Raw genomic sequence first — 57,671 nt, 5'->3', positions numbered from 1 at the left:
TGATTATATTACCATCAGTTTTTCCAAATGTCAACACTTTTTTTCACTTTTTTTACGACTTTTTTATTTTTCCCAAAAAGCCGCCTTTTCACGACCTGTCATACTGATAATCCCCCTACTTTTCCATCGGACTATATCTACTTTCTTGGGAAAAATACTTTTACAATCACCCGATTTTCTGACTCATCTTTTATGTAATCTATCGTTCCATCATATCTGGTCACAATCTCACGGATAATCCCGATACCATATCCGTGATTCTCCTGATCTCGTTTTTTTGTACGAAAATCAATCTCTCCCGGAGCCACACAGGAATTCTTTACCGTAAGATACCATCCCAGCTGTTTTTCATGAACAAACAGAGAAATCTCCCTCTTTGCCGAATCCGCCACCTGTTCACTGGCTTCAATGGCGTTATCGAGAAGATTCTGCAAAAGCCCGCTGATATCAATTTCTTTCATTGGCACAAAGTCTTTCATTTGTATATCAACAGACAGAGCAATCCCTTTTTCTGTACACTGTTTCTTTTTTAATGTGCATATGGTGTCTATAAAAATGTTATCACAGTATAAATTTTTCTGTGGAATTCCACAGGAAGTCCCCTGCCAGATGACATCAGATTTCATTTCCGTGTCATTGTATTTTGACAGGAGTCCTTCCAGAAGATGAATATGTTTTTTCATATCATGACGATACTTCTTTGTTATCTCGATTTCCCCCTGCATTTCCTCATACAACTTTTCCATTGCGCTGAGTTTATCCTGAAGCCTCCTGTTTTTTTCCTCCAGTTCCAATGCTTTTATTATCCATCTTCTTACCAATTCAAGCATAACAAGCACCAGAAGAATTTCCAGTAAAAATTTCATGCCATCCTCCTATTTCTTCCATCACTCATTAAGCCCGACAATAATCTGCAGAGAATTCTCTTTTTGCACAAGCTGAATCAATCCATCATATTTTTTTATCCATGGATTAAAATCCTTTTTCCGAATTTTAATGACAGGCAATTCTGTGTTTCCCATTATAGTAAATGTCACTGAAAATATAAGCTGATTTTTAACTACTGCTCCCTGCACTCTGGCTCTGCCGCCGTCCTCCGTATTCAAATCTTTCTGAATCTTCAAAACAAAATCAAGCATCCGGGAAAGAATAGCCGCCACGTCTTCCGGATCCGCTTTTTTTCTGTCATACTCATAAAATGATATATCCGTATGAATGTTTCTGCTGTGACATTCCAAAACAAATTCCCGCAAAACGCTGTCCACAGCAAAATCATTACAGAAAAAAATTTCATTCGCAGCTTTGTATTGTCTTTTTAATTTCTGCAGATATCTTTTCGTCTGTTCAGATACATCCCCTGACGTAAATCCTCTTTTTTCTGATATATCATTGTGCTCAATGAAAAAAACTCTGTCCGCGCTACCCCCCCCTAAAAAATCCCATCCTGTCTCCATATCCCGAATATGCTTTGCCGCCTGACGGTAATAACTTTCCATTTGCTCATTACGCCGAAGCAACATTTTATATTTTCTTTTTAAAACGAGATAATATATAATACATTCCATCAACACCGCAAACAAAACAATCACAATCTGAAGAAAACTGACCAACTGCATAGAATTTGCCAACATTTTCTCTTTTTCAAGGACATATAAAATATTGGAAAACCAGCTATTTATAAGAGCTATCAATAGAAATCCGCCTACAATCCAGGAATGTCCCATCTGAAGGGTCCGGCATTTTTTCAACAGCGGTCTGCTCACCACATAGAAAACCGCAAATACCACAGCGGCAAATATAAATAAAGACAGCGGATCAGAAAATAATTCCCGGTCTATATAAATGATAACGCCGCAGATGGCATCCGCCACCACACATTCCAACAGCATTTTAAAAAAACTGTTTTTGGTCAGCAAACTGAAGGCCGCCACGCTGCCGGTGGCAAGAAACAGACTGCAGGTTGGCATCAATAACTGAAACCACTGTTCTTTCCCAAAAAGTCTGTCCATAACAATCAGGATTCCCACATTATATATCAAAAAATGCGCTACACACAGTAAGACAATACCCACCCTCTTTTCTTTTTTACCGATCATGACATCCATCAGAAAATACATCATCATCTTTGAAATGATTCCAATGCTGAACATGATTTGCCCGTCTAAAATTATTTTCATATCATTTCTCCTACTTTATGACATATAATACATTATTATGACACATCTTCAAATTTTTTCCATCACATTTCATCCATAATTCCAGAAAATTCTGCTATTGTTTTTTTTCCATTCTCCAGTCCCACCACCATCTGCAGCCTTGTCTCCTCCCGCTGCACATGCACGATCCCGTTATATTTTCTCATCCACGGGTTAAAAGAATGTTTCCGAATCCGTATTTTCAACAGATTTTTGTCCGCATCTCTGTCTCCTTCCCGGGTCACTGTCATGGAGAAGATCAGCTGGTTTTTGACAGAAGCCCCTTGAAGACTGATGACCGTTTGGGCTTTCCCAAACGCAACCGCTTTGATCCCATAGTCCAGCATCCGGGAGAGGATAGCCGCCGCATCTTCCGCAGCGACTTTTCCCCTTTGGTATTCGTGAAACAGGATATCTGTTTTGATTCCTTCCTTTCGGCAGCGGACCACGTAATCGCGAAGGACACTGTCCACCGCGAAATCGTTGCAGAAAAAGACCTCGCCCAGCGCTTCATACTGGCTTTTTAGTTTTGCCAGGTAGGCCTGCAGCTGTCTGGGATTCATGGCTGCTCTGTCATCCGGGGCTGCCGCGACAGCTTCCTGCTCCTCTCGTTTCATTTGCCTTCCAGGTACTTCGGCTCCGGATTCTTTGGACACTCCGAATGGTTTAGGTGCTCCGGATGCGGCTTCAGCGCCCGACAGGAGTTTCGTGCCCTGTTCCAGCAGGATGCGGGTCTCGCCGATTTCCCGGATGTGTCTGGCCACCTGACGGTAGTAGCTTTCCATCTGGTCTTTGTTGCGCAGGAGCATTTTTTGTTTTTGTTTTGCGACTAATACATAAAGGATACTTTCGGCAAAAATAAAAAATAAAATAAGAAATACTTGAAATAATCCCATAGAATAGATTGATGCCGGAACGATTCCTTCTTCTTCCAACGCATATAAAATATTCGTAATCCATCCGTTTGCCAGTGTTATTAATGTCAGCCCGGAAATCAGCCATGTGTGTCTGATTTGCAAGGTCTGATATTTTTCAAAAAACCGAGAAAAGAAAATACATATGAATATCAATGCTGTTATACTAAATAATATCACCATTACTGGATTTCCTGTTAACTGTGCTGGAATATATACAAGCAATGACAATGAATCCGGTATCAAAAAACCCAACATCATTTTGGAAAAATTTATTTTCCAGACAATCGACATAATCACAGGAACTCCAATGCCCAACACCAGACTTACCGTTGGCATCAACAGACGAAACCACAATTCGCTCCCAAAAAAGAAATCGAAAATAACTAATAAACCCACGTTATATGTAAGATAATGTATTATACAACACAGCAGGAAAATTCTCCGTCCTTTCTTTTTCCCAATCATAATATTAACCAAAACATAAGTAATAACTTTTGACGAAACTCCCATGCTTAAAACAATTTGAGAATCTATAAATTTTTCCAGCATGTCTTTATAACCTCTTTTATCTTCCAGTCTATTTATTCCTATAGCTCCATTCTTTATTTATCAGGCCGTCCACCATTCTCCAGTCCCACCACCATCTGCAGCCTTGTCTCTTCCCGCTGCACATGCACGATCCCGTTATATTTTCTCATCCACGGGTTAAAGGAACGTTTTCGAATCCGTATTTTCAGCAGATTTTTATTCGCATCTCTGTCTCCTTCCCGGGTCACTGTCATGGAGAAGATTAGCTGATTTTTGACAGAAGCCCCATGAAGGCTGATGACCGTTTGGGCCATTTTATCCTGCAAAACTGTATGACGCTCCGCCGTCTGGATTTTCCAGTCTTCAGGCAGTTTCGCCGCTTTGATCCCGTAGTCCAGCATCCGGGAGAGGATAGCTGCCGCATCTTCCGCGGCGACTTTTCCCCTTTGGTATTCGTGAAACAGGATATCTGTTTTGATTCCTTCCTTTCGGCAGCGGACCACATAATCGCGAAGGACACTATCCACCGCGAAATCGTTGCAGAAGAAGACCTCTCCCAGCGCTTCGTACTGGCTCTTTAGTTTTGCCAGGTAGGCCTGCAGCTGTCTGGGATTCATGGCAGCTCTGCCATCCGGGGCCGCCGCGACAGCTTCCTGCTCCTCTCGTTCCATTTGCCTTCCGGGTACTCCGGCTCCGGATGCTTTGGACACTCCGAATGGTTTGGGTGCTCCGGATGCAGCGTCAGCGCCCGACAGGAGTTTTGTGCCCTGTTCCAGCAGGATGCGGGTCTCGTCAATTTCCCGGATGTGTCTGGCCACCTGACGGTAATAGCTTTCCATCTGGTCTTTGTTGCGCAGGAGCATGTGATATTTTCTCTGAAGAATCAGGGTGTAAATGATATATTCCACCAGCACAAAGGCGATGGCAAAAATAATATTGCAGATGCCTATGAAAAACATGGCGGCGGATATCACATTTGCGTCCTGCAGGATATACAGGACACGGGAAAATGCACCCTGAACGGTGGTGTATAGGATAAAACCTCCCACCAGCCACGGGTGATAGAGACGGATATTTCTGTATTTCTTCATCAGTCCGGAAAACAGCAGACAGAAAACCGCGAGAACAAGCATCCCAAATACGAAAATCAATTCCGGGGTTCCAAAAATGGTATACATCATATATCCGGTCATACCGCAGAGGGCGTCCGCCAGCATGAAGGCCAGGAGAAGTTTTACAAAGTTTTCTCTCCAGTTAATGGCCTGAATGACGACCACCACATAGGCCAGAAGGTTGCCCGCCAGCGGCAGAAAAATCATAAACCAGAATTCGTCACCGTATTTTTCTTTCAGAAAAAGATCCAGAACGACATTGGTCAGGATAAAATGCAGCGCATTGGTGAGGGCAAACACCCAGGGACGCTCCCTCTTTCCGTAAATCATGTTGATGATCACAAACATCATAGCCTGTGTCGTAACGCCGGAGCTGAGCAGACTTCGGTTTTCCCACAATAATTCCATAACTCTCCCCCATTTTATGTCGATATCCGGCAAAAGCCGTCTGCATTATTATATCTTTTCCCCATGGTTCTTTCAATTAAATCCATTTCTTTTTTAGAAATAAATATAAAAAGAGTTCCGACAGACGGAACTCTCTATAAGATCAAAAAACGCGCAGGACAATTCTGGTATATTTTTACCATGCCCTGCGCGCATAAGAATATTTTTTATCAGAGTATTCTGTTGTTTTGGTCACAAAATGCAATACAGGGATCCCCTGTTGTTTTGCTTATAAAATATAGTACAAGGATCCCAAAGGATCAGTATGCATTTAACGGTACATCATCCTCGAAAGGCCGGATGTCTTTAATCTCTACGTAGTAGCCGTACTGCGGGTTGACTTCGATGTAAACGCGGTCACCGATATGATGGCCCATGAGGGCTTTTCCCAATGGGGATTCGATGCTCACACGATTCTTCATGGAGTCTACCAGCACCGTCGTGACAAAGGAGAAAATATCTTCTTCGTCGTCTTCTTCAAAGTAAAGAGTGACCGTTGTGTTGACGCCCACCTGATCGGAAGCGGTGTGGTCATCCACCACCTCTGCGGTCCGGATCATACGCTCCAGATAGCGGATACGGCTTTCGTTACGGTTCTTTTCTTTTTTGGCTGCATGATATTCAAAATTCTCGCTCAGGTCGCCATGGGCCCTGGCTTCTTTCACATGTTCCAGAAGCTCTTTGCGCACGACAACCTTGCGGTGTTCGATTTCTTCTTTCATTTTGTCAATGTCATGCCGGGTTAATTTGTGTCCCATTTTTTCACCTGCTTTCGTTGGTCTGCCATTTTTTTAATAAGCCTTCAATTCTTTCCACAGACGGCTGTAATAACTGTCCATTTCCTCTCCCAGATACTGATAGACTTCGCATTTATTCATGATATCCTCATCCGGGAAAATGGTCGGATCTTCCCTGGTTTCCTCATCCAGTTCCTCGTAAACAGCTTTATTCGGAGTTCCATACCAGATATAATCAAAATTCAGCATGGCAATATCCGGGCGGTTCATAAAATCAATGAATTTTTCCGCCGCCTCCTTATGTTTTGCGGTCTTCGGGATCATCCAGCAGTCAAACCAGATATTCGTCCCTTCTTTCGGAACCACATATGTGAGATCTTCATTCTCCTCGATGGCCACCGTGGCATCACCGGAATAAATGACGCTGAGGGCTGCATCTCCGGAGATCATGGCGTCTTTGGTCTCGTCCACCAGATAAGCTGCCAGCAGATGTTTCTGCTCCATAAGCATAGACTGCGCCTCCAGAAGAGCATTTTTATCCGTGGTATTGATGGAATATCCTTTCAGCTTCAAAGGCGCAATGAAAGCATCCCGGACGCTGTTTTCCATGATGATCTGATCTTTATACTTCTCATTCCAGAGAACAGACCAGCTGTCCACATCCTCGTCGACCATTTTTTCATTGTAAAGGATTCCCACCGTGCCGAAGAAATACGGAATGGCATACTGATTTTCCGGATCAAACGCCTTGCAGAAATCCATGTATTTCTGATCCACATTTTCAAAATACTCCATACCGGAAGTATCAATGGGCTGCGCCTCTCCGTCCATGATCATTCTCTCGATCATATAATCGGAGGTACAGATCAGATCATAGTTTATGCCGCCGGACTGATACTTGGTGTACATGTCCTCCGGCGTGATATATTCTTCATACTTTACTTCAATGCCTGTCTCATCCTCAAACATCTGGATGGTGTCTCTGTCAATGTAATCGCCATAATTGAAAATGACCAGCGTATTCTCATCTTCCGCTGCATGGCCTCCGGCACAGCCGGCTGCAGCCAATGCCGTACCCAGCACTGCCAGCGACAAAATGCATCTCTTCCGGAACCTGCCTTTCTTTCCTGCAGCGGTTTTTCCCGGAGTCCTGCCGATTTCTCTTGTACCGGCATTATGGAAAATATTTTTCAAATGTTTCAATACTGCACCTCCTTCTTTTCCTTCGTGGCCGACAGACGGTTGATGATGGCAAGAAGGATCAAAATGATAAACAGCAGCAGTGTGGACAAGGCGTACATCTGCGGGTTGATCCCCCGTCGGAGCTGCTGATAGATCATGGTGGATATGGTGTTGATGCCGGCGCCTTTGGTAAAGTATGTCACCACGAAATCATCCATGGATATGGTGAAGGCGAAGAAAAATCCGGCGAGGATTCCCGACATGATCTCCGGGAGGATCACCTTCACAAAGGCGTACACGTGGGACGCTCCCAGATCCAGGGCCGCCTCGTAGAGATTCTTGTCCACCTGCTGCAGTTTCGGCATCACATTGAGTATGACATAGGGAAGTCCGATGGTCACATGGGCAATGAGCATGGAACTGAATCCCAGGGTCATGAAATGCACAAATAAAAGCATGATGGCGATACCGGTAACCATCTCTGAGTTCAGCAGAGGAATGTTCGCCACCGACTGCATCACGCCTTTCATTTTCTTACCCATCGCAGACATGGCGATGCATGCCAGCGTACCAATGACAGTGGCAATAAGAGCCGCTGAGGTAGTAAGAATCAAAGAAGTACGCACCGCCAGCAGGACCTCCTCATTCTGAAACAGATCTGTGTACCAGTGGAGGGTAAAACCGCCCCATACAGTCCTGATTTTCGAGTCATTAAAAGAACAGACAATGAGAATCAGCAGAGGCGAATACAGTAAGAATCCGATCAGGCCCACATAAATCCTGCCTGCATATTTTTTTGCTTTTACCATAACATTGTATCTCCTTCCTCCGCTTTGCTTCTGTTCATAACAGCCATGCTGATCAGAATAAATACCATCAGAACGATCGAGAGACCGGAACCGAGATTCCAGTTGTTGGACAGATTAAACTCCTGTTCAATGACGTTTCCGAGAAGAAGGATCTTGGATCCGCCGAGAATATCCGCCACAACGAACTCCGACATACTTGGAATAAAGACCATGGTCACTCCGCTGATAACGCCCGGCAGAGAAAGCGGGACGATAATTTTTCTGAAAGTCACAAAAACTGTCGCTCCCAGATCCTGGGCCGCCTCAATGACATCCTTGTCGATCTTACTCATCACATTATAAATCGGCAGAATCATAAACGGCAGATAATCGTACACCATACCGATGAGAATCGCCCCTTTTGTATACATGATCCGCTGCGCCGGCAGGCCAAAAAAGCCCAGAAGGGCGTTGATGATCCCGGTGTTGGAAAGAAGCATCTGCATGGCCAGTACTCTCAAAAGAAAGTTGATCCACATGGGCAGGATAAACAGCATGATGATGGTGTTGGATACCTTGCCCTCATGCTGACTCAAAATATAGGCCAGAGGATAGGCGATCACAAGACAGATCACCGTGCTGCCAAGCGCCATCACCAGAGAATTACCAAAAGCCTTATAATGTACCGGGTCAGCGATGGCCAATACATTTTCCAGTGTAAACGCGCCGCTGCCGTCGGTCAGACCGTAGTAAAGAATCATAAACAGCGGTAAAATAATAAATCCCAGTGCCCACACGATGTATGGGCTTGCCAATATCTTTCTATTCATTTACATTCACCGCTTTCTCGTCATCAGATTCCGGTTTATTCATGATCTGAATATTAAATGGAATGACTGAAATGCTCACCTTCGTGCCCACCGGATGACAGACTGTGCTGTGCACCAGCCATTCATAACCGCCGGCCATGACGTCCATCTCATAATGAACGCCCTTAAAAATGAGGGAGGTGACCACACCGTCCAGAATGCCTTTTCCTTCTTCCCCGAGAATCACATCCTCCGGACGAACCACCACGTCCACCGGACGGTTGGTGCCAAATCCCACATCCACGCATTCAAACTTATGTCCCAAAATCTCCACCAGCCTGTCTTCCAGCATAATACCGTCGATGATATTGCTGTCGCCGATAAAGTCTGCCACAAAAGCGTTCTCCGGCTCGTTATAGATATCTTCCGGCGTACCCATCTGCTGAATATACCCCTGGTTCATGACCACCACTTTATCAGACATGGTCAGCGCCTCTTCCTGGTCATGAGTAATATAAATAAATGTGATGCCAAGCTCCTCCTTCAGGCGCATCAGCTCGTACTGCATGTCCTGGCGGAGCTTTAAATCGAGGGCCCCCAGGGGCTCGTCAAGGAGCAGCACTTTCGGCTCATTGACAATGGCTCTGGCGATGGCAATCCGCTGCTGCTGGCCGCCGCTCAAAGAAGAAGGCTTACGTTTCTCATAGCCGTCCAGATTCACCAGTTTTAAGGCATATTTGATCTTATCCCGGATATAGCTGTCCGACTTTTTCTTGATCTTTAGACCAAATGCGATGTTCTCCTCAATGGTCATATGCTGAAAAAGCGCATATTTCTGGAATACCGTGTTCAGATTTCTCTTGTTGGCCGGAACATCGGTGATATCTTTTCCGTCAAAAATCACTCTGCCCCGGTCCGGTTTCTCAAAACCGCCGATAATCCGCAGCGTGGTCGTCTTTCCGCATCCGGATGGTCCCAGGAGGGTGATAAATTCATTTTCTTTGACCTCCAGACACAGGTCATCCAGTACCATGGTTTCTCCAAAGGACTTGGAAATGTGATTTAATTCCACTAAGTTATTTTTCATTTATGTTTTCCCTGTATTCTAACCTTTCTCTCTGAATTTACATTTTCTAAAAACTTGGAGGGGATGTCACCCATAAAATATCCGCACCTTTTTCGGAAGAAATGTAATGAGTCCGGTCGGCCGTATAGTAAAAAGAATCTCCCTTTCCGGCTGTGTGTATCTCCTTTCCCAGATGAATCACGATCTCTCCCCGCAGTACATATCCGAATTCTTCCCCCTCGTGGGGATTATCCGGATAGGTGGAACCTTTCGCATCCAGATGCAGATAAATCGGCTCCATGGTATTTTTCTGAGCATTGGGAATGATCCACTGGATTCGGTTACCGTACTCTTTATCTTCTTTTACAAAATAATCTTCTTCTGTAAAGACAATCTGTTCCTGTTCCTTCTCGCTGCGAAAAAATTCTCCGATGGAAGTTCCCAGGCATTGCAGGATATCCTCCAGAGTTGATATGGAAGGAGACGTCATATCCCGTTCCAGCTGGGAGATAAACCCCTTGCTCAGCTCGGCCCGGTCCGCCAGCTCTTCCTGTGTCAACCCCTGCTTTTTTCTCAAATCTCTGATTCTATGTCCAATATCCATACTTTCCGGCCCACAGCGCTGTCTTCCTTTGACATGAAAAACCGCGTCTGCCCTTCTGCTGTTTCTGGCAGAAAATGCCCGGCGGCACCTCCTTTTTCTCTCTTTTTTCTCTTTTCCCTCTGCGGACTTTTTCGTCACGCGGGAAGGTCAGTAATTACTAAACAGAAAGTTTAGTATAATTAAACAAGCTGTATTATGGCAGACACTGGTATATTTGTCAAGAAAAAAATCCTGCCCGATGCAGGCATTCGCCGCCATACATCTGACAGGATGATCTCATAGTGTTCGTACAGGTATTTTGTATTGTTTTATTCCGGAGTGATCTGCGTGTTTTCTTTTGATCTACGCGTCTTCTTTTACCCAGGCAATCTTATCTGCGAGGATCTCCGCAATCTTTGTCACCACTGGCTTCATGAGCACCAGAGCTTCCTCTCTGGTCTTTCCGGAGGCTGTCACCCGGATCAAAACGCCGTCCTCTTTGGCATAGGTGGCCACTGTCGGGTTCTCATTATCAAGGATATCGCCCAGCTGGTCCGCGATCGGCGCCTCCCCGATGACGCTCAGCGGCAGTTCATCCGGTCCCTTGACCTTGATATTGATGGATACAAAAACATGGTCGGAAAGGCGCCGGATGTACAGTCGGCTGCACTCCTCAAATAATGCCTTCATCTCCTTCGGCGGTCCCGGAAGCATGATCACCGCTTTATTGCCCTGGGCCATGATGATCCCCGGCGCCAGACCAGCCGGATTGGTGATGACCAGCGCGCCCTCCGGCATCATAGCCTGTTTTTTCTGACTTTCTGTCATCTGAGTGATGCCATAGGATTCCAGCCTCTTTTTCACATGCTGATACGTCTTTTTGTCAAAAATCAGCTGTTTGCCAAAATAAGAAGCCGCCACTTCCTTGGTCAGATCATCCTTCGTCGGCCCGAGGCCTCCGGTGGTGATAATCAGGTCCGAACGCTCCAGAGCCGTTCTTAATACATTGCTGAGTCTCTCCTCGTTGTCTCCGACTACGGACTGATAATACAGGTCAATGCCCAGTTTTGCCATCTCTTTGGCAATGTACTGGGCGTTAGTATTTACGATATTTCCCAATAACAGTTCCGTTCCAACACTGATAATTTCCGCTACCATAACTCTCGCCTTTCTTCTCTGTTTTTATTTCATTATAACAGAGGCTCTCATTTTTTTCCAGAGCGGCAGCCTGGTTTTTATCCTGACATTCTGAATAAATTCGGCGCTTTGCGTTCATCCTTTTATATGAACGCAGGAGAAATTTTCTGCAGACATCACAGGATTGATTTCCTGCCGCAGGCAGGGTTCAGAAAACAGAATGTAAAAAGCAGGATATAACAGCAGGAGGGTACAAATGTTTCTAAACAAGGTAGAAATATGCGGTGTAAACACCTCGGAGCTTCCCCTTCTCTCAGAAGAGGAAAAAAACAGCCTGTTTGAGAAAATCGAACAGGGAGATGCCGACGCCAGAGAGCAGTATATCAAAGGCAATCTCCGGCTGGTTTTAAGCGTCATTCAGCGTTTCTCCGGCAACCATGAAAATGCCGATGATCTGTTTCAGGTGGGATGCATCGGCCTGATGAAAGCCATCGACAATTTTGACCGGACCCTGGACGTCAAATTTTCCACCTATGCCGTCCCTATGATCCTCGGAGAAGTCCGCCGCTATCTCAGAGACAACAACAGTATCCGGGTCAGCCGTTCCCTCCGGGACACGGCCTACAAAGCCATCTACGCCAGGGAGCAGCTGCTCAAGACCATGGACCGGGATCCGACCATTGAGGAAATCTCTAAAGAAATCAATCTTCCGGAAGAGGACATCATCTATGCCCTGGACGCCATCGCCACTCCCGTCTCTCTCTTTGAACCGGTGTATCAGGACGGAAATGACGCTCTTTTTCTCATGGATCAGGTTTGTGATAAAAAAAGCAGGGAAGAGACCTGGGTGGAACATCTGGCTCTGCAGGACGCTATGAATCAGCTTACCAGCCGGGAATATAATATTATCCGGAAACGATTCTATGAAGGAAAGACTCAGACGGAGGTCGCCGATGAGATCAGCATCTCCCAGGCCCAGGTCAGCCGCCTGGAAAAAAACGCGCTGAAATCCATCCGAAGCTACTTAAATGAATAACACCACTAAAAAATCTGCCGCAACGCCGATGATCGCTCAAAAGGGGAAAACTTTTTCATCCCGGACAGATGATTCGTTTTCCTCTGAAGCGTGCCGCAGATTTTTTACAGGTTTCATTCCATTTTTATCATCTCTTTTTTCAGCCTATGTATGATCTTTTTCTCCAGACGGGAAATGTAAGACTGGGAGATGCCGAGCATATCCGCCACCTCTTTCTGGGTCTTCTCCTCCTCGTTTCCGTTGAGCCCGAAACGCAGGGAAATGATCAGCTTTTCTCTGTCCGTAAGGGTCTCCATGGCTTTTTTCAGCAGTTTTTTATCAATCTCATCCTCAATGTCTCTGGAAATGATATCGTCGTCGGTCCCCAGGATATCTGACAGGAGCAGTTCGTTTCCATCCCAGTCCACATTGAGGGGCTCGTCAATGGAAACCTCCATTCTTGTCTTGCTGGTCCTTCTCAGATACATGAGAATCTCGTTTTCTATGCAGCGGGACGCGTAGGTGGCCAGCTTGATTTTCCGTTCCAGGTTGAAGGTCTGAATGGCCTTGATGAGACCTATGGTCCCAATGGAAATCAAATCCTCCACTCCGATGCCCGTGTTCTCGAATTTTTTTGCTATGTATACCACCAGTCTTAAATTTCTCTCAATCAGGATCGCCTTGGCTTCCTCGCTTCTTCTCGTATCCAACTGGCTTAATACATAAGCCTCTTCTTCCGGCTCCAGCGGCGGCGGAAGCACGTCGGTTCCTCCTATGTAATGGACTTCTCCCCGCGGATGAAACAACTGCTTTACGTTGTTTACCATGGTGAATTTCACCCGCTCCATTCCCGATACATTTAACACAACTGGCATCTGTCCTATCCCCTCCTAAATCAGTACAGACTCTTGTAGCCGCCGATCGGTTCAGCTTTCTCTGCCCGTATCGACACCCGGCGTCTGTTTTGTAAAAATATCTGCCGGCAGCAATACCGCAAATCTTCCGTCCTGAAAGATTTCCTGTGCGGTGATTCCCATCAGTCCCTCTGTGTCTGCGAGCACCTCCCCATGTTTTTTTACAATGATGTGGTCCGCAGCAATTCCCGGCATCCAGCCGTCTTTCCTGCCGACGGACGAATACGTAATCCGGTGGATCCCCGACCACAGATTTTCTGTCATGATTTTCCAGGGAAAATCCTTTTGTGTCACAAGAAAAGAAAGGATTTTCTTTTCCTCTTCATCCAGAAGTCCCTCCGCTTTTTCCAGAGGCAGGACACAGATTCCTCTTCCTGTCCACTGACTGACCAGAAGATTCCCGGAATCGTACCATCCCTGCAGACTCACAGTACGTCCTTTTCTCCGGATCTCCACTTCATAGGTACATTCTTTGATCTTCTCTGTCTCCCGCTGCATCCTCTTCCCCGCGCTTCTTATAAAAGCGGCCGCAGCCATACAGCCGACAGGCACCCACCATTGTACCGGCGGCGCTTTTCCTCTCTCTGTCAAAATATGAAGCAGAACATGACAAAAGCCGCCCAGAAGGAAGGTATACCCAAAGACCGCCGCCGCAGTTTTCAAAAAAAGCGGCAGACTGCGGATGGAAAACGTCCACAGAAGAACCAGACTGATCAAAAAGAATCCTTCCAGCATTCTCACTGTGCCGGAAACAATTCCCGCCTGGCAAAGCCAGAACAGGTAGCTTCCCGCCGCCAGAAAGGCTCCTGCTGCAATTCTTCTTTCTTTCATGCCGGGAAAAAAATCTTTTTTCACCAGCGCCAAAATCAGGTAGTCAATCATCCAGTTCAACAAAAACAGAACGTCCAGATAAATCATGTTTCATAAAATCTCAGTGTTTTTCAGAAACCGATGGTTTTTTATTCTGCGAATTTATTGTACTATAAAAGAATACAAAAAAAAGTCGAAACCGATAGGAAAAATCCTAAATGTTTCGACTTTTTTATACACAGAAAAGGCCGGCTCCCGCCGGCCCTTGCATATAGTATTGATTCATCTGGTTATTTCATCATATAACAACAGATTCTCCAGACATTGTCTGTCTTTTACCGTCTCTTCTGAAGAAATTCCGGGATCTTAATCTCCATATCCCCTGCATCGTAAGAACGGGAGGAGTTATTTGGCTGCTCCGCTCTCTTGGAAGGAGCGGTCTTGATAGCCTGACCATTATATGTAGGTCCGTTCTCCGGCTTCTTGCTGCCAGCCGGGCGGGTACTCTTCTTGGAAGTGCCTGTGCCGGATACGTCGTGAAGACCGGTGGCGATGATCGTGATGCTCACCTCGTCTTCCGGAATGTCTTCGCTCTCCACATTACCGAAGATAATGTTGGCTTCGTCGCCGGCCACTTCTGTCAGATAAGAAACAGCCTCGTATACTTCCTGAATGCCCACATCTCCGGAGAAGTTGATGATAATGTCGGTGGCGCCGCTCACTGTTGTCTCCAGCAGCGGGCTCTCCATGGCCTTTTTGATGGCCTCCACAGCTTTATCTTCACCACTGCCCACGCCAATACCGATATGAGCAATGCCCTTGTCTCTCATGACAGTCTGGATATCCGCGAAATCCAGGTTAATGAGACCCGGTTTAAAAATCAGGTCGGTGATTCCCTGTACACCCTGCTGGAGTACTTCGTCTGCCTTGCAGAAGGCATCCTTGATGGATGTTCTCTTATCACAAATCTGCAGCAGCTTATCGTTTGGGATAATGATCAGTGTATCTACGTTCTCTTTGAGACGCTCAATACCCATGAGCGCATTGTTCATCCTTGGCTTGCCCTCAAAGATAAATGGTTTGGTGACAACACCCACTGTCAGTATTCCCAGATCTTTAGCGATCTCTGCCACAATCGGAGCTGCACCTGTACCGGTTCCGCCTCCCATACCGCAGGTTACAAAAACCATATCGGCATCTTTGACCAGCTCGGTAATCTCGTCCCGGTTCTCTTCCACCGCAGCCGCACCGATTTCCGGTTTTGCTCCGGCGCCCAGTCCCTTGGTCAGTCTCTCTCCAATCTGTACGCGTGTAGCCGCCTTACATAAATCCAGAGCCTGTTTATCTGTATTGATACCGATTAATTCCACTCCCTCAATTGATTCGTCAACCATACGGTTCACGGCATTGTTTCCGGCTCCGCCGACTCCGATTACCAGGATTTTAGCGTGAGCTAATTCTTCGTTTGACATAATTTCCAGCAAGGTCTACTCCTCCTTATTCTATATAAATGAATATAATCCACCTGATTTTAGTTTATGGTTATATAATACGTTTTTTCATAGAAATAATCAACAAAAATTTTTATTTTTGTCACGTTCCTATTTTCACTGTTTTTCCAAATTATATGTATATTCCTGTTTTTTCTGAAGTATGAATCATTTTTGCATTATTTTTTAACGAAAAACTCTTTTTCAAAACTATTTTTGTTTATTCACGAAAAGTAATGATGTTTTTTTCGTCTGTAAACAGATGCATATCGATGGTTCCTTTTTCATGCTCTTTGGACACCGCGCTGAGAATCTCCGAAATTCTGGACATCTTTCCGTCCAGATAGGCAGGAGTTCCCAGATAAATTTCAAATTTACCGGACAAAAGCGTGATATCATCCTCACTCTCAAAATGTATCTCGGAAATGTTCAGTCCATAGGTACTGATTTTTTCCGTGATAGAAAGAATGGTGTGGAAATAATCTCCGTCCACCGGAATCTTTTCGCCGAGAACCATTTTATTAAATTTCACGCCCGTCACCACCGGAACGCCGGCAAACAGATAATCCCGGCTTTCCTGCGCGATGCCCTCGGAATCAAAATATACATTTTCATTCATATACTCGAAAACGCCTGACCGAAGCTTCTCTTTCACATGAATCTTCAGCGTATGCGTATCGCCGAAACTCATGGAGATATCTTCGATGAAAGGCAGGTATTTCTGTCCGAAAATCCGGTTCTGTGCCATCATGACCAGGGTATTTCCCACATAATCTTTTTTCTTTACTTCACGGATGATCTCCCCGGACGTGTAAGTCTGATTGCCGCTCACCTCAATGTTTTTAACAGAGAATCCCACGATCACACAGGCGGCGCCCAGACCCAGAATACACAGAAAGCACAGCCAGAAAATTATTTTATGCAGTTTATTGTTCTTCGTATTTTTGATAAGCGTCAACTGTCTGCTCTTCATTTCTCCCCCATTGAAACAAAACCGCTATTCCTTTATCCGCATGTACCTGGAAACCGACAACACCAGCCCCATCTCGATCAGCAGGAAACACAGCGATGTGCCTCCGTAACTGATAAAGGGCAGCGGAATTCCCGTGTTCGGTATGGTGTTGGTCACCACGCCGATATTAATGAATACCTGGATTCCCAGATGAGCGATGGTACCCACCACGATCATGGAGCCGTACAGATCAGCGGCGTTGAGAGCCACTACCATAAATCTCCATAAAAGGACAAAATAAATGATCAGGATGCCCACCGCGCCGAAAAGTCCCAGTTCCTCGCAGATAATGGAAAAAATCATATCGTTGTGCGTCTCCGGCAGAAACCCCATCTTCTGCATGCTCTGCCCGAGCCCCTTTCCAAACAAGCCGCCGGAACCGATGGCGTACAGGCCCTGCATGGTCTGAAGACCGGTCTCATACTGCTCCGGATTCAGCCATATTTTGATCCGCTCCACCCGGTATCCCTGGGTGAGCAGCAAAATGGCGATTCCCGCCACCCCGGCCAATCCAATGGCAATGAACGGTTTCCATTTGTCACTGGCCACAAAAATCATGATGACTGTGATGGCCAGCAGGATAATACAGGTACTCAGATTCTCAATACCGACCACGACGATGATCGGCACCGCCAGGACAAAGCTTTTGAGAATCCCTTTCCAGGTCCTCAGCTGTTTGGCGTGGCGGCTTATGTATATGGCAAAAATCACAATCAGTGAAACCTTTGCCGCCTCTGATGGCTGAAAGCTCAGGGGGCCGATATTGAGCCAACGTTTGGACCCGTGGGATACCGCCGCAAATACCAGAGTGAAAATAAGCAGCAGGATGGTTCCCCAGTAATAGACCGGGAGCATCCATTTCCGGCTTCTCCAGAAATGATAGTCAATCCGGGCGACCAAAAACATGGCAACAACTCCGATCACCGCAAAGACTGCCTGACGTTTCAGCCAGTATGCAGCGTCATTCATGTACAGGCTTCCCCGGTAAGAACTTGTGCTGTATACCATCACAAGGCCGAAGCCCACCAGAAAAATCACCAGAAATACAATGGAATAATCCATGGTGTGGGGACGGCGCACCGCCGTCCGGCTTCTGACGCCGGTTTTCCCGGCTGTGGTCCGTTTTCCCGTGCCGCCCGGCCTGGCTGTCGTACGTCTCTGCATATTTGCTTTTCCGGACATTTTACCAGCCATTTTACTCACCCCTTGAATCTGCGGACAATCTCTTTAAATACCTGTCCCCTGACCTCATAATTCTTAAACATTCCCCAGCTGGCGCAGGCCGGAGACAACAGCACCGCATCTCCCGGAACTGCCTTCTCTCTCGCAATCTCCATGGCTTCCTCAAATGTATCGGCATAGATGACATTCTGAAATCCGTGAGCCACAGCGGTCTTTCCGATTGCCCGGGCGGTGGCGCCCATGAGGATCAGATATTTTACCTTTCCATCGAAAGATTCAATCCACTCATCGTACTCCGCCTTTTTATCATAGCCGCCTCCCAGAAGGATGGTCGGTTTCACCATGGCCTGAATGCCTTTGATGGCCGCATCCGGGTTGGTACCCTTGGAATCATTATAATAGTCGACGCCGTCCACGGTATCCACATACTCGATACGGTGTTCCACCGCGCGGAACTCCATGACTGCCTCCCGGATATTCTCCACCGGAACGCCCATATAATAACTAATGCCGATGGCCGCCAGAATATTCTCATGATTATGGCTGCCGAGAAGACGAATCTCCTTTGTGGAACAGACCGGGATCTCTTCCCTGCCGGTCCGGATCACAAAAGTATCTCCTTTTAACACAATACCCTCTTTTAAATCTTCTTTCCGGCTGAACATCACCGGAGTGGCCGGTGTTCTCTCCGCCATGGCTCTGGTGGCCGGATCGTCATAATTTAACACGATCACATCGTCTTTGGTCTGTTTTTTTGAGATGGAGAGCTTCGTCTCCCCGTAAACTTCCATAGTTCCGTGACGGTCCAGGTGATCCGGCGTCAGATTGAGCACCGCGCTGACCGCCGGATGGAAGTCCACCGTGGTCTCCAGCTGAAAGCTGCTGATCTCCGCGGCGATCACCGAATCCGGGCGGGTATCCAGCGCCACCGAAGTAAACGGAATACCGATATTTCCCACAACGAATACCGAATCATACCAGGATTTTAAGATGCTTCCCACCAGCGCTGTCGTGGTAGTCTTCCCGTTGGTTCCTGTGATAGCCGCGATTTTGCCTTTGGCGAAATGGCTGGCCAGCTCAATCTCTCCCCAGACAATCTTTCCTCTATCATAAAAGGAGCGGGCAATGGAACTGTTCACAGAGATTCCCGGGCTCAGGATCAGCATATCGTACTGATCTGCCAGGCTATCTTTGTATTCTCCCAGCTCAAATGTCAGATGCATGTTTTCCGGCATCTGTGATACCACTGCCTCCGTATCCAGTTGTTCATTTCCGTCATAGATTGCCGCGTCAAAACCGGCCCGGCCCAGAAGCTTCGCCGCTCCCACGCCGCTGACTCCGGCCCCGGCAATCAGTATATTCTTTCCTTCTAACATAACTCATTCTCCAATCTGCTAATAAGCAAGCATTCCAATCAGGCAGAGCACCGCCGTCACGATGGAAAAGATAGATACCACCTTTGTCTCCGGCCAGCCGGACAGCTCAAAATGATGATGGATCGGCGCCATTTTGAAAATACGTTTTTTGGTCTTTTTATAATAGGTAACCTGTATGATCACCGACAGCACCTCCACAAAATAGATGAAGGCCACGATCGGAAGGAAGAACGGTACCTGCAGCATGTAAGCCATTGACACCACAAATCCTCCCAGTGCCAGGGAACCCGTATCTCCCATAAACACTTTTGCCGGATAGGTATTAAAACAAAGGAATGCCAGCAGGGCACCGATGACAGCGCAGGCCACCGGATGCACATCTGTTTTGGCCGCCACCGCGATGACAGTGAAAAACACGGCGATCAATGTGGTCACACTGGAGGCAAGCCCGTCGAGACCATCGGTGAAGTTTGCTCCGTTGACGGTTCCCAGTACCACAAAAAACAGAATCGGCACATAAAGAATTCCCAGGTCCACCATTTTCCCTCCGGTGAAAGGAATCATAACTTCTGTTCCAAGGCCGGAATAATTTACCATATAAAATGCAAATACCGCCGTGATAAAAATCTGTCCCAGCATTTTCTGCGCCGGCGTCAGTCCCAGATTCCGCTTCATGACTACCTTAATGTAGTCGTCTAAGAAACCGATGAGACCAAATCCCAGAGTCACAAAGAGAACCGGAACGATCTTCGGATAGTCGGCAATATAAAACACCGAGCCCACCAGGATTCCAATGAGAAAGAGGATTCCTCCCATGGTAGGCGTGCCTGACTTCTTCAGATGGGACTCCGGTCCCTCTTCCCGGATGAACTGACCAAATTTCAATCTATGTAAAAACTTGATCATTCCCGGTCCCAGTATTAAAGTGACAAAAAATGCCGCCAGGGCTGGTATTGCAATTGATTGATTCATAGTTTAACCTCCATTTTATCTCTGTGCGCCGGCACATCCGCCGCAAAACAGAACGTGACAGCACACGTAGTAAATTTAAGACATTCTACCACAGTATAATCCTCTTTTCAGATATTATCAAGATAGGGCAGGATATTTTGGAAGATTTCCGCCATCACCGGAGCAGCGATAGTTCCGCCGTAATAGACGCCCACCGGTTCATCGATCAGAACCAGCCCCATAATCTCCGGATGGTCCGCCGGAGCGAAACCGAGGAAAGAAGAAATGTACTTTCCGGTTCCCCGGGGAAGCTTTTCACTGGTGGCTGTCTTTCCTCCCACCTGATAGCCTTCCACCTGGGCGTTCTTTCCTGTTCCTTCTGAGACCACCGCTTCCAGCAGGGAACGCATGGTCTCAGACGTCTGCTCCGTCACCCGCCCCGTCTTTGTCTCGTAAGTCAATTCTGTGATCTCCCCGGTAACAGAATCTTCCGTGCGGATGGCAAAATGGGGAGTCACCAGAGTGCCTCCGTTCACCACGGCACTGACCGCCCGCAGAAGCTGCAGCGGCGTAATCTGAATGGATTGCCCAAAAGACATGGTGGCAAGTTCCACTGCCCCGATATTTTCCAGCTTGTGCATGATGGAACCCGCCTCTCCCGGCAGATCCACACCGGTTTTCTCATACAGTCCCAGTTTCTTATAATATTCCAGCATAGTTCTGGCTCCCACTCTGGCCCCGATCTCCATAAATACCGGATTACAGGAATTCATGACTCCTTTCTTAAAGGTCTCGGTTCCATGTCCCTGGGTTTTGTGGCAGCGGATCTTCCTGTCTTCCACGATCTTATATCCGGGACAGTGAAAGGTGTCATTTAAAGATACCTTTCCTTCTTCCAGAGCGGCGGTGGCCGTCACAATCTTAAAAGTGGATCCCGGCTCATAAGAATCGCTGATCAGCGGATTTCTCCACATGTTGTTCAGTTTATCATTTTCACTGCCCTCCCCGCTTTCATATACGGAGAGAAGCTCGTAAGGTTCATTTAGATCATATTCCGGCACATTTACCATGGCATAAATCTCCCCGTTCTGGGGATTCATCAGAATCACCGAAACACTTTTTGCCTGCTTCTCTTTGAGCACCTTTTCGGCCGCCTGCTGGGCAAACGACTGCATGGTATAGTCCAGAGACAGATAAAGGCTGTCGCCCTGAACGGGTTCCACCCGCTCCTCCGCCGCCGACTCAATCTCAATCCCCTGGAAATCTGTCAGGGTAAGGATCGTTCCGTCAGTTCCCTTTAAGACGCTGTCATACCGGGATTCCAGACCAAGGATTCCCTGATTATCGGAACCGGTAAATCCCAGCACCTTGGAAGCCAGATTGCCGTAAGGATAATATCTCCTGTAATCTTCATCCACCTTGACGCCGCTTAAATTCGCTTCCCGGATCTCATCGGCCGTCTCCTTTGGCACATTGCTCTTGATCTTTTCTCTGGAGGAAACCTTCTCCACCTTCCGGCGGATCTCTTCTTCATCCATGGACAGCTTCTCCGAGAGAAGCTTTATCACTTTCTCCGGTTCTGTCACCTGACTGTAAATGACCGAGATGGTGCATACCGGCTGATTATCTGCCAGCACCACCCCGTTTCTGTCATAAATGATGCCCCGGGCCGCCTTGATGGAACGCTCTCTCTGCTCCACATCTCTGGCCCTCTCACTGAGTTCTTCCGAAGAAATCACCATCAGGTAAAACAGTCTGCAGGCCAGCACACAGAAAAGCAAGGTCAGGCATCCGAAAAGGAAACGGTATTTCCGCTTCTGAAATACATAAATCTCAATCATGCCATCACAATTTCAACTGTTCTTTTATATTCAGTTTACGCAGTATTTGTGCATATATTCTTCTATCTATTCCTCATCTTGTGAGGAAGCACTGTCTGTCTCACTGCTTCCGTCATCCTCCGTGGAGGCATCTTCTTCATCATTCGTCTCATCATCCTGCCCTGCCTGGGTGGATGCGTCATCTGCTCCGGTACCCTCAGAGTCATCGTCTGCAGTGTCCGTCTCCGTGCTGTCAGTGCTAGCATCCGCGGTGTCTTTTTCCGCCTCCTGCTCTTCTTTCGCCGCCTCTTTTTCAGCCTCTTCCTGCGCCTTTTTCTCTTCCATCTGCTGTTTTTCTTCCTCAGTCAGCTCTTCTGTTGGCTCGATCCCCAGAATCTTTACGATTTCTTCCATGCACTCCCGCTCCAGATTCACTGCCAGAGCCGCATTGGCCTGATGGTCCACATTCGGTTCATCGATGGTGACATAGATGAGCAGTTCCGGATCTTCTGCCGGCACAAATCCCACAAAAGAAATGTAATAATCTTCTTTATTTCTCGGAATCTTCTCTGCGGTACCGGTTTTACCTCCAATGGAGTATCCCGGTATCTGCGCCTTGGTTCCCGTTCCGGATTCCACCGTCTTTTTCAGATAACCGCGCATGGTTTCTGAGGTTTCCTCGGAAACAGTCTCCCTTAAAACTTCCGGTTCCTTCTCTTCTACCACATCTCCCTGATCGTTCTGAATCTCCTTCACCACTCTCGGTCTGTAATAATTACCACCGTTGATCAGGGAAGAAAATCCTGCCGCCATCTGCATCATGGAACAGTTGAAGTTCTGACCAAAGGCATTGGTGGCGAGGGTCACTGTATCCCTGTTTTTCTCCGCCGGTATCAGAGATGCGGTCTGTGCCTCTCCCGGCAGGTCTATACCTGTGCTTCGTCCGAAGCCAAACAGATTCTGATATTGATAAAAAATATCATTGCCTTCATTAAAGGCGATATTCATCATTGCCACATTACAGGATTCCGCCACAGCGTCTTCCAGACTGATATTGCCGTGAACATGAGAACATCCGATATTCCAGCTGCCCACATTCAGAGAACCGGTACAATAGTAAGACTCATTGCCCGTCAGCACGCCGGTCTCCAGACCAGCTGCCACTGTAAACGGCTTGTACGTGGATCCCGGTTCATTGGCATCGCTGATGATCGGATTACGCCAGAGCTGATAAAAGCCATCATAAATGGTCATTTTATCTTCTTCTTCCTCCTCTGTGGATGCCTCACTGCCGTCTTCCGCTGTGGTGTCTTCTTCATTTTCTTCCGTGGAAGCCTCGTCCGCTTCGTCCTCGCTGCTCTCCTCCGACTCCTTTTCTTCTGTGTACTCTTTCATCTTGTCGATTTCTTCCTGAGAATACAGCTGTAAAAGCTCCTCCTCATTCATAGGATCATTTAAGTCATAGGGATTGGAAGAAGCCATGCCGAGCACTTCCCCGTTTCTTGGATCCATGACCAGAATACTGGTCATTTTACTGCCCACATCTTTATCAAATTCCGCCAGTTTCTCCTCGATGACCTGCTGGATCTGCATGTCAATGGTACTGACCACGGAATTCCCGTTTTCAGCCGGCTTTACCGTCTGTTCCTGTGTCAGTTCCTGATTAAAATAATAGTAGGAACGTCCGTTGGTTCCATTTAAGGTATCATTATAATATTGTTCGATGCCCCAGTTGCCGCTGTTGCCGGAAGAAGTGAATCCGAGAATCCGGCAGGCCAGATCTTTATATGGATAGACCCGCTTGTAATTCTCCTCAAACATAACGCCTTCCACCAGCCTGGCCCTCTCAATCTCCGCCTTCTCATCGGCCGGGGTATTCGCATCCCAGGACTCGTCCGCCTTGGCCAGGAATTCCCGGAAGGCAGATACTTCGTCATAGTTTAAATTTCTTTTATATACCACATAGTAAGAATTTGCATTTTCCTCAATGGTCTGCCGGAGATCATCTTCGGAAAAACCAAAATATTCATTCAGCACCTGGATGGTCGTCTCCAGAACTTTATTCTCCTTCTTCTGCCCGTCCTCTTCTTCATCCTGACCGGCGGTTCCCACATCAATGATATTTTTCGGTTCCAGCACCAGAGTATAAATCTTCTCATTGGAAGCGAGAATATTTCCGTTGCGGTCGTAGATTCTTCCTCTCTCATAGGCGATGGTAGAGCTGGTATGGTTCTGCTGTCCCAGCACAATGGTCTCAAACTCATCTCCATTTCGTATTGTCCAATAGGCAAGACGTATTGCCAGCAATAAAAAGAGGCAAACAATTACTAAAAATACTACACTCAGTTTGCCCCTCATTGCTGTGGTCAGACGACTTACCTTTTTTTTCTTTTTCGTCACATTACCACCCACTTTTTAATTCGATGTATCAACACTTTCATACTGTCTGAAATAATCGCTTGTACTGCTGTTATAATAAATTACCTGCTCGGGACCCGGATATACCATATGTAATTCTTCTTCTGCAAAAATACGTATTTCATCCAGATTGATATTTTTATCAATTTCCGTCTGCAAAGCGTTCTGTTCACTGAGCAATTCCTCTTTCTCGGATTTCAGACTGGAAATCTCCGAGGAAAGATTATTCAGATGCACCCTTCCTCCCAGATATACAAGGGCAGCTGCCGCGCAGATTATCACTGCCACCGCTGTGATCACCGTGTACTTCCAGTCAAAAACCTGAAGTCTTTCTTTGTTCCGCTGGATCGCCGCCTCCTTTTCCGGATTCACCGGCCGTTCCTTCTGAACTCTCGTCTCCGCCGCTCTTCTGGCGCGGTTATTTTTCTTTTTCTTCGGCTGTGCTCCGTAGGTTCCGTCTCCGTAACGGCCCTCCCCGTCAAGCTTTGTCACATTGCTCCCGTAAATGTAATTGTAACGCTCTGATGTACTATGCAACGCCATATCCAATTCCTCCAACACACTGTATTGTCTCATCTCTTATGAAACGATTCTTTCAAATACACGTAACTTTGCACTTTTGGCCCGGCTGTTCTCTCTGAGTTCTTCCTCTCCCGGTACGATCGGTTTTCTCGTGATCACTCTGCCCTTGGATACCCGTCCGCAGGTGCAGACAGGAAAGCCCGGCGGGCAGATGCACGGATTCTCGCAGGTTCTGAAAATATTTTTCACAATTCTGTCTTCCAGAGAATGGAAGGTGATCACGCAAAGTCTTCCCTCATCTCCGAGAAGATCGACCATTTCTTCCAGATGCCCCTTCAGCACATCAAGCTCATGATTCAGCTCAATGCGAATAGCCTGGAACGTCTTTTTGGCCGGGTGTCCTCCCACCGCTCTCACCTTTCTCGGAATGGCTGCCTTGATGATCTCTGTCAGCTGTCCGGTGGTCTCCACCGGCGCTTCTTTTCTCGCCAGCACAATGTGCTTTGCAATGTTTTTTGCAAATTTATCCTCACCATAATCCCTGATGATATGATAAAGCTCCGTCTCACTGTACGTGTTCACGATATCTCTCGCCGTCCGCTCCTGACGCTTGTCCATACGCATGTCAAGAGGCACGTCTTCTCTGTAGGTAAATCCCCGTTCACCATTATCCAGCTGGTAGGAAGAAACTCCCAGATCCAGCAAAATACCGTCCACTTTGTCAATGGATAACTCCTGAAGTACCTGCTTCATCTGAGCGTAATTGCTCCGGACGATGGTCACCCGGTCTGAATAAGGCGCCAGACGCTGCCCGGCAGCCTCAATGGCATCTCCGTCCTGGTCTATGCCGATGAGACGCCCCCCGTCTGTCAGCCTTTTTGCAATCTCCAGGGAATGTCCTCCTCCTCCCAGAGTGCCGTCCACATAAATCCCGTCCGGCTTAATGTGTAATGATTCAATTGTCTCCGCCAGCATAATGGACTTATGTTTAAACTCCATGGCATCCTCCTTATCAGGCAGCATATTTTTTCTCCGGGTATCCAAGCCCGGAAACTCTGTCCTGATATCTCTGTCTAAAAATCCAGTTCTCCCGCAATGTCCTCGATAGACTCATCTTCCTCGTTCTGATACGCGTCATATTTTTCTGTACTCCACAGCTCAATGCGGTCCGATACGCCAAGAACCGTGACATCTTTGTCTATCTCCGCAAAGCTTCTTAACACCGGTGGTATGAGAAATCTTCCCTGTTTATCTGTTTCGCATTCTACAGAGCTTCCGATAAAGTAACGTTTCAGCTTCCGCGCCTGTCTGGAAGAAGTCGGAAGAGCATTCAGCTTCCCGGCAAAGGTCTCCCAGGAATCCGGCGGAAAAATAAAAAGACATCCGTCCATCCCTTTGGTAAGTACAAATTGTGTTCCGAGTTCTTCCCGAATCTTCGCCGGTAAAATCAGGCGTCCCTTGGCGTCCAGCCCATGTTGAAATTCTCCCTGAAACACATTGCTCACCTTCTTTTACGGAAAACAGACGTCTCCTCCATTCTTCTTTTTGTATCTCTTTCGGGGATACCCTCCCCAGAAAACGTCACTTTTTACCACTTTGCTCCACTTGTCATTTATTTTATCTCATACAGAAAGGTATTGCAACATTATTTTGGGGATATTTTCTAAGGTTTTCTTTCCTTTTTTTTACAGGGAGAACGTATGATTGCCTAAAAAAAGATAATTTTTTAAGAAAAATTGCAATTTTTTCTAATCATTGAGGTGTCAGGGCGTATCCTGCCCGGATTTCCGGCTTTTGTTGGGAAATTGGACAGCTCCGTGCTCTCGCACTCCCGCTGTCCTCCGGGATCATTCGCATTCCGCGATCCCCCGCTTCATGCTCATGTTCCCTTATCCGTCCAATGTCTGCGGGGCCGGGTAAGCTTGCTTCCCCGGTTCCGCCGCCGCTGTCCAGATTTTCCCAACAAAAAAAGAAGCCCGAAGGCTTCTTCATAGTCAATCTTATTTATCGCATAAAATCTTTATAAATCGGAAGTACGATCTCAGGTTTGTCATACATGACGATCTCTCCGTCGTGCATCCAGATCAGCTGGTCGCACAGATCTTCCAGCGTGCTCATATTGTGGGACACGATGACCACCGTCCGGTCCCGGCTGGAGATAAGCTCTTTCATCTTCCGGTAACTCTTTTTTCTGAACTTCTGATCTCCGACACTCAGAACCTCGTCAACGAGCATGATCTCCGTCTCGAGGATCGCCGAGATGGAAAACGCCAGCTTGGAATGCATACCGCTTGAGTACGTCCGGACCGGCATGTCGATAAAGTTGCCGATGCCGGCAAACTCGATGATTTCCGGCATTTTTTCCATGATCTCTTCCTTGCTGAATCCCAGAAGCATACCGGACAAAATGATATTTTCTCTGCCGGACAGCTCATTTTTAAAGCCGACACCAATGGCCAGCAGAGAAATAGAATGTCCGTGAAGATCGATCTCTCCGCTGTCGGCGGAGAAGATACCGGCGATGGCCCGAAGCATAGTGGACTTACCGCTGCCGTTCTTCCCGGTAATTCCAAGGATCTGTCCTTCCGGCACCTCAAAGGAAACGTTCCGAACTGCCTGGAAAACTTCCTGCTTCACCTTTCTGAAGCTAAACAGGCTCTGCTTGATAGAGGCTGCTTTTAAACTTTTATAATTGATACAAACATTTCGTACACTGATGGCACTCTTGCGTTCTTCCATTACTTCCATTAAATCACCTTTACATAACTGTTTTCATTCTTGTATATCTTACGGACTCCCAGGATGGCAACAATAACACCGATGACGAACCAGATGCCAAGCCATTTAAGTTCCGGCGTCTCTCCGTAGAGAATGCATTTCCGGAGGCTGCTCAAAATGAGCGCCATGGGATTGGCATGCATCAGAAGGCCCACGAACCGTTCCGGCACCCTGGTCTCAATATTATAGAAGATACCGGTCATATAGAAAATCATACGAAGTACAATGGTGACCACATTGGTCAAATCCTGTACAAAAACTCCGTAATGAAGGAGATGTGTCATACAGGCAAAGGTCAGCACAAACAGTGTGAGCATAATCGGTATCACATAAAATATATTCAGCGTCAGCGGAATCCGAAAGAAAATGATCATCGCCACAATGATTCCAAAGGATATGAGCATCTTATATCCGTTAAAAAACATCCGGGATATGAGAAGGATGAACTTCGGAATATAAACCTTGGTCACAATGGACTTATTGTTACGCATCAGCTTGACACTCTGCGTCAGACACCGGTTAAAAAACTCCCATGCTGTCAGGCCAATAAATACGAAGGCGCTGAAAAACGGCTCCTTCGAATTAAAAATATAGCCAAAAATAAATGTATAGATCAACATAAAACAGAAAGGTTCCAGCACCCACCATACCCAGTTCAGATAGGAGTTGGCAACCTCCGACTTCAGCTCCGATTTGGCGGAGTAAAGAGCATATCTGTAATGCTCCTTTAAATCTTTCCAAAAACGCTTCATAACTTCCTCCAGGCCTCTTCCCCTATTTCAGCTTTTGTCTGCAAAACTTCTGGCATTATAGCATACAAAAATGCAATTATCAAGCACAGGGTATAAAATCAAAGCTGTTTTTGCCGCATTCGCCTTTTTATGATCATCGTAATGAGGCTGCCCGCAAAAACCACAGCGCATACCACCTGTGTCACCGCAATTCCCGTATGACCGATCTGGAGCTGATCGACCCGGAGTCCCTCAATAAAGAAACGTCCCAGACCATAGCCCATAAGGTAGATGCACAAAAGTTCGCCGTCAAACTTCTTATGCTTCCTGTAAAGAAAAATCACCAGCAGAACCAGACAGTTCCAGAGGCCTTCATAAAGGAACGTCGGATGCACCTGAATATAGGAAAGCATCTGTCCTCCCACATCCACATTTACCAGATGATCCAGAAGTCCTGCCTGTTCAATCTCTCCCAGTCTTCCGGTCTGTTCAAAATACCCCAGAGGGATCTGCATGGCCAGCGGTCCGTCTGTGTATCCCCCGAAAGCCTCCCGGTTGAAGAAATTCCCCCAGCGTCCCATGATCTGCCCCACCAGCAGCGCCATGGACATGGTATCAAGCATCAGGGCCGCCTTCTGTTTTCTCACTTTGGCAAATATGAGAAGCACCACGATGGCCGCCGCCACACCGCCGACGATACCCAGACCGCCATGCCGGATATTGATGATGTCCAGGGGATGTTCTTTATAATAATCCCAGGAAAAAATAACATAATAGGCTCTTGCCCCAACGATGGCCGGAATCATCATACAGATCAGATAATCCAGATACATTTCCGGATTCTGTCCAGTCCGCTTCGCTTCCTTCTGGGCGATCAGAAGCCCCACCAGAAAACCTGCGGCAATGATAATCCCGTAAAACATAATATGAAAACCCCCGACGGAAATGTATCTTCCCACATGAGAAAACACAATTCCCAGATTCGGGAACCGGATATCCATATATTCCATAATAACCTCCTGTATCTCTCGTTGAAACGCAGGACAGTCCCTGCCCTGCTGTGACATTGGGAATATTATAGCCCGCTCCGTAAAAAATTTCAATCATTATGTGAATCCGGCATTTTTCTTTCCGCCCCCTTGTCAGCTTCTTTCTTTCTATGGTAGAATGGACAGTTGTAATGCAAACGACATCTCAATGAAATAAATGATAAATGGAGGAATTACTATGAAATTAGGTATTGTCGGACTTCCAAATGTAGGAAAGAGTACATTATTTAACTCTCTGACCAAAGCCGGCGCCGAATCTGCCAACTATCCTTTCTGTACCATCGATCCGAACGTGGGCATTGTTCCTGTTCCGGACGCCCGGCTGCAGGTGCTTTCTGACATGTATGACTCTGCCAAGATTGTTCCGGCCGTCATCGAATTCGTGGACATCGCCGGTCTTGTAAAAGGCGCATCCAAGGGAGAAGGTCTGGGAAACCAGTTCCTGGCCAACATCCGTGAGGTGGACGCCATCGTACACGTGGTCCGCTGCTTTGAAGACAGCAACGTTGTCCATGTGGATGGAAGCGTGAATCCTCTCAGAGATATCGAAACGATCAACTTTGAGCTGATTTTTGCTGACATTGAAGTGCTGGAGCGCCGCATCGCGAAATCAGCCCGCGCCGCTCACAATGATAAAAAGATTGCCGCAGAAGTGGAACTGTTAAAGAAAATGAAAGCACATCTGGAAGACGGCAACCTGGCCAAAACCTTTGTCACCGAAGATGAAGACGAACAGAAATTGCTGGATGAATGCAATCTGCTGACAGCCAAACCGGTCATCTTCGCGGCAAATGTATCGGAGGATGACCTGGCCGACGACGGCGCCTCCAATGAATATGTACAGGCTGTAAAAGAATACGCCGCCGGCTGTGACTCCGAAGTATTCGTGGTCTGCGCACAGATTGAACAGGAGATTGCAGAACTGGATGATGACGAGAAAGCTATGTTCCTGGATGATCTGGGACTTTCCGAATCCGGCCTTGAAAAGCTGATCAAAGCCAGCTACCGTATCCTGGGCCTGATCTCCTACCTGACTGCAGGGCCGATGGAATCCAAAGCCTGGACCATCACCAAAGGTACCAAAGCGCCGCAGGCTGCCGGAAAAATCCACTCTGACTTCGAGCGGGGCTTCATCAAAGCCGATGTCATCAGCTACGATGATCTGATCGCCTGCGGAAGCATGTCCGCAGCCAGAGACAAAGGCCTCGTCCGTTCCGAAGGAAAAGAATACGTGATGCAGGACGGAGATGTGGTGCTCTTTAAATTCAATGTATAGGGATTTGTCAGTTTGAATCTATCGGTTTTGAGATTATCCGGATGGCGATGAACAGACGGAATTTGCAACTTTGTATTTATCATAGAAAAACGCAATCAGGGAAGTCTCCTCCTCCACTTCGACAGGCTGGTAACTATCACCTTTTATAAAAAGTACGTGACGCCTGCACTCACAGTCGTCGTCGATCTTCCCCGATACGTTTTTCTATCATCATCAAACTATACCGCAAATTCCTGCCGTCTGCATTACCCGGATTATAGCAAGTCATCTGATTCAAACCGACGAAAGAGCTACCTGGTGGCTTACTCACAACTACATTTGGAGAAGACAAGCCATTGATATGGTTCGACGACGACTGTGAGCGCAGGCGTCTGCCTGATCAATTCGATCACAGCAGTATACCCAGCCTGCCGAAGTGGAGGAGGAGAACTTTTATCAATGGCTTGTCTTCTGTGAAAGCAGTCTTCTGTATGCTGCATGGAGATTTACTAATCCGCCGACCTTATCACCAGCAGTTTCCCTGTTTTCATCCGCAGGGTTCCCCATTCTTCTGCCAGCTCGTTGCTGATGCCTAAGCTCTGGGAAGGCTGCAGGCTTGCGTTGGCAAGGGGATAAGAAAAACCGATCAGGTCGATGCCGGTCACTGAGCCGCCCCAGGCCATCAGCGAAAAAAATGGCCGGTCCGGCTGTTTTTTATATTTTTTCTCGTTTTGTCCACAAAGCATTTCTATTTCGTTGTGTTTATCCACTATTTTTCCTGAAATATGCCCCGCGGCCAGCTTTTCAAGCATTCCGATGTTGGCGAGAGCATGGTCCAGCCGGGTGCCGGTGGCCCCCAGAAGAATTACTTCTTCCGGAGACAGCTCCCGGGCGTACTCCACCGCCAGCTCGGTGTCTGTGTAATCTTTTCTTGTGGGAAATTCCCGCACCGGAACCCCCTGCTCTTTATAAAATGTGAGCAGATTCTCCTCTTTCAGGCTGTCAAAATCTCCCAGAATATCTGTGGGCGTCAGATGGAGCGCCCGACAGGAAGCGAGACCGGAATCCGCCGCGATGATACGGTCAAAGTTCCGGTCCCTGAGATAAGCGGCGGTAAATTCTTCTTCCACTCTGCCGCCGGTCACGATCAATATTTTACCATTTCTTTGCATTTGCCAGCTCCTCATACAGATAACAATAGTCTTCGTAGCGCATCCGGCTGATTTTTCCTTCCTCCAGGGCCTGCTTTACCGCGCAGCCCGGCTCATGAATATGACTGCAGCCGTTAAAACGGCATTGGTTTTCATATTCTGAAAATTCCGGGAAATAAAAACGCAGCTCTTCTTTTTCGATGCCCGTCAGATACAGCGAGCTGAATCCCGGCGTATCCATGAGAAAAGTATCTTCCCCCAGATAGATCAGTTCCGAGTGGCGGGTGGTATGTCTGCCCCGCTTGATCTTCTCGCTGACAGCTCCGGTCTCCATCTGCTTTTCGGTACTGATACTGTTTAAGGTGGAAGATTTTCCCACGCCGGACGGCCCCGCCATGACGGTGGTTCTGCCCCGGAGAAGCTCTTTTAATTCCGGAATGCCCTCCCCCTCATGGGCCGAGGAGAAGAGCACCCGGCAGCCGCTTTTCTCATAATCCCGCTTCAGCCGCACGCGCTCCTCCTCCGAGGCCAGATCCATTTTATTGAAACAGATGATGACAGGAACCTGCTGTTTCTCCATCATGATGAGAAACCGGTTCAGCAGCTGGAAATTCGGCTCCGGCTCATGGACCGCAAAAATGACCAGCGCCTGATCCACGTTGGCGACCATGGGCCGGATCAGCTGATTCTTCCGCTTGTGGATGACTGTGAGATTGCCTGTTTTTTCTTCCTCGGAAATCACATCGATATCCACGATATCACCCACGTTGGGTTTCATTTTTTTGTTGCGAAAAATTCCCTTTGCCCTGCATTCATAAAGTCCGGCGCCTTCCACATACACGTAATAAAAACCGCCGATGCCCTTCATGATTTTTCCTGTCATACTGTTTTTCCTTTCTTCCTTTTCTTCTGATCTTCCGCCTGTTTCCAGGTTATCTGTTTTAATCTGCCACCCGTTCCCAGACCACCGGGTAACTGTTGTACTCCTGTCCGTTGACATAGAATAAAACTGTGGCGTCTCTGCCGCTGTCGCTCTCAAAAGCAACGTCCACCGGGAAGGAATCCGAATCGGCATCCTCTTCTGAGTAGATGGTCTTAGTGGAATTCCCCTGTTTCAGTACCAGCTCAATATCTCCGGTTTCCCCTTCCTCAAACGGGGAGTCATACACCTGGACTGTTCCCGCATAGTGGTAGGATTCCTGCTCGCCAAGACTCACGGTGATGGAAACTTTCGTACCCTTGTCCACCATGGTACCCGACTTGATGCTCTGCTGAAATACATCGCCCACGCCGACGGAACCGCTGTAATCGCTGGATACATTTCCCAGAACCAGTCCCAGACGGTTCAGTTCTTTCTCTGCCGCCTCCTGGCTGACACCATATAAATCCGGCACTTCCACCTGGGAGACGCCGCGGCTCACTGTGATGGTCACCGTAAAGCCTTTTTCTACCATACTGCCTCCCTTCGGCGTCTGGCGGATCACATACCCCTTATCTACCGTGTCACTGTTGGCGTAGACAACTTCTGCCTCCAGCCCCAGAGAATTGAGTTCCTCAATGGCATCATCTTCCTCGTAATTGATCAGAGGAGGGACTTCAATCCGCGCGTTCTCCTCGTCGTCCTCATCCAGACCCAGAGTCAGCGTGATCGTCGAGCCTTCCAGGACATCCCGTCCCTCTTCGGTATCCTGATCCACGACTACAAGGGAATCGCTGTCTTTATCCACACCGTCCGCATACTCAAACTTCGCGCTCAGAGACAGCTCTTCTGCCTGGTTTTTGGCCTTTGTCCGTGTCATTCCGATGAAACTTGGCAGCGTCACATATTTTTTGGCCTCTGTGGCCTCCGTCTCCTCCTCGGCCGGGGTATCCGTGGTGCTCTCCGGCGCTTCTGTGGTGCTTTCCACCGTACCGCTGCCGGTAAATTTCAAAAGATTGGTGGATGTGCCGACGAAATAAAAGACCAGACAGGCAAGAAGAACTCCAAACACGATGGTAATGACCATGATCATTTTCTCCATCTTCGGGTGAACGGAATCGTCGTCTTCGTAATCCTCTCCGTCTTTTTCCGTGGACTGTCCCTGCATCTCATCCGGAGTCTCCTCCCCGTCCCGCTCACTCTCTCCTGTGAGGGTTTTCTTAATCTGGGCGATTTCTTCCTCTGACCGGGTTCTTGTGGGACTGTCATCCACCTGCGGATTCATATAAACATAATTACCGTCGGGAGAGGTAAAAACCTGGCGCAGATCCGCGATCAGTTCCGCTGCCGTCTGGTACCGCTCCTCCGGACGTTTCTTCGTACATTTTAAAATAATCTTTTCCAGGCTCACTGGTATATCCGGGAAATAATTTCTCGGCGGCACAATCTCATCCCGAAGATGCATCAACGCGATGGCCACCGTATTTTCCCCGTCAAAAGGCACCTTCCCCGTGGCCATCTCATACATGGTGATACCCAGGGAATAGATGTCGCTTCTGGCGTCGGAATATCCGCCTCTTGCCTGTTCCGGCGACAGGTAACGCACGGAACCCATGGTGCTGGAGGCAATGGTATCTCCCGTGGCAGCTTTGGCAATGCCAAAGTCCGTCACCTTGATCTTGCCGCTGTCTGAGACGATGATATTTTGTGGCTTGATATCTCTGTGCACAATATTGTGCTCATGAGCCGCCTGTATACCGCTGGCAATCTGGATGGAAAAATCCACGGTCTCCCGGACGGAAAGTCTCCCGTACCGGCGGATATAGCGTTTTAGCGTCATCCCCTCTGCCAGTTCCATGACAATATAGTGGATGCCCTGGTCATTTCCCTCATCCAGGATACTCACTATATTCGGATGATTCAGATCCGCGGTGGAACGGGCTTCCGAGTTAAACCTCCGGACCAGCGTCTCGTCGTCGCTGTATTCTTTCCGAAGCACTTTGACAGCCACATAACTGTTGGATTTACGGCATTTTGCCTTGTACACATCGGCCATCCCTCCGGAGCCGATATGTTCAAGGATCTCATATCTTCCTCCTAAAATCATTCCTGTCTGAATCAAACCAGTCACCTCCCGCTTCCGCACTGGGCGATGACTACGGCGATATTATCAAGGCCGCCGTAAAACAGAGCTTCATTGACGCACTCCTGCGCCTGCTCGCTGATATCGCCCTGCTGCGCCACGATCTCTTCCAGCTTGTCATCATCTACCATGTTGGACAGTCCGTCCGAACAAAGCAGGATCTTTTGTCCCTCGGCAATATCCAGCATGAAGAAATCCGGCTGAACCGTTTCCGCCACGCCCACTGCCTTAGTTATGATATTTTTCTGCGGGTGATTCCGGCTCTCCGCCCGGTCAAGCTCTCCGGCCCGGACCAGTTCCTCCACCAGAGAATGATCCATGGTCACCTGCCGGAGTGTTCCGTCGTAATAGTACAGACGGCTGTCTCCCACATTCATGACATAGACCACATGATCCACCACCGTGGCAGCCACGAAGGTAGTTCCCATGCCCGCATATTCTTCCTCTCTGCGGGACATCTGGTACACCTCAGCGTTCACCTGCTGCAGCAATTTTTCCATGGACAGGAACGGGAGTTCCTTTTCCGCCTTTTTCGCCAGTTCCACAAATCTTGTCACAGAATAGGAGGACGCCTTATCTCCGGCCTTATGGCCTCCCATTCCATCCGCAACGATATAAAGATTTGGAAAACAGCCCACCGGCTCATCAGAGTAGAAAAGATAGTCCTGATTGACTTTTCTTTTCTTTCCGATATCCGTGATTCCAAAGGACTTCATCCATTCCCACTCCTTTCTTTATATCCTTTTCTAAGCTGTCCGCAGGCGGCGGAGATATCTCTGCCCATCTCTCTGCGGACGGTCACCTGAATATGATGTTTTTCCAATATATGCAAAAACGCCTGAATATGATTCTGCTCCGACTGCCGGAAGTCTCTCTCTTTTACCGGATTCACCGGGATCAGATTGATATGGCAGTTCAGGCCCTTCACCAGGGCCGCCAGCATCTCGGCGTGTTCTTTTCTGTCGTTGACATCCTTCACCAGACTGTACTCAAACGTGATCCGCCGGCCGGTTTTTTCCACATAGTAAGCGGCGGCTTCCATGAGTTCTTTCATGGAATACCGGTTTGCCACTGGCATCAGCTCTTTTCTCATGGCGTCATTGGGCGCGTGAAGAGAAATCGCCAGCGTCACCTGAGGATACGTATCGGCAAATGCATAAATCTTCGGCACCAGACCGCAGGTGGACACCGTAATGTTCCTCCGGCTGATATTCAGACCATTTTCATCACTTACCAGCTCGATCATCCGGCACAGCGCGTCAAAATTATCAAAGGGCTCCCCGGTTCCCATCACCACGATATGAGAAACTCTCTCCCCCGTGGCTCTCTGAATGGCGTAAATCTGGTCAAGCATTTCCGACGGATACAGATTTCTCTCCAGTCCCAGAAGGGTGGAGGCACAGAACCGGCATCCCATCCGGCATCCGGCCTGGGAGGAAATGCACACAGAGTTCCCATGTCTGTACTTCATCAGCACGCTCTCTATGATGTTTCCGTCATGCAGCTCAAAAAGAAACTTTGTGGTGCCGTCGATCTTCGATACATACCGCTCCACTTCTGTCACCCCATAAAGAGGATGGTCTTTCAGGATGGTCTGGCGGCAGGATGCCGGCACATTTTTCATTTCATCTCCGGTACGTATGAGCTTCTGATGCAGCCAGCCGTATATCTGTTTCGCCCGGAACTTTTTCTCTCCGGCCGCTGTCACGGCCGCTGTGAGTTCCTCCATATTCATAGAACGGATATCTGTAAAGCTCTCCATCATTTTCCTCCAATTTCTGTCTGCTGTTCTGCGCTGATAACTCCTTCTCTGCATCTGCTGCAGCAAAATACTCCCGTATTTCCCGCCGCAGCCCGGCCAGAAGCTTTTATCATACTCTTGTAAACTTCGCCACAAAAAAGCCGTCACAGCCGTCGATGCCCGGCAGCAGCTGCAGATATCCCTCTTCTCCGGTACGGCCGCGAAGCTCCTCCGGCAGGCAGGCTTCCACAGACACCCGGCGAAGGGGCGTATTCTCCTCGATCCACCGGACATTCTCCACATTTTCCCGCCGGTTCAGGGTACAGGTCGAAAAAATCAGAGTGCCGCCCGGCTTCACATATTTCCATGCCAGCGAAAGAATCTTTCGCTGCAAATCCACCAGCTCGTCAAGCTGTTCCCTGGTCAGATGATATTTGATATCATTTTTTCGTCCCATGATTCCCAGCCCGCTGCATGGAAGATCCGCCAGCACCACATCCATGGACGCTTCCAGAGAAGTATCAAATTCTGTGGCGTCCCACTGTTCGATTTTTACCTGCGGATATTTCATTCTATCATTATTTTCCTGCAGTAATTCTGTCTTATATTCTGTCAAATCTCTTGCAATTACCAGTCCGTTCTCCCCGGTCCGGTCCGCCGCATGGAAGGTCTTTCCTCCCGGGGCCGCACAGAGATCAAGGACTCTGTCACCGGCCCGGATACCGGACACTTCCACCGGAAACATGGAACTTTCATCCTGAATCACAAAAAGTCCCTGCCGGAACGCCGGGATTTTATTCAGATAATTATACCCGGAAATCCGGAAGGCATACGGGAAATACCGGCCTTCTTCCACGGTCACACCGCTTTCTTCCAGAGACTTCCGGAGATTCCGGGGCTCTGTCTTTGAAAGGTAGGCGCGGATGGTGGTCGGTCTGGCCGTGAGGAAAGAAGCGAGCATCGTCTCCGTATCTTCTTCCCCATACTGCTCTGTCAGCAGTTCCACCAGCCACAGAGGCATGGAATACCGGACTGAAAGATACTTTCCGGGATCCTTTTTGCGGTCCGGCAGCGGAAGATGTTCTTTTTCCCGTGTGAGAGTCCGCAGCACTCCGTTGACAAACCCGGACAGGCTGCGAAATCCCCGCTTTTTCGCCAGGTTGACCGCCTCACTGCAGGCAGCCGCATCCCGCACATTCATAAAGAGAATCTGATAGGCCGACAGACGCAGGAGATTCCGGATCAGTGGCTTGCATTTTTTCATTTTGGTTTTAGAAAAAGCGTCCAGAACATAATCAAGATAAATCCGCTGTTCTGTCACGCCCTCGCAGAGCATGGTAAAGAAGGCCCGCTCATTTTTGGGAGCAAACTGCAGCCGCATGAGCGCCTCTCCCATGACCAGATGGGAGAGCCTTCCTGTCTTCTCCATATTCATGAGAACGTTCAGCGCTTCCTCTCTCATATTAATCCTGTCTGCCATATACCATTCCCTTTTTTACCGGATATCCCAGCAAAAATGCCTGCACCGGCATCCGTTTCTTGCCCTGGAGCTGTACTTCGTTGACTTTCAGCAATCCGTCACCGGTCTGCACATAGAAGCAGTCCTTCTTCACATCGGTGACTGTGCCCGGCGCCGCATCTTCGGCCTTTACCGGCTGCTGTGCTGCCTGGCCGTCGTCTTCTTCGCTGCCGGTCTGTTCTGGCACCGCATCAGCGTCCCAGATCTTTAATGTCTTGCCGTTCATGTGCGTGTAGGCACTCGGCCAGGAATTTAAGCCCCGGATCAGTCTCTCGATGGAGACGGCGCTCTTCGTCCAGTCAATCTCTCCCAGCTCTTTGGTTAGCATACCTGCATAGCTGCTCTCCTCGTCATTCTGCGGAATCCGCACCGCCGTACCGGCTTCCAGTTTATCAAGGGTTGAAAGTATCAACGTTCCGCCCGCTGCTGACAGCTTGTCATGAAGTGTCTCTCCGGTTTCTTTCGGCGCAATGGGAATCACAACCTTTTCAATCATATCTCCGGTATCCAGTCCCTTTGCCATGTACATGGTCGTGATGCCCGTCTCCTTTTCCCCGTTAATGATCGCCCACTGCATCGGCGCCGCTCCCCGGTATTTCGGGAGCAGAGAAGCGTGAACATTGATACAGCCATATTTGGGCAGGTTCAGGATGCTCTCCGGCAGGATCTGTCCGAAAGCCACCACGACGATCACATCCGGCGCCAGCTCCCGCAGCGTCTCCACAAAAGCTTCCTCCCGCACTTTTACCGGCTGATAAACCGGAATGCCATGGGCAAGAGCCGTCTCTTTTACCGGAGGAAATGCCATGGCCTTCCCCCGTCCTTTTCGTTTGTCCGGCTGCGTCACGACGCCGATCACCTCATGGTGAGCAATGAGCGCCTCCAGCGTCGGGACGGAAAACTCCGGTGTTCCCATAAATACTATTCTCATTCTTCCCATTCTTCCTCTTCTTCCAAATCTCTGTAAGGCTCACTGGCCCGCTCGCCGTAAAGGATACCGTCCAGGTGATCCATCTCGTGGAGCATGGCTCTGGCCCTGAGGCCCTCTCCCTCATAAATGACCGGATTCATATCCATATCAAGGGAGGATACCTTCACGTAATTCGGTCTGGTCACTTCCGCCACCTTGCCCGGCACGCTCAGACAGCCCTCGTCGTCGGTCTGCTCGCCGGAAGTCTCCAGCACTTCCGGATTGATCAGAACGATCGGATCGTCATCCATCACATCAACAACGCAGATCCGGCGCAGGATTCCCACCTGCGGCGCTGCCAGTCCCACACCTTTCGCTTCATACATGGTGTCGAACAGATCCTCAATGAGTTCCTTTGTGGCCGGTGTCATCTTTGTCACCGGTTTACATTTCTTTTTTAAAATATCATCGCCGATAAAGCGAATTCTCCGAATAGCCATTTTCTTCCTCCTTTATATGTCAAATATGGATTTCTCCATATCTCCTGTCTTTTCTCTTGTTTTTATTTATGGGAAAGCTGCCTGGATCAGAACCTCCCATATTTATCATCGGCCTTCATCATACCATACCCGGGCACTTCCGTAAAGTCCGGCGTAGTCTCCGGCCAAAGGGCAATTTCATCCTGCGAAGATGCCGGCCCATAAACGCCGGCCTTTTTCCCGGCGCGTTTCTCATGCCCCTGGGGTCAGTACATTCCCATGGGATCAAAATCAAACTGTATCTGAATTCCCGCAAACAGGGGATGCGTCTCCAGCACCGGCTCCAGCCGTCCCTTCAGCTCTTCCAGCCGGGAGGCCTCCGGATGTTTCATGTAAAGTACCTGACGGTACAGGTCCCGCAGCTTCGAGATGGCCGCCTTCCCGGGATTCAGCAGCTGCACCGGCCTTTCCTCCCCCTCCTGACTTTTCTCGATCATTTTCTGAATCCGCATGGCCGCCAGAAGGGCCGCAGATTCGTCGCCGCTCTGCACTAAGATCACCAAAAGATGCGAGCAGGGCGGATAAGCCATGAGGCTCCGGTAGGCAATCTCCTGCTCGTAAAACGCCTCATAGGAATGTTCCACAGCCGCGGTGATCGCGTAATGTTCCGGCGAGTAAGTCTGAATGATCACCTCTCCCGGTTTTTCCCCGCGGCCGGCCCGTCCGGCCGCCTGGCACAGAAGCTGAAAGGTTCTCTCACCGCTGCGGAAATCCTGTCCGAAGAGGGAAAGGTCCGCCGCCAGAATCCCAACCAGCGTCACATTGGCGTAATCATGACCTTTGACGATCATCTGGGTACCAAGAAGCACATCGGCCTCTCCCCGGGCAAAGGCTTTTAATATCTCCTGATGGGCATTTTTCCTGCGGGTGGTATCCATATCCATCCGCAGCACCCGGATACCGGGGAATTCTTCATACAGGGCCGCCTCCACTTTCTCGGTTCCCAGTCCGAAAGCCGCCACATGAGGCTGTCCGCACACGGGACACTGTCTGGAAAACGCGGTTTCATACCCGCAATAATGGCAGCGGAGTCTTCCGTTTCTGTGATAGGTGAGGGACACATCGCAGTGGGGACATTTGATCACCGTGCCGCAGCTTCGGCAGGAGACAAAACCCGCAAACCCCCGCCGGTTCAAAAACAGCATCATCTGCTCTCCCCGGGCCAGACGGCTGCGCATTTTCTCTTTTAAGTCTTCGCTGAACACCGAACGGTTTCCTTTCCGGAACTCTTCCCGAAGATCCACCGTCCGCACCGCCGGCAGGGCAGCGTTACCCGCCCGGTTTTTCAGTGTCAGTAAAACATACTCTCCTTTTCCCGCCCGGTAAAAACTTTCCACCGACGGAGTGGCAGATCCCAGCACCACGCTGGCTCCGGCCAGACCAGCCCGGTAAATGGCCGTCTCCCGGGCGTGGTATTTCGGGGTGCTGTCGCTTTTGTACGCACCGTCGTGCTCTTCGTCAATGATAATAAGGCCCAGCTGTTTCACCGGAGCAAAGAGCGCAGATCGCGCTCCGATGACCACATCGGCGTCTCCCGCAGCGATTCTCTCACAGGCGTCAGAGCGCTCCCCGGCCGACATGCGGGAGTGGAGAACTGCAATCCGGCCGCCAAACCGCTCATAAAATCTCCGTACCGTCTGATAAGTCAGGGAAATCTCCGGTATCAGTACAATGGCCTGCTTTTTCCGGGCCAGCACCGCTTCGATCATGTCGAGGTATACCTCCGTTTTGCCGCTTCCGGTCACTCCGAATAGCAGATACGTGTGACAGATGCCTGCTTCCATATCCCGCCGGAACCTGTCTGCCGCTGCCTGCTGTTCCCCGTTGAGCTGTATGTGCGTGTCTTTCTTTTGAAACTGTGAAAACGGATCCCGGTACGCAACTTTTGTTTCCATGCGGATCACTCCGTCAGCCTCCAGTTTCTTTATCTCCTTAAGAGGAAATCTGCACCCGTTCACAGCTTCCTCTTTGGACAATCTGCCTTTCGCAAGGAGACTCTTAAAAAAACGCGCCCGGGCCGTGCGGTGCTTACGCTCCCATTCTGCCAACAGCTCTTCCGCATCATTCTTTTCTATATTCAAAAAAATGTTTGTCTCCTGCCGGTGCCTTACTTTATTTTTGACCGGCATCACCGTCTTCAGCGCCTGGAGCATGGAAGAACCATACCGCTTTTTTAGAAAGGCCGCCACCTGGATCAGCTGGGACTCCACCGTGAGACTTCCCTCCGCTATCCGAAGGATTTCCTTGATTTTGTTCACATCATAATCCGGCTGATCCGTAAGAGCGATGACATACCCCTCTTTCTCCCGGTTTCCGGCGCCAAAAGGCACACAGACCCGGACTCCCGGCACCACCTGGCCGCGCAGGGAAAAAGGCACCCTGTACTGAAATACCTTGTCGAGTGCCTCATGAGAAATATCTATGATAATATCTGCAAAGATTTCTTCTCCCATTTCATTTCCTTTATCTGTTACCATACAATTTCTGTCATAGATGTTATCTGGTTTCGGATCCGGTTTTCGCCCGTTTTCCTCACCAGTTTTAATATTTTCCATCCAAAACATCCTGAACGATCTCTTCTTCGCTCATGTGATATTTTTTCCCTTTGATCTCCTGATAGGTCTCATGACCTTTTCCGGCAAGCACCACGATATCTCCCGGCTGTGCGTGATGCATCACGTAAGAAATCGCTTCCCGGCGGTCAATGATGGAAATGTATTTGCCGTCGGTCTTTTTCATGCCAGTTAAAATATCATCCATGATCGCCTGCGGTTCCTCAAACCGCGGATTATCAGAAGTGATGATGGTGAGATCTGCCAGACGTCCGGACACCTCCCCCATCTCAAAACGCCGCAGTTTTGAGCGGTTGCCGCCGCAGCCAAACAGGCTGATGAGTCTTGCCGGATGGTACTCCCGGAGAGTCTTTAAAATGCTCTCCAGAGCCACCGCATTGTGGGCGTAATCCACGATCAGCGTGTACTCATAGCCGGTCGGAATGATCTGTACCCTTCCCTTAACGGTAAACTTTCTGAGGACTTCATTGATCATCGGAAGATCCGCTCCCATCTCCAGGGCCACGCAGATAGCGCCCAGAGCATTATGGACGTTAAAGGTTCCCGGCACACCGCAGGACACTCTGCCGTTTAAAAGGCCGCTCACGTCAAAGTCCACTCCCAGGAAGTCCGTGTCTCTGGTAAGCTCGATATTCTGCGCCCGCAGGTCCGCGTGTTCCGCCAGCCCGAAAGTATGAACCGGACAGGTGGCGTGGGCGGTAATCTCTGCAAAATGTTCATCATCCAGATTGGCAAAGCCTTTTTTACACTGGGTAAAAAGCTTTGCTTTACAGGAAAGGTACTCCGCAAAGTCTTTGTGCTCATTTGGCCCGATGTGGTCCGGCGACAGGTTGGTAAACAGGCCGTAATCAAACTCAATGCCCGCCGTACGATGAAGCTTAAATCCCTGAGAGGACGCTTCCATCACCACAGCCTCGCAGCCGGCGTCCACCATCTCCCGGAAATACTTGTGGATATCATAAGATTCCGGCGTAGTATTATTGACAGCAATGTGTTTATCTCCGATCACCACCTCAATGGTTCCGATGACGCCGGTCTTGTGTCCGGCTTTCTCCAGAAGTGCCTGAATCATATAGGTGGTGGTGGTTTTGCCCTTGGTTCCGGTCACAGCGATGGTGGTCAGCTCTCTGTCCGGATGTCCGAACCAGGCGGCGGAAACCAGCGCCATGGCATATCGGGTATCCTCCACCTGGATCACCGTCACCGTTTCCGGCACTTCCACCGGTTCCTCCACCAGCAGCACAGCGGCGCCCTTTTCGGCTGCTTCTTTTGCAAAGGTATGACCGTCAAAAGATGCTCCTCTGACACAGATAAACATGCATCCTTCCGCCAGTTTTCTGGAATCATTGACCACGGCGGATACCTCCGTCTGAACATCGCCCTGCAGGCATTTATAAGAAAGTCCTTCTAATAACTCTATACATTTCATGGTGTTCATCCTTTCTGCGACGCCGTCCTGATATTCCGGCGTTTTTATCCATTTTATCCATATTTTAACCTTTTGTGTCTGTACCGTCAATAAAAACAGCAGCGCCCCGAACAGGATTCCCAGAGAATCCACGCCCACATCAAAAAGCCGGCAGCTTCTGCCCGGCACAAAATACTGGTGGATCTCGTCGGTGACCGCATACAGGATACAGAAGGGCACCGTTTTGGCAAACATGGGGAAAAATTCTGCCAGAGCTTTTCTGCCTTTTTTTAAAATAGCTTTTTCCCTGTCCCGGCGCTCAGTTTTCCGGCACAGTTTCCCGCTGCGGCCGGAGGCCTGACGAAGCACTCCCTGATGGCCGAAGGCCAGGCGCAGCATAAGTCCGTGCACGCAGGTCACAAAAGAAAAGACCGCGTATTCTGTAAAATGCGCCAGCTTCCGTACCGGCGTCTCCAGCAGCTGACTCCACCGTTTCGCCTGTTCCGGGCTCATGGCCAGGCCAAAGATCTCCTGCGCCGCGCGGACAATCCTCCCGCAGATTCCGCCGCTTAATCCCGAGGATTCTGTGGCATCCTGGGCGGAAAAGGAAAAAATGAGAATCATCATCAGGATGACAAGTACTCCGGTAAGCAAAAGGCAGACACCCATTTTCCGGTGTCTGCCCCATCTTTTATTCTTCTGTCTCATTGGTGGATTCGCCCGCTTCGCCGGCTTCCCCTTCAAAATCAATCTCATCGGATTCCTCATCTCCGGCTTCCGCGATATCATCCATCTCGCCATCCAGATCCAGGGAATCATCAAAATCAACTTCCTCATCATCCTGAAGGATCTTGATCTTGCCGTCATAAAGTTCTTTCACCGCGATGGAAAGCGGCTTTTCTCCTTCCACGCCGTCCACCAGCGGTTTGGCCCCTCCGATCAGCTCCCTTGCTCTCTTGGAAGTGGCGATGACAATGGAATAACGGCTGTTGATGGCCGGTTCTTCTCCACGGTATTCCTCACTGTTGATCTTTTCCATAAGTTCTGTATAAGACGGATGTAACATATGCTAATCTCCTTTCTGCAATCATTACTGATACTTCTTTAAACCACTCTTCAGACTTTCGATAAAATCTTTTCTACGGCTCACACGGCAGGACTCGCTTTCAATAATGGAATGAATCTGCGCCATGCATTCTTCCAGTTTTCCTTCCTCGTTATTGACGATATAATCATAGACAGCGATACTCTCGGCTTCTTCCACCGCCCGGCGCATTCTCTTTTCGATTACTTCCGGCGCCTCGGTACCCCGGCCCACCAGTCTGTTTTTCAGGATCTCGATGGACGGCGCCGTGATGAACAGCAGAATCGCATCCGGATACTGTTCCTTGATCTTCATGGCTCCCTGCACTTCAATCTCAAGGATGACCACCTGGCCTTCCGCAAGACTGTCTTCCACAAACTTTCTCGGCGTTCCGTAATAATGTCCCACATACTGGGCATACTCAATGTATCCGTTGTAGTCTATAAGACTCAGGAATTCATTTTCTGTCTTAAAAAAATAATCCTTCCCGTCCTGCTCTCCTTCCCTCGGCTTCCTCGTGGTGGCCGAAATGGATAATCGGTACCCGTATTTATCCACCAGCGCGCGGGAAACGGTTCCCTTGCCTGCTCCGGAAAAGCCGGAAATCACAACCAGCGTTCCTCTGTTATCCATCATTTTCTTCCTCTTTCTCTTCATTTTTAAGACCGCCTCTGCACCGGATGGCTATGGTCTCCGTGGTGAGCGCTGACAAAACCAGATGTCCGCTCTCCATGACCATGGCTGTCCTGGTCCGACGTCCGCAGGTGGCATCCACCGCCATTCCTTCGTCCCTGGCATTCTGGATCATCCTCTTGACCGGAGCCGCGTCGGTACTCACCAGCGAGACGATCTTATCTGCATTTACCATATTTCCAAATCCAATATTGATCAGCTGTGCCATATGTTCTCCGATTATTCTATATTCTGCACCTGTTCCCGGATTTTTTCAATCTCTGTCTTCAGATCGATGGCCATGTTGGAAACTGTGATATCGTTGGCCTTTGACAAAATAGTATTGGCCTCCCGGTTCATCTCCTGGGCGATAAAATCAAGCTTCCTTCCCACGTTGCCTCCACGAATCAGTTCCTCTTCCATGTTGCTGATATGGCTTCTGAGACGAACCGTCTCCTCATCCACACAGATCTTATCCGCGTAAATGACCACTTCCGTGGCGATCCGGCTCTCATCCACATTGGAATCGGCCAGGAGTTCTTTCACTTTGTCCGTGAGCTTCTTCCGGTAATCTCTCACCATTTGCGGATAGCGTTCCTCGATACCGGCGATGTTGCCGGTCATCCCTGAAAGCTTCTGAAGAATGTCTGCCTTCAGCTGCTCTCCTTCTCTCTCCCGGCTCTCCATAAACTGCAAAAGGGCCTGCTCCACGGCCTGAAGCAATGTCTCTTCCACTTCTTCCGGATTCAGCTGCGCGTCATTGATCATCAGAACCTCCGGCATCCTTGCAATACGAAAGGCTGTGACATCGTCTTCAATGCCCAGAGTCTCCGACAGTTCTCTGACCGCCCGGCAGTACTCCATGCCCAGTCCTTTATTCAACTGCACACATGCCGCATGCTCCGACAAATCTTCGTATCCGATAAAGACATCCAGCTTGCCCCGGTGCACTGCCTTCTTGATGGCGCCCCGCACCGTGTTCTCCAGACTGTTTAACTTCTTTGGTATCTTAATATTCAAATCGCAGTATCTGTGGTTGACCGCTTTTATCTCCACAGTAATTTTGCATTGTTCGGTCACAATTTCACTGCGGCCAAATCCGGTCATGCTTTTTATCACTCTCTTCACCTCATCTCCTGGTATTGCACGCAATTTCAAAGGTATTATATATGAAAACAAACCGTTCGTCAATTCACTGTTTCCGCTCTTTTAAATCTTTCTGCAGGGTCACCAGATAGTGGATGGCCGCGCCGTTTCCGCAGGGCACAAAGAATTCTTTTTCCAGCTCCGCATATTTGAAATGTTTCGGCCCTCCCGCTTTCATGCGGTCCCAGTATTTTTTCAGCTCAGCAAACCGCAGGTAATAACATTCCTGCCGGTGGGAAAAATAGATGAGCAGAAAACTGATTCCGTCCTGTTCTTCATATTCTTCCATGAACTCCATCTGATGCTGATGGACGTTCTGCAGGGGGAAGGTATCCGTGTGACACTCCTTGGCGTCAAAACAGACCGGAACTCCCTGCACCGCTCCGATGTAATCCACCGTACTTTTTTTCTCAAAATACGCCAGGGTAATATGGCGGCTGTTCTTGTCAAACCGCACCGGCGTGATTGGCGTCGGCACCTTCTGAATAAGCGCCAGTTTTTTGTCTCTGTATTTCTGATTCGTGTAGTTGATCATTTCCTCGAGAACGGAACCTCTCAGTCCTCTGGATGTCCATGTCGCCATATAACTCTACCTCTTATTCTATATAGGAAGACAGACCGAAAACCTCCATGGCCCTTAAAAACGGCTTCGGCGGCGGGTCGATCACGTGAAGTTCTTTTCCGTCTTCCGATGCAGGGCTTCCCGGCGCTCTCAGCTCATAGCTGTGAAGCATCTGGTAGTTGACGCCGGTCTTTCGCTTCAGACGATCATTTTCTCTGCGGTCTCCATACTTATAATCACCGAGAACCGGATGTCCCTCTGACGCGAGATGGGCGCGGATCTGATGGCTTTTGCCTGTGATCAGGCGCACCTTTAAAAGTGTCGCCGACGGCGACGACGCCAGCACCTGATACCAGGTTTCCACCGGCGCAGCTCCTTTTTCCGGATGACGGGACAGGGTGACCGTATTCTTTTTCTCATCTTTGTACAGCCATCCTTTGATCTTTCTGTCCTCTTTTATGACGCCCCGGACCAGGCAGAGATAATACTTCTCCAGTCCCCGCTCCCGAAGCAGCCGGCTCAAAACCTGCAATCCTTTCGTCGTAATGCCGCACAGGACAATTCCGCTGGTATTTCGGTCCAGCCGGTTGGCCACAGAAGGCCGGAATACCGACGTTGTTTCTTCTTTTATAATACCGGTTTCCCGGCAGTAATCCAAAAGATAGTCATTGAGGGAATCATCCCCCGGCTTTGCCTTCTGGGTAAGCATCCCCGCAGGCTTATGAAAAATCAGAATATCTTCCGACGCATAGAGCAGGCGGACCTGGCGGCGCAGCGCCTTTTCTTCCTCTGTTCTGCCGCTGCCGGACACCACTCGCCCGGGTCTTTTCTGCCCGTTTTGGCTCTGTCCGGTTTTCTTTTGTTCCGGGGCCGTCTCCCCGTTTGTGCCCGCCCCGGTTCCTTCCTTTCCCGGGACTGCTCTGCTTCCGGCGGACATGCCGGTGAATTTCGCCAGCGTTTCCTCGGAAAAGAAAATCTGGATGGCATCGCCCTCTTTGATTTTTTCTTTTCCCTCGGCTTTCCTGCCGTTGAGCTTGATATTTTTTTTGCGCAGCATCTTATGAAGGAATCCGTTGGCGGCTCCCGGCATATATTTCTGCAGATAGCGGTCGAAGCGCTGTCCTGCTTCCGCTTTTGTCACGATAATTTCTCTCATTTTTTCTGTCTTCCCATAAAATGCAGGAATACCTTGTGGGGCAGCACCTTGGACGCCGTGTGAAAAAGCTTCATTGGCTTTCCGTACACAGAAATCTCCCTGCCGGCCATGTTATCCCTCCACGCCTTTCTTACTACCTTTTTCGGATCTGCCATTACCATCTTCTTGTAAGCAGGCAGATGTTTCTGTTCTGCCGCCCGCTTGAAAAACTCCGTCTTCACTGCTCCCGGACAGACCACCGTGATGCCGAGATTCTGCTCCCTGCACTCCACCCGGAGACTTCTGACAAAACTTAACACAAAAGCCTTGGTCGCCGAGTACACGGCAAAGCCCGGCTGAGGAAGAAACGCCGCCGAAGACGCCACATAGATCATCCTGCCGCCTCTTTCCATATAAGGCAGGACCATGGTCGTCAGCTCCACCACGCTGCGGCAGTTGACATCCACCATCTCCAGCTGTTCCTCCACATCAATCTCATCGATTCTTCCCATAATGCCGAAACCGGCACAGTGGATCATCAGTGATATTTCCGGCTGCACCTTCTGCAGTTCTTCTCTTAAGACCGCCAGATCCTCCCGCTTCTGCATATCCAGCGGCAGCACCCGGAATGTCTGTTCTGTATAATGTTTCTGCCATGCCTCCAGCCGGTCCTTTCTTCTGGCAATCACCCAGATTTCATCCAGATTCAACTGTTCACTCATGGTCAGCTTCACAAATTCTTTCCCCATACCGGAGGAGGCCCCGGTGATAATCCCAATTTTCATAATACTCCTCCTTATCCGTGTTTTTTCTTCTTATGCACATGACGGATGGTCTTTTTCTTCTTTGTCTGCGTTTTTGTCCCCCTCTTTCCGGACCATCGCCTTTCTGCGTTTCCTTCCTTTCCGGATGTTTTCTTCCCGTGTCCCGGACGAGGCGGGATCAGACATTTCTCTCCGTAACCGATCAAATCTTCCCGTCCTGCCGCCAGCAATGCCTCTTTAACAATCGCGTAATTATCCGGATTCCGGTACTGTATGAGCGCCCGCTGCATTTTCTTCTCCCTGGCGCTTCTTGGCACATAGACCGGCTTCATGGTCCGTGGATCAAGGCCCGTATAGTACATACAGGTGGAAATCGTTCCCGGCGTCGGGTAATAATCCTGCACCTGTTCCGGCATATACCCCAGATCTCTGACATATTCCGCCAGCTCCACGGCCTCTTTGAGTCCGGAACCGGGATGGGAGGACATGAGATACGGCACCAGGAACTGTTTCTTATTAAGACGCCGGTTCATGGCATGATACTGCCGGACAAAGCGCTCATATACATCGTTGGCCGGTTTTCCCATCATGGCGAGCACCGGATCACTGATATGCTCCGGCGCCACTTTCAGCTGTCCGCTCACATGATACTCGCAGAGTTCCCGGAGAAAATCCTGATTGTTTTCCGCCAGCACATAATCAAAGCGGATGCCGGAACGGATAAATACCTTTTTCACTCCGTCCACCTGGCGCAGCTTCTTTAATAAAGAAATGTAATCCCGGTGGCTGCTGTCCAGATTCGGACAAGGTTCCGGAAACAGACACTGCCGGTGACTGCAGACGCCCTTTTCCAGCTGTTTTTTGCAGGCTGGATGACGGAAATCCGCCGTCGGCCCTCCCACGTCATGAATGTATCCCTTAAAATCCGGGTCCTTTGTCATCTCCCTGGCTTCCCGGAGAATGGATGCATGGCTGCGCACCTGCACACGCCTTCCCTGATGAAAGGTAAGGGCACAAAAACTGCAGCCGCCAAAACATCCCCGGTTGCTGACCAGCGAAAACTTCACTTCCTGAATGGCAGGTACGCCGCCCTGTGCATCGTAAGAAGGATGCCAGGTTCTCTGATAAGGGAGGGCATAGACCTCGTCCATCTCCTCCGTGGTCAGAGGCAGCGCCGGAGGATTTTGTACCACATATTCCTTCTCCTTATATGGCTCCACCAGACGTTTTGCCGTCAGAGCGTCCGTATTCTGGTACTGCCGGTAGTAGCTTCTGGCATATTCTTCCTTTGATTCCAGTATTGCCGGATAAGACGGAAGCAATTCATACTCACCGGAAAGCTCCGACAGACTGTGACAGCGAAATACCGTTCCCCGCACATAGGTGATTTCCTTCACCGGGATCCCCGCCTGCAGCGCCTCGGCAATCTCCAGCACCGAATGTTCCCCCATGCCGTACATCAAAAGGTCAGCGCCGGCATCCAGCAGCACAGAACGTTTTACGGAGTCACTCCAGTAATCATAATGAGCCAGCCGGCGCAGAGAGGCCTCGATGCCTCCCAGCAGAATCGGCGTCTTTTTATAAGTTTTCCGGATCAGATTGCTGTAAACGATCACCGCCCGGTCCGGCCTTCTGGAAAATCCGCCGCCCGGCGTGTAGGCATCCTGATGCCGTCTTTTTTTGGCGGAAGTATAATGATTGACCATGGAATCCATGTTGCCCGCCGACACGAGAAAAGCCAGTCTCGGTTCGCCACAGACGGTGATGCTGGCGTCGTCCTTCCAGTCCGGCTGGGCGATCACCGCCACCTTATAGCCTGCGTTTTCCAGCAGTCTTGTGATGATCGCCATCCCAAAAGAAGGGTGATCCACATAAGCGTCTCCGGAAATATAGACAAAATCTGCCTGTTCCCAGCCACGCTCCTTCATTTCATTTTTATTGGTCGGCAAAAAGCCTCTTTGTCTGTCCATCCTGCTCTCACTTTCTGTCCGTTATCTCTCTTTTTAAAGCCTGTACTTCCTCCCCGGTCAGAGGGCGGTACTGCCCCGGTTTCAGATTCTCATCCAGCTGCAGGCTACCCATGGAAATGCGTTTCAGATAAAGTACCTCTCTTCCCACTGCCTTTGCCATGCGTTTGACCTGATGGAACCGCCCTTCCTGAACGGTAATCAACACGCCGTTTTTTTCCGTCCCGGCCTGTCCTTCCGGCCGGAAAACATTTTCCTGCTCCGCTTCCAAAGCTCCAGTCCCCGTCTGTCCTTCCGGCGCGGGCACGAGTCTTGCCGGCAGAGCCGGCTTCTCATCTCCGATATCAAGCCCTGACGCAAAGGCATCCTGCTCTTTCCGCCCCACCGGCCCGTCCAAAACGGCGTAATAACATTTGTCCACATGCTTTCTCGGCGAGAGAAGCGCATGGGCCAGAGAGCCGTCATTGGTCAAAAGCAAAAGTCCTTCCGTATCTTTATCCAGTCGTCCCACAGGGAACAATCCCCGGACCGGTTCCCGGACCAGGTCGAGCACCGTGCGTTCCCTTCCGTCCTCGGTGGCGGAGATGACCCCCTGAGGTTTGTTGAGCATGAGATAGGTGTATTTTTCATAACTGCAGAGCTTCCCATCCACTGTCACCCGAACAAGCCCGGCATCCACCTTTGTCTCCGGCCTCTTTATCACTTCACCGTCCACACAGACTCTGCCTTTTTTCAGATACTGTTTCGCTTCGCTGCGGGTAAGCCCCGCCGCCTGGGTCAGATATTTATCCAGCCGCATACGTTCCATGGTTGTTCTCCTTCACTTTATCTGTCACATTTTCCGCCAGCCCGGCGCAATTTTATTTTTGATATTTCCGCGGTTACTTTTCCCCCAGCCCAGAGGAAGACCGTCCACGCAGATGAGGACCCAGCCATCCCGGCAGCCGGCCTCCACGGTCTCTCCGCGCAGATATTTTTCCACCCGGATATCCTCCGGAGAAAATGTCACAATATTTTCATAGTCTTCCGGACGAAGGGCCATGGCCAGCGCCTGCCCCGGCTCAAAACGTTTCTTCTTGCAGTCGCCCAGATAGAGACCGGAACGGACAACCCGAAGTCCCTGCATGTCCGGACAGTTTTCCGGGAGCAGGAAAACCCTCTCCTCTATAAACTGCAGTCGTTCTTCCGGAATCTCCAGACGGCACTTTTCAAAAAACTGCCGCATTTCTCCGGACATACCGGCAGCCCCCGGGGCCTCCGGGGCATTTTTCTTTTTGCCGCCCCCTGTATTTGTTTTTCTGCCGTCTGACAGAGGATTCCTTCTGGCATTTTTCCTGCGTTTTTTCTCCCGCCGTCCACCTGCCGCCGGGTCTGTCGTCGCCCCGGCTACATTCAAAGCCGTCGTCGTTCTTTCATCCGCTGCGGACGGAACAGCTGTCATTGTCATATCTCCGGTTCCGGCTGAAGCGGCCGCTGCACCTTGGCCCGGCTGTTTTCCAGGACGGCTGCTCTCTCCGGAGAACCGACTGCCGCCGGTCTCTTCTCCCGGCCGTTCTTCTTTTTTGAACAACGCCGCAAACTGTCCTTCGCCGTCCACCCGGTGATTCCAGAACCGCCGGCAGTATCTGAGACTTTCCTCTCCGCTTTTACTCCACCGGGGGTGTCCTTCATCCACACCGGGATAAAGAGGCAGAGATTCCAGCCGGAAATTCTCCGCATTATCCCCTCTCAGCAAAGTCTCCACCACCTGTTCATCCTCCTCCGGAGAATAGGTACAGGTGGAATATAGCAAATATCCGCCGGGACGGACCATGGACGCCGCCTGTCCGAGAATCTCCTTTTGCAGATCGCTGTAACGCCTCACTTCCTCCGGCGACCATTCCGCTGCCATGGAAGGCTCCTTCCGGAACATTCCCTCTCCGGAGCACGGCGCATCCACCAGCACGCAGTCAAAATATCCCGCAAACCGCTCCGCCAGACGCTCCGGCGTCTCACAGGTGATCAGGGCGTTTTTTACTCCCGCCATCTCCATATTTTTAAGAAGCGCCTTGCATCTTGAAATGCTGATATCATTGGCGATGAGAACTCCCTGTCCCTGCAGCTTCGCCGCCAGCGCCGTGGTCTTTCCGCCGGGCGCTGCACACAGATCAAGTACTTTATCCCCCGGTTTTACCGGCAAAAAAGAAGCAGGAGCCATGGCGCATGGTTCCTGTATATAATAGGCTCCCCCGTAATAAAATGGATGCAGGGAAAGGCGTTCTTCCCCGTCATAATAAAATCCATTTTCGCACCACGGAACCGGTTTCACAGCAAACCGGCGGAAAAGATCCGCCGGTTGTGTCTTTAACTGATTCACCCTGAATGTCTGCCCGTACTTTTTGGCAAAACTGCCTGCATAATTGTCATAGTCCTCTCCGAGAAGCTTTCGCATTTTCTGTTCAAATTCTTCTGGCAAATGCATCTTTTGTCCTCCATCATGTCAGGCTCTGGGTCTGGTATCCTTCTGAAATAATATCCAGCTGGCTGGCAAAATGCTGCAGCTGCATCATATCATCTGTCACATAGACTTTATAAAATTCATCCTGAATCTTCGTGACCTCTCTCTTGTTGGCCACCTTATAGAGATTCTGAATATTATTGAGAATATCTTTCACCAGATTCTCCTTCTTCTGGTGAGAATTCTGCGCATCCATAATCTCATCCCGGACATCCGACATGGCTTTGTCAATCTCTATGATGGCCCGGGAAGCGTCAATCAGCTTCTGCTGTACGTAATCCGGAATATGTTCTTTGTATTTGTACTGCAGGGAATGCTCGATGGTCGCCCAGAAATTCATGGCCATGGTCCGGATCTGTATCTCCGCCCTCAAGGTCTTGGGCCCCTTGATGGTATTGACCGTGTAATCCACGATGATGTGATAACTGCGGTATCCGCTGGCCTTCATGTGATTAATATAATCTTTCTCACACTTCACCACCATATCCGTGCGTTCCTTGATCATATGCACCACCCGGTCGATGTCTTCCACAAACTGGCAATTCAACCGGATGCCGGCAATATCTTCTATCTTCTCTTCAATATCATTCATGGATATCTCTTTCCGTTTCATCTTATCCAGAATGCTGACAATACTTTTTAATCTTCCTTCGACAGATTCAATTGGAGAATACAATCCCCGGGTTCTGTGCTCTGTAATAACATGATTGAACTTCACCACCATCTCGTCTACGGCAAGCTGGTAAGGGTCAAGCAGTTCCCGCCATAGCTGTATCTCCATATCATCACCTCCCACTGAAATAGTCCTGTGTCATATCTCATATCAGTATAACATATAATAGAAAAAAAAGCACTTCTTTCGTAATTTTTTGTGAAATTCATCCAAAAACTTTTCACAATTCGTCTTCTTTGTCTCTTTTCGGAAACTTTTTTGTCCGTCTTTCACGCAGACAGGAGATTGGCACCCCATGGCTGTGATATCCCGCAGTCCGGGATAAAAATGTATCTCCGTATCATTCCAGGTACATTCCTCCGTCTTCCGGCAGATCATCCTGCAGCGCCGCCGCCACCGCCAGGGCGTCACACCGTTCATTTTCCGGATGTCCCGCATGTCCTTTTACCCAGTGAAAGCTGACCGTATGGGGCTCCATGGCCGTCAGCAGGCGCTTCCACAAATCGGTATTCTTCACCGGTTCTGTCCGGTTTCTCATCCAGTTCTTTTTCTTCCATCCGTCTATCCAGTGTTCATTAAAGGCCTTCACCAGGTACTGAGAGTCCGAGTAAAGATCAACCTGGCAAGGTCTGATCAACGCCTCCAGCCCCACAATGGCGGCCAGTATCTCCATACGGTTGTTGGTCGTCTGCTTAAATCCTCCGGACAGCTCTCTGCGGTGACAGTTCCCTTTTGCATCTGTGTAAAGAAGCACCGTTCCATAGCCGCCCGGTCCCGGATTGCCTCTGGCTGAGCCGTCGGTATAAATCGTTACTCTCAAAAGTCCCTCTCCTTTTCTTCGAACGTTTTTTCATCATTATAGCATCTTCATTGGAAAAAGCAAAGAAAAAATCCTTCGAAGCGGCATGGATGTATCACAGCCGGTCAATACCAGATCTAAGACCGGCCAATGCCATCTTTTACACCCTCGAAGAATTTTCTCTCCCTGCTCAGATAATAATACAGATCAGACCGCCGCTGCTCTCGTTGACGATTTTCTCCATGGCGCTCTGCAGCTTTTCCTGGCTGTCTTCATTGATCTTTGTCACTTTGCCGGAAATACCGTCATCCACCAGCTGTTCCAGCGTCTTTCCAAAGATATTGACATTCCAGATTTCCTTCGGGTCTCCGCCCGCCTGCTCCCGGATGTATGTAATCAAATCCTCCGCCTGCAGCTGCGTTCCGACGATCGGGGCGATTTCCGTGGAAAGATTGGCGCGGATGAGATGAATGGACGGCGCCTCAGCCCGGATTTTCACGCCGAATTTGCTGCCATGTTTGACAATTTCCGGCTCCGACAGCGTAATCTCAGAAAGCACCGGTTTCATGACGCCGTATCCCCTTTCTCTGGCATCAGTGAGCGCCTGAGAAACTTCCTCGAATTCCTTCTTTTTCTCGGAAAGTTCCTTCATGATCCGAATGAGATGGTATTCACTTTTGATGGAAATTCCCGTTAGATCTGAGAGGATCTCATAATAGTAGGAATCCCGGATCTGAATTCTCACTTCCACTTCCCCGGTATCCATATGGATGTTCTCCACTTTGGCAGATTCCATATATTCGTTCTGAGGAACAGGTTTCTGATAGATATCCTTCATCTTCTCCTTATCCGTCAGATATTCTCTCATGAGATCCAGAATGGATTTCTTCATCCAGTGGTCATCCCGCAGAGTCTCCACCCATTTCGGCAGATAAAAGCCCACAGAAGACAGCGGAAATTCCAGCAGTACATTTTTCATGATTTCCAGAATGTCTTCCTTCCTGAGCTGATCACAGTTGACCGGCATCACCGTGGTGCGGTACTCCTTCGTGAGATTTTCCGCCAGATTCTGCGTCGCTTTGGAATACGGCCGGTCGCTGTTTAAGAGTACCAGAAACGGCTTTCCGATGGCATTCAGCTCCTCCACCGTCCGCTTTTCCGCTTCCACATAAGAATCCCTCGGAATCTCCCCGAACGAGCCGTCGGTAGTCACCAGAATCCCGATGGTGGAATGATCCCGGATCACCTTCCTCGTGCCATATTCCGCCGCTTTGGTAAACGGCACCTCATAATCAAACCACGGCGTCTTCACCAGACGCTCCTGCCCGTTTTCCAGATGTCCGCCGGCGCCCATGACCATAAATCCCACACAGTCAATGAGGCGCACCTTTACCTTCATATCTTCCATGGGAAGCTCCACCGCTTCCTTCGGAATGAACTTCGGCTCCGTGGTCATGATGGTCTTCCCGGTACCGCTCTGGGGCATTTCATCCATGGCCCTCTGGCGCTCATGCTCGTCGGCAATCTCCGGGAGAACCATCAATTCCATGAACCGTTTGATAAAGGTGGACTTGCCGCTTCGCACCGGACCCACCACACCCAGATAGATTTCACCGCCGGTTCTTGCTGAGATATCCTGATATATATTATTTTTTTCCATGAAAAATCCCTCCCCAATACTAATGCAGTATATGCGGCCGGGGAGGGAAATAGACCGGAAGATCCGGAAAGTTTTTCTATAAATTCAAGCAGCAGACCGTCCAAGTCATTCCTGATCAATCGAAGCCAGGGCCGCTTTTCTGGCGTGGATCTGTGTCGTATCAAAAACCGGCAGTGAAGTGTCCTCCTGATGCACCAAAAGTCCGATTTCCGTACATCCCAGAATTACCCCCTGTGCGCCCTTTAGAGCCAGCGCATCAATAATTTTTAAATATTGTTCTCTGGAACCGGACGATATCATACCCAGACACAGTTCATCATAAATCACACGGTTCACAATCTCAATGGATTTCTCATCAGGAATCAACACTGTAATACCGTTTTCCTCCAGTTTCTTCTTATAAAAATCCTGAGTCATAGTGTACTTTGTACCCAGCAGAGCAACTTTTGTGATCTGATTTTCCTTCAGAACCTCGGCGGTAGCCTCCGCGATATGCATGACAGGTACATGTATCCTGTCCTGAATCTCCGGCGCCACCTTATGCATAGTATTAGTGCAGATCACAATGAAATCAGCCCCCGCCTTTTCCAGATTCCGGGCAGCTTCCGATAAAATATCCGCGCTCTTCTCCCAATCTCCCTCGGACTGGCATTTTTCAATCTCTGCAAAATCCACACTGTATAGCAAAATCCTGGCCGAATGCAGTCCGCCAAGCTTCTCCTTGATGGTCTCATTGATGATCTGATAGTACGTAACTGTACTCTCCCAGCTCATGCCACCTAATAATCCAATCGTTTTCAATGATGTCAACTCCTTTCGTTGTCTAAAAAATGGGATTTGTAAATCTCTGTGCAGCCCACAGAAGACTGCTTTACCGAAGACAAGGCATTGATAAAAGTTCTCCTCCTCCACTTCGGCAGACTGGTACCTGGCTGTATTTCGTCAATATAAATCAGACGCCTGCGCTCACAGTCGTCGTCAAACC

52 protein-coding genes are annotated in these 57,671 nt (G+C 49.2%); 2 read left to right on the top strand and 50 right to left on the bottom strand.

Annotated features, from left to right (window positions below):
- Positions 1–137: 137 nt before the first annotated feature.
- The 11 genes from B5E53_RS13545 to B5E53_RS13490 all read right to left on the bottom strand — a co-directional run bounded on the left by B5E53_RS13545 (position 138) and on the right by B5E53_RS13490 (position 11,522).
- Entirely contained in the window at positions 138–866 is a 729-nt protein-coding gene (locus B5E53_RS13545; RefSeq protein WP_087315916.1) for a GHKL domain-containing protein, read from the bottom strand.
- Between the two features lie 21 nt (positions 867–887).
- Positions 888–2,177 (bottom strand): hypothetical protein, encoded by a 1,290-nt coding sequence (locus B5E53_RS13540; RefSeq protein WP_087315914.1) that lies wholly within the window; start codon positions 2,175–2,177, stop codon positions 888–890.
- A gap of 62 nt (positions 2,178–2,239) precedes the next feature.
- Positions 2,240–3,091, bottom strand: a complete 852-nt coding sequence (locus B5E53_RS13535; protein WP_162611919.1) for a sensor histidine kinase — start codon at positions 3,089–3,091, stop codon at positions 2,240–2,242.
- 623 nt (positions 3,092–3,714) lie between these two features.
- A complete protein-coding gene (locus tag B5E53_RS13525) occupies positions 3,715–5,160 on the bottom strand; it encodes a hypothetical protein (RefSeq protein ID WP_087315908.1) in 1,446 nt (481 codons plus the stop codon).
- A 299-nt stretch (positions 5,161–5,459) separates the two neighbouring features.
- A complete protein-coding gene (greA, locus tag B5E53_RS13520; RefSeq protein WP_087315906.1) occupies positions 5,460–5,957 on the bottom strand; it encodes a transcription elongation factor GreA in 498 nt (165 codons plus the stop codon).
- A gap of 33 nt (positions 5,958–5,990) precedes the next feature.
- Positions 5,991–7,139 carry an ABC transporter substrate-binding protein gene (locus B5E53_RS13515; RefSeq protein WP_242963725.1) on the bottom strand — a complete coding sequence of 383 codons (1,149 nt, stop codon included), beginning with the start codon at positions 7,137–7,139 and terminating at the stop codon, positions 5,991–5,993.
- A complete protein-coding gene (locus B5E53_RS13510; protein ID WP_087315904.1) occupies positions 7,136–7,927 on the bottom strand; it encodes an ABC transporter permease in 792 nt (263 codons plus the stop codon). The genes B5E53_RS13515 and B5E53_RS13510 overlap by 4 nt, the downstream gene beginning before the upstream one ends.
- On the bottom strand, positions 7,921–8,736 hold the full coding sequence (locus tag B5E53_RS13505) for an ABC transporter permease (RefSeq protein WP_087315902.1): 816 nt from the start codon (positions 8,734–8,736) through the stop codon (positions 7,921–7,923). Before B5E53_RS13505 ends, B5E53_RS13510 begins: the two co-directional genes overlap by 7 nt.
- Entirely contained in the window at positions 8,729–9,802 is a 1,074-nt protein-coding gene (locus tag B5E53_RS13500; protein ID WP_087315900.1) for an ABC transporter ATP-binding protein, read from the bottom strand. The genes B5E53_RS13505 and B5E53_RS13500 overlap by 8 nt, the downstream gene beginning before the upstream one ends.
- A gap of 46 nt (positions 9,803–9,848) precedes the next feature.
- The gene (locus B5E53_RS13495; RefSeq protein ID WP_087315932.1) at positions 9,849–10,385 is read right to left on the bottom strand and encodes a helix-turn-helix domain-containing protein; all 537 of its coding nucleotides are present in this window, start codon (positions 10,383–10,385) and stop codon (positions 9,849–9,851) included.
- 342 nt (positions 10,386–10,727) lie between these two features.
- Positions 10,728–11,522 carry a molybdopterin-binding protein gene (locus B5E53_RS13490; RefSeq protein ID WP_087315898.1) on the bottom strand — a complete coding sequence of 265 codons (795 nt, stop codon included), beginning with the start codon at positions 11,520–11,522 and terminating at the stop codon, positions 10,728–10,730.
- A gap of 235 nt (positions 11,523–11,757) precedes the next feature.
- Here B5E53_RS13490 and sigG point away from each other — a divergent pair, with 235 nt between their 5' ends.
- The gene (gene sigG, locus B5E53_RS13485) at positions 11,758–12,537 is read left to right on the top strand and encodes an RNA polymerase sporulation sigma factor SigG (RefSeq protein ID WP_087315896.1); all 780 of its coding nucleotides are present in this window, start codon (positions 11,758–11,760) and stop codon (positions 12,535–12,537) included.
- A 113-nt stretch (positions 12,538–12,650) separates the two neighbouring features.
- Here sigG and sigE read toward each other — a convergent pair whose 3' ends face one another.
- The 15 genes from sigE to lgt all read right to left on the bottom strand — a co-directional run bounded on the left by sigE (position 12,651) and on the right by lgt (position 29,530).
- Positions 12,651–13,364 (bottom strand): RNA polymerase sporulation sigma factor SigE, encoded by a 714-nt coding sequence (gene sigE / locus B5E53_RS13480; protein WP_087315930.1) that lies wholly within the window; start codon positions 13,362–13,364, stop codon positions 12,651–12,653.
- Positions 13,365–13,442: 78 nt separating this feature from the next.
- Entirely contained in the window at positions 13,443–14,348 is a 906-nt protein-coding gene (locus B5E53_RS13475) for a sigma-E processing peptidase SpoIIGA (RefSeq protein ID WP_087315894.1), read from the bottom strand.
- 227 nt (positions 14,349–14,575) lie between these two features.
- On the bottom strand, positions 14,576–15,724 hold the full coding sequence (ftsZ, locus tag B5E53_RS13470; protein WP_087315892.1) for a cell division protein FtsZ: 1,149 nt from the start codon (positions 15,722–15,724) through the stop codon (positions 14,576–14,578).
- A gap of 226 nt (positions 15,725–15,950) precedes the next feature.
- On the bottom strand, positions 15,951–16,703 hold the full coding sequence (locus B5E53_RS13465) for a cell division protein FtsQ/DivIB (RefSeq protein WP_087315890.1): 753 nt from the start codon (positions 16,701–16,703) through the stop codon (positions 15,951–15,953).
- 24 nt (positions 16,704–16,727) lie between these two features.
- A complete protein-coding gene (locus B5E53_RS13460) occupies positions 16,728–17,936 on the bottom strand; it encodes an FtsW/RodA/SpoVE family cell cycle protein (protein ID WP_343215656.1) in 1,209 nt (402 codons plus the stop codon).
- A 5-nt stretch (positions 17,937–17,941) separates the two neighbouring features.
- Complete coding sequence (gene murD, locus B5E53_RS13455; protein WP_087315889.1) at positions 17,942–19,300, bottom strand: UDP-N-acetylmuramoyl-L-alanine--D-glutamate ligase; 1,359 nt, start codon at positions 19,298–19,300, stop codon at positions 17,942–17,944.
- Positions 19,301–19,318: 18 nt separating this feature from the next.
- Positions 19,319–20,272 (bottom strand): phospho-N-acetylmuramoyl-pentapeptide-transferase, encoded by a 954-nt coding sequence (mraY, locus tag B5E53_RS13450; protein WP_087315887.1) that lies wholly within the window; start codon positions 20,270–20,272, stop codon positions 19,319–19,321.
- A gap of 107 nt (positions 20,273–20,379) precedes the next feature.
- Complete coding sequence (locus tag B5E53_RS13445) at positions 20,380–21,993, bottom strand: penicillin-binding transpeptidase domain-containing protein (protein ID WP_343215657.1); 1,614 nt, start codon at positions 21,991–21,993, stop codon at positions 20,380–20,382.
- A gap of 165 nt (positions 21,994–22,158) precedes the next feature.
- Positions 22,159–24,483, bottom strand: a complete 2,325-nt coding sequence (locus B5E53_RS13440) for a penicillin-binding protein 2 (RefSeq protein WP_242963724.1) — start codon at positions 24,481–24,483, stop codon at positions 22,159–22,161.
- A gap of 3 nt (positions 24,484–24,486) precedes the next feature.
- Positions 24,487–25,032, bottom strand: coding sequence for a hypothetical protein (locus B5E53_RS13435; protein ID WP_087315881.1), 546 nt, complete (start codon positions 25,030–25,032; stop codon positions 24,487–24,489).
- Between the two features lie 36 nt (positions 25,033–25,068).
- Positions 25,069–26,010, bottom strand: coding sequence for a 16S rRNA (cytosine(1402)-N(4))-methyltransferase RsmH (gene rsmH / locus B5E53_RS13430; RefSeq protein ID WP_087315926.1), 942 nt, complete (start codon positions 26,008–26,010; stop codon positions 25,069–25,071).
- 74 nt (positions 26,011–26,084) lie between these two features.
- Positions 26,085–26,507 carry a division/cell wall cluster transcriptional repressor MraZ gene (mraZ, locus tag B5E53_RS13425; RefSeq protein WP_087315879.1) on the bottom strand — a complete coding sequence of 141 codons (423 nt, stop codon included), beginning with the start codon at positions 26,505–26,507 and terminating at the stop codon, positions 26,085–26,087.
- 508 nt (positions 26,508–27,015) lie between these two features.
- Entirely contained in the window at positions 27,016–27,759 is a 744-nt protein-coding gene (locus B5E53_RS13415; RefSeq protein ID WP_343215655.1) for an ABC transporter ATP-binding protein, read from the bottom strand.
- Positions 27,759–28,541, bottom strand: coding sequence for an ABC transporter permease (locus B5E53_RS13410; RefSeq protein ID WP_087315875.1), 783 nt, complete (start codon positions 28,539–28,541; stop codon positions 27,759–27,761). The genes B5E53_RS13415 and B5E53_RS13410 overlap by 1 nt, the downstream gene beginning before the upstream one ends.
- Before the next feature lie 98 nt (positions 28,542–28,639).
- Positions 28,640–29,530: a prolipoprotein diacylglyceryl transferase gene (lgt, locus tag B5E53_RS13405; protein WP_087315873.1), complete on the bottom strand. Its 891-nt coding sequence runs from the start codon at positions 29,528–29,530 to the stop codon at positions 28,640–28,642.
- A gap of 217 nt (positions 29,531–29,747) precedes the next feature.
- Here lgt and ychF point away from each other — a divergent pair, with 217 nt between their 5' ends.
- A complete protein-coding gene (gene ychF / locus B5E53_RS13400; RefSeq protein ID WP_087315871.1) occupies positions 29,748–30,845 on the top strand; it encodes a redox-regulated ATPase YchF in 1,098 nt (365 codons plus the stop codon).
- 488 nt (positions 30,846–31,333) lie between these two features.
- Here the strand turns inward: ychF and B5E53_RS13395 are convergent, their stop codons facing one another.
- The 24 genes from B5E53_RS13395 to B5E53_RS13275 all read right to left on the bottom strand — a co-directional run bounded on the left by B5E53_RS13395 (position 31,334) and on the right by B5E53_RS13275 (position 57,487).
- Complete coding sequence (locus tag B5E53_RS13395) at positions 31,334–31,996, bottom strand: thiamine diphosphokinase (protein ID WP_162611918.1); 663 nt, start codon at positions 31,994–31,996, stop codon at positions 31,334–31,336.
- Positions 31,980–32,858, bottom strand: a complete 879-nt coding sequence (gene rsgA, locus B5E53_RS13390) for a ribosome small subunit-dependent GTPase A (protein WP_087315866.1) — start codon at positions 32,856–32,858, stop codon at positions 31,980–31,982. Before rsgA ends, B5E53_RS13395 begins: the two co-directional genes overlap by 17 nt.
- A gap of 58 nt (positions 32,859–32,916) precedes the next feature.
- Positions 32,917–35,016, bottom strand: coding sequence for a Stk1 family PASTA domain-containing Ser/Thr kinase (gene pknB / locus B5E53_RS13385; protein WP_087315864.1), 2,100 nt, complete (start codon positions 35,014–35,016; stop codon positions 32,917–32,919).
- A 5-nt stretch (positions 35,017–35,021) separates the two neighbouring features.
- Positions 35,022–35,753: a Stp1/IreP family PP2C-type Ser/Thr phosphatase gene (locus B5E53_RS13380; RefSeq protein WP_087315862.1), complete on the bottom strand. Its 732-nt coding sequence runs from the start codon at positions 35,751–35,753 to the stop codon at positions 35,022–35,024.
- Positions 35,750–36,799 (bottom strand): 23S rRNA (adenine(2503)-C(2))-methyltransferase RlmN, encoded by a 1,050-nt coding sequence (rlmN, locus tag B5E53_RS13375; RefSeq protein WP_087315860.1) that lies wholly within the window; start codon positions 36,797–36,799, stop codon positions 35,750–35,752. Before rlmN ends, B5E53_RS13380 begins: the two co-directional genes overlap by 4 nt.
- Positions 36,800–36,908: 109 nt before the next feature.
- Positions 36,909–38,258, bottom strand: coding sequence for a 16S rRNA (cytosine(967)-C(5))-methyltransferase RsmB (gene rsmB / locus B5E53_RS13370; RefSeq protein WP_087315858.1), 1,350 nt, complete (start codon positions 38,256–38,258; stop codon positions 36,909–36,911).
- On the bottom strand, positions 38,242–39,228 hold the full coding sequence (gene fmt / locus B5E53_RS13365; RefSeq protein ID WP_087315856.1) for a methionyl-tRNA formyltransferase: 987 nt from the start codon (positions 39,226–39,228) through the stop codon (positions 38,242–38,244). Before fmt ends, rsmB begins: the two co-directional genes overlap by 17 nt.
- Positions 39,225–39,707: a peptide deformylase gene (gene def, locus B5E53_RS13360; protein WP_087315854.1), complete on the bottom strand. Its 483-nt coding sequence runs from the start codon at positions 39,705–39,707 to the stop codon at positions 39,225–39,227. Before def ends, fmt begins: the two co-directional genes overlap by 4 nt.
- Positions 39,708–39,952: 245 nt before the next feature.
- Positions 39,953–42,301: a primosomal protein N' gene (priA, locus tag B5E53_RS13355; RefSeq protein WP_343215654.1), complete on the bottom strand. Its 2,349-nt coding sequence runs from the start codon at positions 42,299–42,301 to the stop codon at positions 39,953–39,955.
- Positions 42,288–44,435 (bottom strand): UDP-N-acetylmuramoyl-L-alanyl-D-glutamate--2,6-diaminopimelate ligase, encoded by a 2,148-nt coding sequence (locus B5E53_RS13350; protein WP_162611917.1) that lies wholly within the window; start codon positions 44,433–44,435, stop codon positions 42,288–42,290. The genes priA and B5E53_RS13350 overlap by 14 nt, the downstream gene beginning before the upstream one ends.
- Positions 44,419–44,793, bottom strand: coding sequence for a DNA-directed RNA polymerase subunit omega (rpoZ, locus tag B5E53_RS13345; RefSeq protein WP_087315850.1), 375 nt, complete (start codon positions 44,791–44,793; stop codon positions 44,419–44,421). Before rpoZ ends, B5E53_RS13350 begins: the two co-directional genes overlap by 17 nt.
- Positions 44,794–44,817: 24 nt before the next feature.
- On the bottom strand, positions 44,818–45,447 hold the full coding sequence (gmk, locus tag B5E53_RS13340; protein WP_343215653.1) for a guanylate kinase: 630 nt from the start codon (positions 45,445–45,447) through the stop codon (positions 44,818–44,820).
- Positions 45,437–45,712: a DUF370 domain-containing protein gene (locus tag B5E53_RS13335; RefSeq protein ID WP_087315848.1), complete on the bottom strand. Its 276-nt coding sequence runs from the start codon at positions 45,710–45,712 to the stop codon at positions 45,437–45,439. Before B5E53_RS13335 ends, gmk begins: the two co-directional genes overlap by 11 nt.
- Positions 45,713–45,723: 11 nt before the next feature.
- Positions 45,724–46,611, bottom strand: coding sequence for a YicC/YloC family endoribonuclease (locus tag B5E53_RS13330; protein ID WP_343215652.1), 888 nt, complete (start codon positions 46,609–46,611; stop codon positions 45,724–45,726).
- Between the two features lie 64 nt (positions 46,612–46,675).
- Positions 46,676–47,212 (bottom strand): Holliday junction resolvase RecU, encoded by a 537-nt coding sequence (locus tag B5E53_RS13325; RefSeq protein ID WP_087315846.1) that lies wholly within the window; start codon positions 47,210–47,212, stop codon positions 46,676–46,678.
- 13 nt (positions 47,213–47,225) lie between these two features.
- Positions 47,226–48,347, bottom strand: a complete 1,122-nt coding sequence (locus tag B5E53_RS13320) for an RluA family pseudouridine synthase (RefSeq protein WP_087315844.1) — start codon at positions 48,345–48,347, stop codon at positions 47,226–47,228.
- On the bottom strand, positions 48,344–49,111 hold the full coding sequence (locus B5E53_RS13315) for an SDR family NAD(P)-dependent oxidoreductase (RefSeq protein WP_087315842.1): 768 nt from the start codon (positions 49,109–49,111) through the stop codon (positions 48,344–48,346). The genes B5E53_RS13320 and B5E53_RS13315 overlap by 4 nt, the downstream gene beginning before the upstream one ends.
- A gap of 11 nt (positions 49,112–49,122) precedes the next feature.
- Entirely contained in the window at positions 49,123–51,060 is a 1,938-nt protein-coding gene (locus tag B5E53_RS13310; RefSeq protein WP_087315840.1) for a YgiQ family radical SAM protein, read from the bottom strand.
- A gap of 7 nt (positions 51,061–51,067) precedes the next feature.
- Positions 51,068–51,865: a pseudouridine synthase gene (locus tag B5E53_RS13305; RefSeq protein WP_087315839.1), complete on the bottom strand. Its 798-nt coding sequence runs from the start codon at positions 51,863–51,865 to the stop codon at positions 51,068–51,070.
- Between the two features lie 24 nt (positions 51,866–51,889).
- Positions 51,890–53,518: an RsmF rRNA methyltransferase first C-terminal domain-containing protein gene (locus B5E53_RS19800; RefSeq protein ID WP_087315837.1), complete on the bottom strand. Its 1,629-nt coding sequence runs from the start codon at positions 53,516–53,518 to the stop codon at positions 51,890–51,892.
- A gap of 13 nt (positions 53,519–53,531) precedes the next feature.
- Complete coding sequence (locus tag B5E53_RS13295; RefSeq protein ID WP_087315835.1) at positions 53,532–54,335, bottom strand: GTP pyrophosphokinase family protein; 804 nt, start codon at positions 54,333–54,335, stop codon at positions 53,532–53,534.
- Between the two features lie 232 nt (positions 54,336–54,567).
- Entirely contained in the window at positions 54,568–55,047 is a 480-nt protein-coding gene (gene rnhA, locus B5E53_RS13285) for a ribonuclease HI (RefSeq protein ID WP_087315831.1), read from the bottom strand.
- Positions 55,048–55,216: 169 nt separating this feature from the next.
- A complete protein-coding gene (gene spoIVA / locus B5E53_RS13280) occupies positions 55,217–56,686 on the bottom strand; it encodes a stage IV sporulation protein A (protein ID WP_087315829.1) in 1,470 nt (489 codons plus the stop codon).
- Positions 56,687–56,791: 105 nt separating this feature from the next.
- Positions 56,792–57,487 (bottom strand): aspartate/glutamate racemase family protein, encoded by a 696-nt coding sequence (locus tag B5E53_RS13275; protein WP_087315827.1) that lies wholly within the window; start codon positions 57,485–57,487, stop codon positions 56,792–56,794.
- Positions 57,488–57,671: the final 184 nt, after the last annotated feature.

This window comes from Eubacterium sp. An11 (genome assembly GCF_002161065.1).
GTDB classification, from domain to species: domain Bacteria; phylum Bacillota; class Clostridia; order Lachnospirales; family Lachnospiraceae; genus Anaerobutyricum; species Anaerobutyricum faecale.
The sequence above is the reverse complement of the archived record's forward strand: the minus strand, read 5'-3'. Positions and strand labels throughout refer to the sequence as shown.

Coding starts and splice junctions, on each gene's coding strand:
- B5E53_RS13545 (WP_087315916.1), bottom strand. CDS start 866: ATGAAATTTTTACTGGAAATTCTTCTGGTGCTTGTTATGCTTGAATTG.
- B5E53_RS13540 (WP_087315914.1), bottom strand. CDS start 2,177: ATGAAAATAATTTTAGACGGGCAAATCATGTTCAGCATTGGAATCATT.
- B5E53_RS13535 (WP_162611919.1), bottom strand. CDS start 3,091: ATGGGATTATTTCAAGTATTTCTTATTTTATTTTTTATTTTTGCCGAA.
- B5E53_RS13525 (WP_087315908.1), bottom strand. CDS start 5,160: ATGGAATTATTGTGGGAAAACCGAAGTCTGCTCAGCTCCGGCGTTACG.
- greA (WP_087315906.1), bottom strand. CDS start 5,957: ATGGGACACAAATTAACCCGGCATGACATTGACAAAATGAAAGAAGAA.
- B5E53_RS13510 (WP_087315904.1), bottom strand. CDS start 7,927: ATGGTAAAAGCAAAAAAATATGCAGGCAGGATTTATGTGGGCCTGATC.
- B5E53_RS13505 (WP_087315902.1), bottom strand. CDS start 8,736: ATGAATAGAAAGATATTGGCAAGCCCATACATCGTGTGGGCACTGGGA.
- B5E53_RS13500 (WP_087315900.1), bottom strand. CDS start 9,802: ATGAAAAATAACTTAGTGGAATTAAATCACATTTCCAAGTCCTTTGGA.
- B5E53_RS13495 (WP_087315932.1), bottom strand. CDS start 10,385: ATGGATATTGGACATAGAATCAGAGATTTGAGAAAAAAGCAGGGGTTG.
- B5E53_RS13490 (WP_087315898.1), bottom strand. CDS start 11,522: ATGGTAGCGGAAATTATCAGTGTTGGAACGGAACTGTTATTGGGAAAT.
- sigG (WP_087315896.1), top strand. CDS start 11,758: ATGTTTCTAAACAAGGTAGAAATATGCGGTGTAAACACCTCGGAGCTT.
- sigE (WP_087315930.1), bottom strand. CDS start 13,364: ATGGAGCGGGTGAAATTCACCATGGTAAACAACGTAAAGCAGTTGTTT.
- B5E53_RS13475 (WP_087315894.1), bottom strand. CDS start 14,348: ATGATTTATCTGGACGTTCTGTTTTTGTTGAACTGGATGATTGACTAC.
- B5E53_RS13465 (WP_087315890.1), bottom strand. CDS start 16,703: ATGAAGAGCAGACAGTTGACGCTTATCAAAAATACGAAGAACAATAAA.
- B5E53_RS13460 (WP_343215656.1), bottom strand. CDS start 17,936: ATGGCTGGTAAAATGTCCGGAAAAGCAAATATGCAGAGACGTACGACA.
- murD (WP_087315889.1), bottom strand. CDS start 19,300: ATGTTAGAAGGAAAGAATATACTGATTGCCGGGGCCGGAGTCAGCGGC.
- mraY (WP_087315887.1), bottom strand. CDS start 20,272: ATGAATCAATCAATTGCAATACCAGCCCTGGCGGCATTTTTTGTCACT.
- B5E53_RS13445 (WP_343215657.1), bottom strand. CDS start 21,993: ATGGTGATTTCTTCGGAAGAACTCAGTGAGAGGGCCAGAGATGTGGAG.
- B5E53_RS13435 (WP_087315881.1), bottom strand. CDS start 25,032: ATGGCGTTGCATAGTACATCAGAGCGTTACAATTACATTTACGGGAGC.
- rsmH (WP_087315926.1), bottom strand. CDS start 26,010: ATGGAGTTTAAACATAAGTCCATTATGCTGGCGGAGACAATTGAATCA.
- B5E53_RS13415 (WP_343215655.1), bottom strand. CDS start 27,759: ATGGAAGTAATGGAAGAACGCAAGAGTGCCATCAGTGTACGAAATGTT.
- B5E53_RS13410 (WP_087315875.1), bottom strand. CDS start 28,541: ATGAAGCGTTTTTGGAAAGATTTAAAGGAGCATTACAGATATGCTCTT.
- lgt (WP_087315873.1), bottom strand. CDS start 29,530: ATGGAATATATGGATATCCGGTTCCCGAATCTGGGAATTGTGTTTTCT.
- ychF (WP_087315871.1), top strand. CDS start 29,748: ATGAAATTAGGTATTGTCGGACTTCCAAATGTAGGAAAGAGTACATTA.
- B5E53_RS13395 (WP_162611918.1), bottom strand. CDS start 31,996: ATGCAAAGAAATGGTAAAATATTGATCGTGACCGGCGGCAGAGTGGAA.
- rsgA (WP_087315866.1), bottom strand. CDS start 32,858: ATGACAGGAAAAATCATGAAGGGCATCGGCGGTTTTTATTACGTGTAT.
- B5E53_RS13380 (WP_087315862.1), bottom strand. CDS start 35,753: ATGAAGTCCTTTGGAATCACGGATATCGGAAAGAAAAGAAAAGTCAAT.
- rlmN (WP_087315860.1), bottom strand. CDS start 36,799: ATGGAGAGCTTTACAGATATCCGTTCTATGAATATGGAGGAACTCACA.
- rsmB (WP_087315858.1), bottom strand. CDS start 38,258: ATGGCAGACAGGATTAATATGAGAGAGGAAGCGCTGAACGTTCTCATG.
- fmt (WP_087315856.1), bottom strand. CDS start 39,228: ATGAGAATAGTATTTATGGGAACACCGGAGTTTTCCGTCCCGACGCTG.
- def (WP_087315854.1), bottom strand. CDS start 39,707: ATGGCTATTCGGAGAATTCGCTTTATCGGCGATGATATTTTAAAAAAG.
- priA (WP_343215654.1), bottom strand. CDS start 42,301: ATGGAAAATATTAAAACTGGTGAGGAAAACGGGCGAAAACCGGATCCG.
- B5E53_RS13350 (WP_162611917.1), bottom strand. CDS start 44,435: ATGAGACAGAAGAATAAAAGATGGGGCAGACACCGGAAAATGGGTGTC.
- rpoZ (WP_087315850.1), bottom strand. CDS start 44,793: ATGTTACATCCGTCTTATACAGAACTTATGGAAAAGATCAACAGTGAG.
- gmk (WP_343215653.1), bottom strand. CDS start 45,447: ATGATGGATAACAGAGGAACGCTGGTTGTGATTTCCGGCTTTTCCGGA.
- B5E53_RS13335 (WP_087315848.1), bottom strand. CDS start 45,712: ATGGCACAGCTGATCAATATTGGATTTGGAAATATGGTAAATGCAGAT.
- B5E53_RS13325 (WP_087315846.1), bottom strand. CDS start 47,212: ATGGCGACATGGACATCCAGAGGACTGAGAGGTTCCGTTCTCGAGGAA.
- B5E53_RS13320 (WP_087315844.1), bottom strand. CDS start 48,347: ATGAGAGAAATTATCGTGACAAAAGCGGAAGCAGGACAGCGCTTCGAC.
- B5E53_RS13315 (WP_087315842.1), bottom strand. CDS start 49,111: ATGAAAATTGGGATTATCACCGGGGCCTCCTCCGGTATGGGGAAAGAA.
- B5E53_RS13310 (WP_087315840.1), bottom strand. CDS start 51,060: ATGGACAGACAAAGAGGCTTTTTGCCGACCAATAAAAATGAAATGAAG.
- B5E53_RS13305 (WP_087315839.1), bottom strand. CDS start 51,865: ATGGAACGTATGCGGCTGGATAAATATCTGACCCAGGCGGCGGGGCTT.
- B5E53_RS19800 (WP_087315837.1), bottom strand. CDS start 53,518: ATGCATTTGCCAGAAGAATTTGAACAGAAAATGCGAAAGCTTCTCGGA.
- B5E53_RS13295 (WP_087315835.1), bottom strand. CDS start 54,335: ATGGAGATACAGCTATGGCGGGAACTGCTTGACCCTTACCAGCTTGCC.
- spoIVA (WP_087315829.1), bottom strand. CDS start 56,686: ATGGAAAAAAATAATATATATCAGGATATCTCAGCAAGAACCGGCGGT.